Annotated in this window: 36 protein-coding genes and 1 pseudogene (1 of these 37 cut by a window edge); 29 read left to right on the forward strand and 8 right to left on the reverse strand. The window is 61.9% G+C overall.

What is annotated here, in order from left to right; genetic code table 11:
- The 4 genes in view from AC244_RS27720 to AC244_RS27735 are tightly spaced (at most 60 nt apart) and all read left to right on the forward strand, a layout consistent with a single transcriptional unit that may run on beyond the window.
- A protein-coding gene (locus AC244_RS27720) for a dipeptide ABC transporter ATP-binding protein (protein WP_053252042.1) crosses the window boundary here: on the forward strand, positions 1-181 show its end. Its footprint begins 1,469 nt before the window's first position; only the last 181 of its 1,650 coding nucleotides appear in the window; the start codon falls outside the window, past its left edge; its stop codon occupies positions 179-181.
- 29 nt (positions 182-210) lie between these two features.
- A complete protein-coding gene (locus tag AC244_RS27725) occupies positions 211-1,257 on the forward strand; it encodes a putative FMN-dependent luciferase-like monooxygenase (protein WP_053252043.1) in 1,047 nt (348 codons plus the stop codon).
- A gap of 60 nt (positions 1,258-1,317) precedes the next feature.
- Entirely contained in the window at positions 1,318-1,935 is a 618-nt protein-coding gene (locus AC244_RS27730; protein ID WP_053252044.1) for a CMD domain protein, read from the forward strand.
- A 20-nt stretch (positions 1,936-1,955) separates the two neighbouring features.
- A complete protein-coding gene (locus AC244_RS27735; RefSeq protein WP_053252045.1) occupies positions 1,956-2,561 on the forward strand; it encodes an alkylhydroperoxidase domain protein in 606 nt (201 codons plus the stop codon).
- A gap of 258 nt (positions 2,562-2,819) precedes the next feature.
- Here the strand turns inward: AC244_RS27735 and AC244_RS27740 are convergent, their stop codons facing one another.
- Both AC244_RS27740 and AC244_RS27745 read right to left on the reverse strand, forming a co-directional pair.
- Entirely contained in the window at positions 2,820-3,230 is a 411-nt protein-coding gene (locus tag AC244_RS27740; RefSeq protein ID WP_053252046.1) for a DUF983 domain-containing protein, read from the reverse strand.
- A gap of 186 nt (positions 3,231-3,416) precedes the next feature.
- Entirely contained in the window at positions 3,417-4,814 is a 1,398-nt protein-coding gene (locus AC244_RS27745) for a PLP-dependent aminotransferase family protein (RefSeq protein ID WP_053252047.1), read from the reverse strand.
- Positions 4,815-5,273: 459 nt separating this feature from the next.
- Here AC244_RS27745 and AC244_RS27750 point away from each other — a divergent pair, with 459 nt between their 5' ends.
- Positions 5,274-6,062 (forward strand): pentapeptide repeat-containing protein, encoded by a 789-nt coding sequence (locus AC244_RS27750; RefSeq protein WP_234717046.1) that lies wholly within the window; start codon positions 5,274-5,276, stop codon positions 6,060-6,062.
- A gap of 14 nt (positions 6,063-6,076) precedes the next feature.
- On the opposite strand, the gene AC244_RS27755 is transcribed toward AC244_RS27750, so the two are convergent.
- Positions 6,077-6,652 carry a nucleoside 2-deoxyribosyltransferase gene (locus AC244_RS27755; protein WP_053252048.1) on the reverse strand — a complete coding sequence of 192 codons (576 nt, stop codon included), beginning with the start codon at positions 6,650-6,652 and terminating at the stop codon, positions 6,077-6,079.
- 227 nt (positions 6,653-6,879) lie between these two features.
- Between AC244_RS27755 and AC244_RS27760 the strand changes: the two genes are divergently transcribed.
- Positions 6,880-7,299, forward strand: coding sequence for an acyl-CoA thioesterase (locus AC244_RS27760; protein ID WP_053252049.1), 420 nt, complete (start codon positions 6,880-6,882; stop codon positions 7,297-7,299).
- 20 nt (positions 7,300-7,319) lie between these two features.
- Here AC244_RS27760 and AC244_RS27765 read toward each other — a convergent pair whose 3' ends face one another.
- Complete coding sequence (locus tag AC244_RS27765; protein WP_053252050.1) at positions 7,320-8,279, reverse strand: LysR family transcriptional regulator; 960 nt, start codon at positions 8,277-8,279, stop codon at positions 7,320-7,322.
- Positions 8,280-8,420: 141 nt separating this feature from the next.
- Here AC244_RS27765 and AC244_RS27770 point away from each other — a divergent pair, with 141 nt between their 5' ends.
- From AC244_RS27770 to AC244_RS27810, 9 genes are all read left to right on the forward strand, one after another.
- A complete protein-coding gene (locus AC244_RS27770) occupies positions 8,421-9,203 on the forward strand; it encodes an ABC transporter substrate-binding protein (protein WP_053252051.1) in 783 nt (260 codons plus the stop codon).
- A 79-nt stretch (positions 9,204-9,282) separates the two neighbouring features.
- Positions 9,283-9,930 carry an amino acid ABC transporter permease gene (locus AC244_RS27775; RefSeq protein WP_053252052.1) on the forward strand — a complete coding sequence of 216 codons (648 nt, stop codon included), beginning with the start codon at positions 9,283-9,285 and terminating at the stop codon, positions 9,928-9,930.
- Positions 9,931-9,943: 13 nt separating this feature from the next.
- Positions 9,944-10,603 carry an amino acid ABC transporter permease gene (locus AC244_RS27780; RefSeq protein ID WP_053252053.1) on the forward strand — a complete coding sequence of 220 codons (660 nt, stop codon included), beginning with the start codon at positions 9,944-9,946 and terminating at the stop codon, positions 10,601-10,603.
- A complete protein-coding gene (locus tag AC244_RS27785) occupies positions 10,600-11,364 on the forward strand; it encodes an amino acid ABC transporter ATP-binding protein (RefSeq protein WP_053252054.1) in 765 nt (254 codons plus the stop codon). Before AC244_RS27780 ends, AC244_RS27785 begins: the two co-directional genes overlap by 4 nt.
- 8 nt (positions 11,365-11,372) lie before the next feature.
- Positions 11,373-13,010 (forward strand): N,N-dimethylformamidase beta subunit family domain-containing protein, encoded by a 1,638-nt coding sequence (locus tag AC244_RS27790; protein WP_053252083.1) that lies wholly within the window; start codon positions 11,373-11,375, stop codon positions 13,008-13,010.
- 12 nt (positions 13,011-13,022) lie between these two features.
- The gene (locus AC244_RS27795) at positions 13,023-14,390 is read left to right on the forward strand and encodes an aspartate aminotransferase family protein (protein WP_053252055.1); all 1,368 of its coding nucleotides are present in this window, start codon (positions 13,023-13,025) and stop codon (positions 14,388-14,390) included.
- A 10-nt stretch (positions 14,391-14,400) separates the two neighbouring features.
- Positions 14,401-15,348 carry a 3-keto-5-aminohexanoate cleavage protein gene (locus AC244_RS27800; protein WP_053252056.1) on the forward strand — a complete coding sequence of 316 codons (948 nt, stop codon included), beginning with the start codon at positions 14,401-14,403 and terminating at the stop codon, positions 15,346-15,348.
- Between the two features lie 72 nt (positions 15,349-15,420).
- Complete coding sequence (locus tag AC244_RS27805; protein WP_053252057.1) at positions 15,421-15,924, forward strand: GNAT family N-acetyltransferase; 504 nt, start codon at positions 15,421-15,423, stop codon at positions 15,922-15,924.
- Positions 15,925-15,946: 22 nt separating this feature from the next.
- Positions 15,947-16,978: a histone deacetylase family protein gene (locus tag AC244_RS27810; protein WP_053252058.1), complete on the forward strand. Its 1,032-nt coding sequence runs from the start codon at positions 15,947-15,949 to the stop codon at positions 16,976-16,978.
- A gap of 34 nt (positions 16,979-17,012) precedes the next feature.
- Here the strand turns inward: AC244_RS27810 and AC244_RS27815 are convergent, their stop codons facing one another.
- Positions 17,013-17,963, reverse strand: a complete 951-nt coding sequence (locus tag AC244_RS27815; RefSeq protein ID WP_082367205.1) for a LysR substrate-binding domain-containing protein — start codon at positions 17,961-17,963, stop codon at positions 17,013-17,015.
- A 255-nt stretch (positions 17,964-18,218) separates the two neighbouring features.
- On the opposite strand from AC244_RS27815, the gene AC244_RS27820 reads away from it, so the two are divergent.
- The 3 genes and pseudogenes from AC244_RS27820 to AC244_RS27830 all read left to right on the forward strand — a co-directional run bounded on the left by AC244_RS27820 (position 18,219) and on the right by AC244_RS27830 (position 27,339).
- Positions 18,219-24,155: an Ig-like domain-containing protein gene (locus AC244_RS27820; RefSeq protein ID WP_053252059.1), complete on the forward strand. Its 5,937-nt coding sequence runs from the start codon at positions 18,219-18,221 to the stop codon at positions 24,153-24,155.
- Positions 24,156-24,281: 126 nt separating this feature from the next.
- Positions 24,282-26,032, forward strand: a pseudogene (locus tag AC244_RS27825) (type I secretion system permease/ATPase).
- A gap of 2 nt (positions 26,033-26,034) precedes the next feature.
- A complete protein-coding gene (locus tag AC244_RS27830; protein ID WP_053252084.1) occupies positions 26,035-27,339 on the forward strand; it encodes an HlyD family type I secretion periplasmic adaptor subunit in 1,305 nt (434 codons plus the stop codon).
- A gap of 282 nt (positions 27,340-27,621) precedes the next feature.
- On the opposite strand, the gene AC244_RS27840 is transcribed toward AC244_RS27830, so the two are convergent.
- Entirely contained in the window at positions 27,622-28,017 is a 396-nt protein-coding gene (locus AC244_RS27840; RefSeq protein WP_053252061.1) for a hypothetical protein, read from the reverse strand.
- A 446-nt stretch (positions 28,018-28,463) separates the two neighbouring features.
- Here AC244_RS27840 and AC244_RS38930 point away from each other — a divergent pair, with 446 nt between their 5' ends.
- The 3 genes from AC244_RS38930 to AC244_RS27860 all read left to right on the forward strand — a co-directional run bounded on the left by AC244_RS38930 (position 28,464) and on the right by AC244_RS27860 (position 30,804).
- Positions 28,464-29,084: a thermonuclease family protein gene (locus AC244_RS38930; protein WP_414735956.1), complete on the forward strand. Its 621-nt coding sequence runs from the start codon at positions 28,464-28,466 to the stop codon at positions 29,082-29,084.
- A 488-nt stretch (positions 29,085-29,572) separates the two neighbouring features.
- Positions 29,573-30,448 carry a S1C family serine protease gene (locus AC244_RS27855; RefSeq protein ID WP_053252063.1) on the forward strand — a complete coding sequence of 292 codons (876 nt, stop codon included), beginning with the start codon at positions 29,573-29,575 and terminating at the stop codon, positions 30,446-30,448.
- A complete protein-coding gene (locus tag AC244_RS27860) occupies positions 30,445-30,804 on the forward strand; it encodes a helix-turn-helix transcriptional regulator (protein WP_053252064.1) in 360 nt (119 codons plus the stop codon). Before AC244_RS27855 ends, AC244_RS27860 begins: the two co-directional genes overlap by 4 nt.
- Positions 30,805-31,113: 309 nt before the next feature.
- On the opposite strand, the gene AC244_RS27865 is transcribed toward AC244_RS27860, so the two are convergent.
- The gene (locus AC244_RS27865; protein ID WP_053252065.1) at positions 31,114-31,440 is read right to left on the reverse strand and encodes a GYD domain-containing protein; all 327 of its coding nucleotides are present in this window, start codon (positions 31,438-31,440) and stop codon (positions 31,114-31,116) included.
- A gap of 399 nt (positions 31,441-31,839) precedes the next feature.
- On the opposite strand from AC244_RS27865, the gene AC244_RS27870 reads away from it, so the two are divergent.
- From AC244_RS27870 to AC244_RS27905, 8 genes are all read left to right on the forward strand, one after another.
- Entirely contained in the window at positions 31,840-32,202 is a 363-nt protein-coding gene (locus AC244_RS27870) for an HlyD family efflux transporter periplasmic adaptor subunit (RefSeq protein WP_152976125.1), read from the forward strand.
- Positions 32,203-33,015: 813 nt separating this feature from the next.
- Positions 33,016-34,578 (forward strand): ABC transporter substrate-binding protein, encoded by a 1,563-nt coding sequence (locus AC244_RS27875; RefSeq protein WP_053252067.1) that lies wholly within the window; start codon positions 33,016-33,018, stop codon positions 34,576-34,578.
- 59 nt (positions 34,579-34,637) lie between these two features.
- On the forward strand, positions 34,638-35,609 hold the full coding sequence (locus AC244_RS27880) for an ABC transporter permease (RefSeq protein WP_053252068.1): 972 nt from the start codon (positions 34,638-34,640) through the stop codon (positions 35,607-35,609).
- Between the two features lie 9 nt (positions 35,610-35,618).
- Complete coding sequence (locus AC244_RS27885; protein ID WP_053252069.1) at positions 35,619-36,569, forward strand: ABC transporter permease; 951 nt, start codon at positions 35,619-35,621, stop codon at positions 36,567-36,569.
- A gap of 3 nt (positions 36,570-36,572) precedes the next feature.
- Positions 36,573-37,766 (forward strand): amidohydrolase family protein, encoded by a 1,194-nt coding sequence (locus AC244_RS27890; protein WP_053252086.1) that lies wholly within the window; start codon positions 36,573-36,575, stop codon positions 37,764-37,766.
- Positions 37,763-39,253, forward strand: a complete 1,491-nt coding sequence (locus AC244_RS27895; RefSeq protein WP_053252070.1) for an amidohydrolase family protein — start codon at positions 37,763-37,765, stop codon at positions 39,251-39,253. The genes AC244_RS27890 and AC244_RS27895 overlap by 4 nt, the downstream gene beginning before the upstream one ends.
- Positions 39,246-40,232, forward strand: coding sequence for an ABC transporter ATP-binding protein (locus tag AC244_RS27900; protein ID WP_053252071.1), 987 nt, complete (start codon positions 39,246-39,248; stop codon positions 40,230-40,232). The genes AC244_RS27895 and AC244_RS27900 overlap by 8 nt, the downstream gene beginning before the upstream one ends.
- On the forward strand, positions 40,229-41,251 hold the full coding sequence (locus AC244_RS27905; RefSeq protein WP_053252072.1) for an ABC transporter ATP-binding protein: 1,023 nt from the start codon (positions 40,229-40,231) through the stop codon (positions 41,249-41,251). Before AC244_RS27900 ends, AC244_RS27905 begins: the two co-directional genes overlap by 4 nt.
- Here the strand turns inward: AC244_RS27905 and AC244_RS27910 are convergent.
- Positions 41,203-41,541: IS5 family transposase (locus tag AC244_RS27910; protein WP_053252073.1), on the reverse strand; the 339-nt coding region annotated here is incomplete at its 5' end. The genes AC244_RS27905 and AC244_RS27910 overlap by 49 nt on opposite strands.

Genomic DNA, 41,541 nt, shown 5'->3' on the forward strand with positions numbered 1-41,541 from the left:
CTTGTTCGTGTCTCATGACCTCGCGGTCGTGCGGCAGATCTCCGATACGATATCCGTGCTGAAGGACGGACGTCTGGTCGACGGAGGAACGGTCGAGGACGTCTTCGAACGACCGGGCAGCGACTACACCCGTGAACTCATCAACGCCATCCCCGGGCAAAAACGAGCAGCCCTGGTCTAACGACGCGGGAATGAATGACAGGACGGAAAATGACTAAGACGACGCCACGCAAGCGACTAGGCTTCTTTACACGTCTCCTCGACGACGTTCCCGCCGGCGCACGCTACCACTATGCGGCCGAGCAGATAGCAACCGCCGAACGCTTCGGCTTTGATACGGCCTGGGTGGCCCAGCACCACTTCCATGCCGATGAAGGCGGCTTACCGGCACCACTCGTCTTCCTGGCGCATGTCGCCGCGCAGACGTCGCGGATCAGGCTCGGGACCGGCGTCATCACCCTGCCACTGGAAAATCCGATCCGCGTCGCAGAGGATGCGGCCGTGCTCGACCTTCTCTCCTGCGGACGTGTCGAAATCGGCTTCGGTACCGGCGGCACACCGTCCTCCTTTACCGCCTTCGGCCTTGAAAGTGCCGAGCGCGGAGACATTTTCGCGCGGCATCTGCGTGTGGTTCTCGATGCCTGGGCGGGGCGTAGCCTTGCGGGTGGAGACCAGCTTTATCCGACCGCACCGCAATTGCTCGACCGGATCTGGCAGGCAACATTCTCCGTCGCCGGCGGAGAGCGAGCAGGGCGCGCCGGAGACGGCCTCATGCTGTCGCGCACGCAGCCCCGGACTGTGGAACGCCCGGATGCGCCACTCGCCGAACTTCAGAATCCGATCATCGACGCCTATCTCGCGGGATTGCCGGCAGGTCAGACGCCGCGGATCCTGGGATCCCGTAGCCTCTTCGTGGCTGACAGCCATGCTGAGGCACTGCGCCTGGCCGAAATCGGTTTGCGGCGCGGCGCTGAGCGGCTGATTGCAGCCGGCCACAAGCCGACCGGCAATTCGCTCGCCGAGCTGATTGCCGCTTTCGATGTCCATGTCGGTACGCCCGACGATGTGATCGAAAGCCTTCGCGGGGATACGACCCTCGATCGGGTCACCGACCTCGTCTTCCAGGTGCACTCCATCGATCCGCCACACCCGCTGATCCTGCGTTCGATCGAGCTGATCGCGACCAAGGTCGCACCGGCGCTCGGATGGGCACCGGAGGAAAAATTCGCACCCCGCCGTCTCGGGGCCGTCGGCTGACCGCATCAATCACAGCAGCGACACCGGCGGCGCCACCCAATTGAAGGAAGGAGACTTACCGTGACCACATCAACACCCGATATCATCGACCTGTTGGCCGGCATCAAGCCGGGCTCATCGCTCGATCGTATCCGCACCCAGCGGCCGGAAACGCGCGAGCAGGCGCAGAAGAGCTATCTCGCACTCTTTGAACCGGACAATTTCGGCGATGTTTCGCTGGTCGAACGCCAGGCAATCGCCAGCTTCATCGCCGGGCTGCATCGGCAACCGGATATTTTTGAGTTCTACGTCAGTCCCTTGGAAGAAAGCGAAGCAAACCGCTGGCTGGTCGAGGTGATCAAGGCCGAGATCGGCGCGGCCCAGGCCGTCGGACCCTATGGGCAATATCCAGCCGGCCCTTTGAGCGTCGAGGAGGCGTCCGGCCCGATCTATCAGGTGTCGAACGCCGGCCGCGAAGCGCTCGGAGCAAAGCTCGCAGCAGCACTGGAACATGCGCATCTGCTTGTCTTCCATCTGCGTGACGCGAGCCCGAAAGCGTTGCAGGCGCTCATCGATGCGGGTTGGACGACAGATGGCATCGTAACGCTGTCGCAGCTCGTCTCATTCGTTGCGTTCCAGATCCGGGTGATCGCCGGCCTTGGTTTGCTGGCGGCCTCCAACAGGCGTGCAGCCGCCTGAGCTTCAGAAGGAAGTGTTTCATGACTGACCACATCATCACGCCCACGATCGAAAATCGCCCCGTCGAGTTCACGCAGGCTGAGATCGGCTGGACCCCGTGGCTTGAGCCGCTCGCAGAGGACGACCTGACGCAGGCGCATCTTGTCGGCCTCGTCGAAGCATCTCGGGCGAAGTCGCCCTACTTCCGCCTGCTCGTTCGCGATCCCGCGGTTCTCGAAGCGCGAACGAAGACGGATAAGGATATTTTCTACAACACCCGCACGGGCTTGCCGCGTGCCGAGCGTGAGCTTGCAGCGACCGCCGCGTCGCGGTCGAACGGCTGTATTTTCTGCGCCTCCGTGCATTCGCGTTTCGCCTCGCACCACTCCAAGCGCGGCGACGACGTGCAGAAGCTACTCGATGAGGGTGTGGATGCCGATCTTGGCGAACGCTGGAACGCGATCGTTGCAGCCTCGGTGGCGCTGACGGCGACGCCCCCTGCATTCGGCGATGATCATATCGAACGGCTTTCTGCAGCCGGCCTCGACGAACTCGAGATCGCCGATGTCATTCACGGCGCCGCCTTCTTCAACTGGGCAAACCGCCTGATGCTTTCGCTCGGCGAGCCGACACCGGCGGTGCAATGATCTGAGATTGAGAGGCCCGGGGCCGGCATAGTGTACGGCCCTGCCAGATGCCCTCACGCGATCGTTCCGTGGCCGAAGGCTCAAGTGTTGTGAAGAGAGCCAATGGCTTTGACGGTACGGCCAGGCCGTATCGCTCAGCCTCATTGAGGACGAACCGAACAAGGCGCGAGCATTGCCCGCGCCTTGTTGGTATTCGTTATTGGTCCCCACCACGGCGGCGGGCCATCTGATACTTAACGCCAATCCGGCGACCGACGCCTATTGGGTCGGGGCGAGCGGTGGTTCGACCTGTCTGCGCACGAGCTTTCCTTCCTCCGCCTTGTAGAAGAACTGGCTCGAGACCAGCCATCCCTTGAGCGGCCGAAGAGGCGGTATGCACGTGAGCAACATGAACGGACCGGTCACAAGAAGGTGCATCCAAAGCGGCGCGCTGTATTGCACTTCCAGCCAAACGCCGAGCAGCACGCTTGGCACGCAGCCGAAACAAATCACGAAGAATGCGGGGCCATCGGCGGGATCGGCGAACGAATAGTCGAGATCGCAGACCTCGCACTTCTTGCGCATCTTGAGGAAGCCTTCAAACAGATGACCCTGGCCGCAACGCGGACAACGGCCGCGCAAGCCGGTTTGCATCGGGGGTATCGGAGGCCAGTCGTGATCCGAAGACATATGCGTTCCTTTCAGGCGTCTGCGGCGCAGCGCTTTCCAGCGCGCCTGCTGATATGCCTGGGTGCGGTCGACGAAGATTCGGTGCCGCCTCAGGCCTGCCGGGATTAAGCGCCCAAAACCATACATTGTCAATTTATTGTATGCATACATTGCTGCGACAATTTCGCCGACGGCAAACACAAAGCCTCAAACGACGAGGCTCGATGCCGCTGGAGATTGCTCGATCAGGTCCGCAATCGTCATCAGGCTGCGCTGCAACTCCTCATGCGTCCGCGCCGCACCAAGGCCAAGGCGCACGGCCTCCGGCGCCGGACCGAGCGCAAAGGCATCGCTGGCAACGACGCTGATGCCCGATGCCCGCAACCGGCCGGAAAAATCGCCTCGCGTCCAGGGCGGCGGCAGGTGTAGCCACAGGTGGAAGCCTTCCTGGTCCGTCTGGACAATGTCCTTTGGCAACAATCGGCTGACCATCGCCTGCCGGATTGTCACTTCGCGGCGGATGGCGCCAAGGACTTCGGCTGCTGTGCCGTCTTCAATCCAGCGTGTCGCAATCGCGGCATTGAAGGGAGGAGCCATGCCGCTCGTCGCACGGATCGCGCCCTCCAGGCGAACGCAGCTTTGGCGATCCGGAACGACGAGATAGGCAATCCGCAACGCCGGCGACAGGCACTTGGCGAGACCTGCGATGTGGTAGACAAGGTCAGGCGCAAGCGCCGCCAATGGTGTCGGCACAGAAACTGGAAGCGCGCCATAGGCGTCATCTTCGATGATCGTCACGCCATGGCTGCGCGCAATGGCGACGATAGCCTTGCGGCGCTCAAGCGACAGCGTCGATGTTGTCGGGTTGTGAAGCGTGGGATTACAATAGAGCGCCTTTAATTTTCTGCTTCTGCAAACGGCTTCAAGCTGCTCTGGCATCATGCCATTTCTGTCGACGGCAACGCCGAGGAGCTCGATGCCGAGATGGGCGGCCAGCGCCCGCAAGCCAGGATAGGCTATGGCCTCCGACGCAATCGCTTCACCAGGCTTTACGAGACTGCTGATGGCCGCAAGCAGAGCGCTTTGTGCGCCTGCGCAGATCAGCACGCGCTCGGGCGGGATTTCTCCGAGGCGCGGCCGCAGCCAGCCTGCGCCGACTGCACGATTGTGCAGCGCGCCGCCCGCCGCCTGATACCGCATCAACAGATCGAGGCCGTGCTCGCCCTGCAGGCTGTTGATGTCGCTCCACAGCCGCATCGTCAGGGCAGCGTCGTCGAAAAGCGGCGGCAGGTTCATGCTCATGTCGACAAGGCCATCGGCTGCGGGCTGCAGGCCCTTCATCCTTCGGGTCTTAACGTAGGTTCCCTGACCGACGCGCCCTTCCACCAATCCGCGGTGTCGTGCCTCATTGTAGGCCCGGCTCACTGTGGTGAAGTCGATGCCCAGGGCGCTGGCGAGCGCGCGCTGAGGCGGTAGACGTGTGCCTTCGCACAGGCGACCTTCGGCGATATCAGCAGCGATGGCGTCGGCAATGGCGATATAGAGCGGTCCGTTCGCTTTCCGGATAGCCGGCAGCCAGGTCGTCTCCGATGCGTCCGCAGTCATGGCGCTACCTCAAATCAATATTGTATGGATATTGCATGTTTCCATACGCTGACGCAAGTTGTTGTACCTTGAGGCGGTGCCAGCTTGCTCATCGCTTCCGCATCAGTGCGGAGATCGGTAGAAACCGTCGAGCTGTTTTCCGTTGTCGCGGAAACCCTGGGAGCTTTTGGACGTTCAACTTACCCGGAGACTTGAGAACTGGGCGCTCGTTGCAGACACGCGGTTGCATTTGCCTGAGGGCTCACCCGGTGGCCAATATACCATCGTGGCCCGCGTTGCCCCCGAGGCTGACTTGGACAAAACTTGTTTGCCATATCGCGCGGCTGTCATTTGCGCGAAGAGCAACAATGTCATACGCTTAAGCCGTGATGCGCTATTCCCGCGGTTGTTTCGCCGCCGCAGCGCGCAAACGAAAAATGCAACAGAACCGGTCCACCTTAAGGGCCGTGGAGCAGCGCCATGCAGATCCCCAAGCCAATGCCCATTCGTTCATCTGTCGCAACCGGGGAGGGTGGGTTCAGCGACACAGTCGGGATCAAACGCGCCACGCGCGGCTGTGTCAAACGTTCGGCCATCGGACTGTCTGCAATCCTGGTGACGCTCACCCTCTCGAACCTTGCCTATGCGGCGAACTGCAAGGGCCCGTCGGCGCCGGGCGCCGACTGGAGCGATTGCAACAAGAAACAATTGATGCTCGGCGGCATCGATCTCGAGGGTGGCAATCTCGTCAGTACGGACTTTACCCTGACGGATCTGAGGGGCGCCAATCTTACGGCGGCAAACCTGGAGAAGGCGACGCTGGTGCGTTCGTCATTGGCTGGCGCCAGAGCCGACAAGGCGAATTTCGCCAAAGTTGAAGCCTATCGAACCAGTTTCGCCGGCGTCTCGGCGGAAGGCGCTTCCTTCAACAGTTCCGAGTTGCAGCGGACGAATTTCAGCGGCGCCAAGTTGACGGGCGCCGACTTCGAGAAGGCCGAACTCGGGCGCGCCAATTTCGAGAAGGCCGTGCTGACGGGCACGCGTTTCCCGATGGCCAATCTGTCGCGCGCCACATTCAGCGGCTCCACCTTCGAAGGCCCGATCGACTTCACCGATGCCTTCATGTTCCTGACGCGTATCGAAGGCGTGGACCTGTCGGCCGCGACCGGGCTCGAGCAGGAGCAGGTCAACCTGACATGCGGCGACAGTGCCACCAAACTGCCGGCGGGGTTATCCGTTCCGGCCAATTGGCCTTGCCCGGTCGACTGAGCGAGGGCAATCACTCAACTGAGATGTTGCTTGGCGGCGATCGCCAGGCACTCTTTGAATGCCTCGAGGTCGGTCAGGCGGTCGGCTTCGGCCACTTCGCGTTTAACGAAGGTTCCGCCGCGCGCCAGGATGCCGCCATCAAGCATGAGATTGTCGGCCATATCGAAGTCTTCAATGCTCAGCCCGTCCGGACCAGCCATGCGGCCGTCCGGGCGCACCGCGGCGTCACCGCCGTAATGTCCGTGAAGGATGCGGTCGTAGTAGCTTCGTGACGTGTTGGTGTAGGCATAGACATGGCGGCCACGGCCGCACATGAAGCCGAGCTCGAAAACCGTGCCGACGTCGGCGCTGATGCCGCGAAACGGCGTCAGATTGGCGATGATCATGTCGCTGGCCAGCATCATGCCTTCATCCACACCGTAGATGGCAAGGCCACGGGCATGCTTGGTTTCGGCCGGCGGAATTTCCAGGTCGCCCGGCACGAGCGGCGTAAAACCCGCCACACGGGCAAGCTCGGCCTTCTGCGCCTGGATCTCCACAGCATTGCTCAGGAACACTTCAGGTCCGGCCAAATATACTTTCACGATCATGCCTCCTTGCGGATTTCCCAGCCAGTCTAGGGAGGGCAGCCTAGGGAGGTCGCAGGCAAGCGCCTAGTGGGCATGCTCGCGCGGGCGGCGCTTACCCACTGCTATTTCGACACCTATCTGCGCTGACCGCAGGAACAATCGATGAGGGCACGGCATGGACAGGCGGCTTTGTCATCCGCTATCTCTCAGCCGTTTCGTCCAGGCATATCCTTCAGCGAGGTCCAGAGATGCCGAGCCAGCCTTTGACCACCTATGTCGGCGTTGCGCATCCGTGGATGTGCGACACGATGGGGCATATGAACGTCCGCCACTATGCGGCGATGTTCGATGATGCCAGCTTTCAGCTCCTCGGCCATATTGCCGGGCTCGATATTGAGGGCGAGCCGGGCAGGGGCTGGGCGGACGTGCGCTCGGAAGTGGAATACAAGCACGAGACGAAGGCCGGCACGCTGATCACCATCCGTTCGCGGGTCGTCAAACTCGGGCGCTCGTCAGTGACCTTCGAGCAGGTCATGTCGGGCACGCTGGATGACGTTATTCACGCGGTCAACCGAACGGTGACCGTTCGCTTCGATCTTTCTGCGCGCACGGCCATGGCGCTCGAGCCGGCGGCCCGCGGCCGTGCAGAGGCATTGCTCCAGGCGTAAACTGCCCCGGCGGTTCGTCGTCAGTCCTCATAGATCCGCTCTTCGACCGGGGTTCCGGCGATCAACGCCTGCAAGCCGGCAATCAGGGCCTTTTCGGCGCGGTTCATCGCCTTGTCGGGATTTGTCAGCATGAAGATGTCGATGGCAGGCGGTGCCTCGTAAGGTGGCAGCCGCCATAGCACACCATCTGCCACATCGCGTCGCGCCACGTGCAGCGGAAGAGGGCCGACGCCGAGGCCCGCTATGATCATGCGGCGAACCTCTTCGAGGCTGGAGGAGACACCGACGACATTGGCGTTAAGCTTGGCTTCGCTGCGCAGAAGCGCAACGGGTCGCAGTGCGTCGGCGATATGATCGGTATGAAACGAGACGGACGTTTCGCCCTTGAGGTCGCCGAGTTTCAAACCCTTCGCCCCGAACAGCCGGTGGTGCGGGCCGCAGAAGAAGCCGAAGAACTCGCGAAAGACCAGCAGGTAATCAAGCGCAGGGTCGCGCACGCTGACGAGACAGAGGCCGAAGGACGCCCGTTTCTCCCGCACCTGGCGGGTGACTTCACCGCTTGCGGCCACCGAGATGTTCAGCGTTGCGCGCGGGTAGTTGCGGTGGAATTCCATCAGCGCACGATCGAAGATTGGCGATACCACATGGCTGGCGACGGCGATCGTCACATGCCCGGTCACATCGTCGCTGACCCCGCGCACCAGTTGCGGCAGTTGGGATATGGTCCCGAAGACTTCGACTGCCTGCTCGTAGAGAAGTTGGCCGACTTCGGTCAGGTCGAAGCGTGTCGCGTCGCGCTCGACTAGCCGGCGCCCGACCCGGTCCTCCAGCCGTTTCAACGCGTTGCTGACGCTCGGCTGCTTCAGGTTCAGCCGCTCCGCCGCACGCGTGATGCTTTTCACCTCCGCGATCACCACGAAGGTGCGCAGGAGGTTCCAGTCGAGCTCCCACACGAGCCGTTCAGATCGAGGCGTCACCATTCCTGAAATCTATGCCTTCTATTCCCATTATCTATTTGCGCAATGCTGATGCAAAAGCAATCATGAAATTCGGAAGGCGCCTCTATGCCCGTCCCAAGCGCACGAGAAGGCGCATTCGTCCAGAGGAGCAAGGAACATTTCATGAAGACCATTTTCTCCGGCCTTTTGGCCGCTACCCTGACCATTGCCGCAACTTTCTCCGCCGTGTCGGCACGTGCTGACGACCTCGCATCCGTGAAGTCTGCGGGCGAGCTGAAGATCGCGATGAGCGGGCAATATCCGCCCTTCAACTTCGTCAACGAACAGAACCAGGTCGTCGGCTTCGACGCCTCGATCGGCCAGGCGATCGCCGAACGCGTCGGCGTCAAGGGCACGCTGGTGACGACGGCATGGGACGGCATCATCGCGGGCCTGCTCGCCAACAAATACGATACGGTCGTCGGCTCCATGACCATCACGCCGGAGCGCGAGAAGGTCGTCGATTTCGTCGGCCCGTACTATCATGCCGGCCGCGCCGTCTTCGTCGCCGAGGGCTCCGCCGTTCAGAAGCTCGACGAACTCAAGGGCAAGACACTCGGCGTGACGCTCGGCGAAACGCATGAGAAATGGGCCCGCGAACAGGGCGGTTGGGACGTGCGCACCTATAAGGGCCTGCCCGAGTTGATGATGGAACTGAAGAGCGGTCGCGTCGATGCGATCGTCGTCGACAACATTCCTGTCATGGTTGCCGTCAAGGAAACCGGTGAGAAGGTCCGTCGTCTCGAAACGCCTGACATCGAAGGCGGCAGCGTCGCCATCGGCATTGCCATCCGCAAGAACAATCCGGAGCTGAAGGCTGCAATGCAGAAGGCGCTTGAGGATATGCTGGCAGACGGCTCCTACGAGAAGATCGCAATGGAATGGGTCGGCAGCGACATTCGCTAGTCCCTCGCTTCTAACGTCTCCGGCCGCCCGCTAACGGTCGCGGTCGGAGACCGTCGCTTTCTCCCCCCGGAGTTTTCCAATGGACTTTTCGCTGGTGCAGCGCGTCTTCCCGTTCTTCGTGGAAGCGGCGTGGATCACGATCGAGATATCGGTGCTTTCGCTGGCACTCGGGCTCATCGTCGCCTTTCTCGTGGCGGCGGCCAAGATGTCGCGCTCTCTGCCTTTGCGCGCCTTCGGTTCCGCCTATGTCAGCCTGTTTCGCGGCACGCCGTGCCTGATCCAGCTTTTCGTAATCTATTTCGGTGGGCCGCAGATCGGCATCAACCTTGAACCGTTCGCCGCCGGCGTGATCGGGCTCGGGCTCAACATCGGCGCCTATATGGCTGAAGCCATTCGCGGCGCGATCCTGTCGGTCGACCGCGGCCAGACCGAGGCTGCGCGGTCGATCGGCTTCAGCCGGTTTCAGACGATGCGCAAGGTCGTGTTGCCACAGGCTGCGCGGTTGATGATCCGGCCACTTGGCGTCAATGCCGTGGCTCTGGTGAAAGGGTCGGCGCTGGTATCAACGATATCCGTGGTCGAGCTCACCTACACTGCACAGCGCTATATCGGCTCCACCTACAAGCCGTTCGAGATCTTCGGCGTTGCCGCCGTGCTCTACATGCTCATCGTCTATGTCGTCGCGCGGATCGTCGATCTGCTTGACCGGCGCTACGCCATAGCCTGAGGGAGAAGCGCACATGCAAGGTCTCGATTTCAGCGTCGTTCCGCCCTATGCCGATATTCTCTGGATGGGGGTCTGGTGGACGGCCGTCCTTACCGTCTCGGCGGCCGCGATCAGCTTCATCTTCGGTGTCGGCTTTGCGCTCGTTGTGCTCTACGCGCCAAAAGCAGTGGCATTGCCGGTGCGGGCGTTCATGTGGCTCTTCATGGGTACGCCGCTGCTGCTGCAACTGTTCCTGATCTACTACGGGCTCGGGCAGCTCGGCTTCAAGATTCCGGCACTTGTCGCCGGCATCATTGGTCTCGGCCTGCATTTTGCCGTCTACAACGCCGACATTCTGCGCGCTGGTATCGTCGCGGTCGATGTCGGGCAGACGGAAGGTGCGCGCAGCCTCGGCTTCGGCCGCTTTCAGACCCTGCGCTACTTCATCGTGCCGCAGGCCGTGCGCAACACCATTCCGGCCATGGGCAACAACCTGATCGTGCTTTTGAAGGAGTCCTCGCTGGTGTCGATCATCGGCATTGCAGAGCTGGTCCATGCCGCTCAGCTCGCGATCAGCGAGACCTTCCGGCCGTTCGAGTTCTACATCACGGTCGCAGCACTCTATTACATCCTAAACCTCGTCCTCGAAGCGGGTCTGCGCCGGGTCGAACAGAACGTGGAGGTATCACGATGACCGCCCAGCGACCCATGGTCGAAGTCAAGGGTGCCCGCAAGGCCTATGGCGAACTTCAGGTTCTGAAGGGCATCGACCTGTCGGTGGCCCGCGGTCAGATCGTCGCCATCATCGGCCCAAGCGGCTCCGGCAAGAGCACGCTCCTGCGCTCGATCAATCATCTCGAAACGCTCAACGGCGGTGAGGTCTGGCTCGATGGCGTCCAGGTCAACCAGAACCTACGCGGCCAGGCCTTCGAGCGCCACATCAACGCGGTGCGCCAGCAGATGGGCATGGTGTTTCAGCACTTCAATCTGTTCCCGCACCTGACGGTGATCGAAAACGTCACGATGGGGCCGATCATCCTGAAAGGCATGGCGAAGGCCGCTGCACGCGAGCTCGCCGTCGAGCTTCTGTCCAAGGTCGGGCTGGCGGAAAAGGTCGATGCCTATCCCTCACGGCTTTCCGGCGGCCAGAAGCAACGTGTCGCCATTGCGCGAGCGCTTGCGATGCAGCCGAAGGTCATGCTCTTCGACGAGGCGACCTCGGCGCTCGACCCAGAGCTCGTCGACGAGGTCAATGCAGTGATGAAGCAGCTCGCCGCCGAGCACATGACCATGCTGATTGTCACGCATGAGATGCGCTTTGCCGGTGAGGTCGCCGACCGCGTGTTGTTCATGGATGGCGGCGTTGTTGTCGAACAGGGCGCGCCGAGCGAGATCTTCCGCGAGCCCAGACAGGAGCGCACGCGGGCCTTCCTCAAAAAATATCTTGCGGCGTGATGGATGCGATGAAGACGACCAGCAACCAATTCCCCGATTTCGGGCTGACGCCTGAGCAACGCCGTGAGGCCGTGCTCGGCCACTACTACGAATACCCCGGAATGGATGGCGAGCGTGGCGAAATCTGGTGTTACACCGACGCCTATGCCTACCCGCCGGGCGCGACCGTCCGGCTTCAGGTGAGTTCGACCGCAGCCCTGTTCGAACTGGAGATCGTGCGCGACGGCGCCGTCGAAACGTCGGTCATGAAGCGACGCGGCATCGCCGCTCGCTGGCAGGATACGCCGGATCAATGCTCGGTAATTGGCTGCGGCTGGGAGACGACACTTGAATTCCAGGTAGGCGAGGACTGGTCATCCGGTGCCTATCGCATCACCTTGACAGCCGAAGGTCGCGATGGTGCACCCATTCGCTGTCAGCATCTCTTCATCGTCCGTCCCGAGGCCGGCCGTAAGCCGGGCCGCGTGCTGCAGGTGGCGGCGACGGGTTCCTGGACGTCCTACAATACCTGGGGTGGATCGAACCACTATCAGGGCATTACCGGCCCCAACCGCGACCAGTATGCAACGACGGTCAGCATCGAGCGGCCGTTCTGCCGCGGCTTCGTCCAGCTTCCGACCGATGCGCCGCGGGTGCCGCTGGAAATCTATTCTCCGATGGCAGTGGCCCCGCGCTACCCGCATATGGAATGGGCCTACGCCAACGGCTATTCCAAGAAATACGCCTCTTCCGGTTGGGCGAGCTATGACAGCCATTTCTTCCGCTGGGCCGAGCGTGAAGGTTATGCCGTCGATCTCGCCAGCCAGCACGAGCTGCATTACAACCCGGAAATCCTCGGCGGCTACGATTGCGTCGTCTTCGTCGGCCACGACGAATACTGGACTTGGGAGATGCGCGACGCGGTCGACACCTATGTCGAGCGGGGCGGCCATGCCGCGCGCTTTGCCGGCAACTTCATGTGGCAGACGCGCCTGGAGGACGGCGGCAAGCGGCAGGTGTGCTACAAATATCGCTCGCGCGCCGAGGACCCTGCCTACCGCTCCGCCGATCCGACACGCACGTCCGGTTCCTGGGAGGCGAAGGAGATCGGCCGTCCCGGTGCTTCGACCTTCGGGCTCAACGCCACACGCGGCCTCTATGTCGGCTGGGGCGGTTGCGCCCCGCGCGGCGCCCGCGGCTTTCCGGTCTATCGGGCGGGGCATTGGGGTTTTGCCGGGACCGGTATCTATTATGGCGCCATCCTCGGCGCAGAAGGGCATGCCTTCGGGTATGAGGTCGACGGCCTTGCCTACATCATCCGCGGCGGGCTGCCGGGACCGCCGGAGGGTAGCGGCGCTCCGGATGGCCTCGAAATCCTGGCGCCCGGCATGTCGTCGCTGAAGGAAGAAAGCGCCGACATTCCCGCCGACGACCAATTCCTCTCCGACGCAGACGCCAAGTTCGTCGCAGAAACGCTGATCGGCGATGCCGGCGAGGCGGCAGTCGATCGGATCAAGCGCGGCTGCGGCATGATCGTCAATTTCCCACGCGGCAAGGGCGAGGTGTTCCACGCCGGCAGCTGCGAATGGGTGGCTGCACTGAGGCGCGGCGACGCGATGGTCGAACGCGTCACCGCAAATGTTCTCAACCGTTACCTCAAACGCTGACAGAGACCGGACATGCTCAAGACGACAGCTTCCAACGAACGGCCCGCTTCACACCTGTTCTACCAGTCGCGTCTTCGCCGGCCGCTGGTCGACCGGGCCGAGGGCATCTACCTCTGGGACCAGGATGGCCGCCGGGTGATCGACGGCTCCAGCGGCGCGATGGTGGTCAATATCGGTCACGGCAATCGCAACGTGCTCGAGGCGATGAAGCGACAGATGGATCGCGTCACTTTCGCCTATCGCCTTCACTTCGAAAACGAGCCGGCGGAGGAATTGGCCCGCCGCGCCGCTGAAAAGCTGCCGGAAGGCATGGACAAGATCTTCTTCGTCCCGGGCGGGTGGGAGGCGGTCGAATCCTGCCTGAGGCTCGCCCGCCAATGGGCGGTTGCGACCGGCCAGAAGGAGCGCTGGAAAGTGATCTCGCGTTTTCCCTCCTATCACGGCGGCACGCTTGGCGCGCTGGCGGTCACCGGTTACGCGGCGCTCTCCGATCCGTTCTCTCCGATGATGCGCGAAATGCCGAAAGTGCCGGCGCCGACTGCCTATCTCGATCGCGACAACCTCTCGATGGAACAGCGCGGCATTAAATATGCCGACATGCTGGAAGACAGGATCCAGTCCGAGGGCCCTGAAAGCGTGCTCGCCTTCATCATGGAGCCGATCGGTGGCGCGTCGACCGGTGCCCTGGTCGCCCCCGACAGCTACTACAAGCGCATTCGCGAAATCTGCGACAAATACGGTATCCTGTTGATCCACGACGAAGTCATGAGCGGAGCCGGTCGCACCGGAAAGTTTCTCGGTGGCGACCATTGGGACTGCAAGCCGGACCTGATCGCGCTGTCGAAGGGCTTCGCCTCGGGCTATTGCCCGCTGGGCGCCATGGCCGCGCCGTCGAGGCTGGTCCAGCCGGTGCTCGACGCCGGCGGTTTCCAGCATGGTTTCACCTATGCCGGCAATCCGCTTGCCTGCGCTGCCGGGCTTGCCGTGCTCGACGAGATCGATCGCCTGGGCCTGATCGACAATGCGGCTGTGATGGGCGACGCGCTCAAGGCCGAACTGGTCGCGCTTTCCGAACGCTTCCCGTTCATCGGTGACGTCAGGGGCAAGGGGCTGCTGCTTGCTGCCGAGTTCGTCTCGGACCGCGAGACGATGAGGCCCTTGCCGAAGGAATTAAACGCGCACCAGCGGGTCGTAGACCTCGCATATGAGCGTGGACTGATCATCTATTCCAGGCGTACCCGCGGCGGGGTCGAGGGCGATCATTTCCTGGTCTGCCCGCCGATGATCATCACCAGGGAGCAGATTGGTGAGATCGTCGCCATCCTCGGCGACGTGCTCGAGCAGCTTGCCGTCGAGCTTAACCTACCCGTCAACCGCTGAGATCGACATCATGACGAAAACCAAGACGTCGCGCAGGAAGGTCATCATCACCTGCGCGGTGACGGGCTCGGTGCACACGCCGACCATGTCGCCCCACCTGCCGATCACGCCGGACCAGATCGCCTCGGAAGCGATCGCAGCGGCCGAGGCCGGCGCTTCGATCCTTCATCTGCATGCGCGCAACCCGACTGACGGGCGTCCTTCTGCCGACCCGTCGCTGTTCATGCAGTTTCTGCCGCGCATCAAGCAGTCGACCGACGCGGTCGTGAACATTTCCACCGGCGGGTCGTCGCTGATGGCGCTGGAGGACCGCCTGGCGGCATCGTTGCAAGCCGAGCCGGAAATGTGCTCGCTCAACATGGGCTCGATGAACTTTGCCCTGTTTCCTGCGCTCGACAAGCCGGCCGCCTGGAAACACGAGTGGGAGCCGGAACTGCTCGAGGCGACGCGCAGCTCGATCTTCAAGAATACCTTTGCCGACATGGAGTTCATCCTCACCCGGCTCGGTCAAGGATGCGGTACGCGGTTCGAATTCGAGTGCTACGACGTCGGCCATCTCTATTCGCTGGCACATTTCCGCGACCGCGGCCTGGTTTCCGGCCATCTGTTCATCCAGTTCGTCTTCGGCATTCTGGGCGGCATCGGCGCCGATCCGGAGAACCTGACGCACATGAAGCGGATTGCCGACAAACTCTTCGGTGACGACTATTCGTTCTCGGTGCTGGCCGCCGGCCGGCATCAGATGCCGATGATCACCATGGCGGCGGCCATGGGCGGAAATGTGCGGGTGGGACTGGAAGACAGTCTCTACAATGGCCGCGGTCAACTTGCGACCAGCAACGCCGAACAGGTTCTGCGTATCCGTACGGTTCTGGACGCCTTGTCGCTGGAGGTTGCCACCCCTAAGGAAGCGCGTGATCTTCTTGGCCTCAAAGGCGGAGATCAGGTGGCATTCTGACGCCGACGGCTCGCGCATGGTTCGCCTGCGGCCTTCGGCCGACGGCGGCGAAAGGGAACGACAGTGACGACTATGCAGAGCATGGCTGCGGATATCCGCATTCGCGCAGGTGAACCAAGCGACGCCGACGCCATACATGGCGCGATCCTGGCCATGGGGCGCGGGCTCGATATGCCCGACAAGGTCACCTGCACGGTCGATGACTACCGCCGGTTCGGTTTCGGTCCGGATGCGGCCTTCGGCAGCTTGATTGCCGAGGTGGATGGAGACTTTGCCGGCCTTTGCCTGTTCTTTCCGATCTTCTCGACCTGGCGCGGGCGGCCGGGCGTCTTCGTCCAGGATCTTTATGTCGACGATCGCTTTCGTGGCCGCAACATTGGTGAGCGCTTACTGCGGGAGGTGGCGTCTTGGTCGAGGGCGAGGGGCGGGGATTACCTGCGCCTTTCCGTCGACGTGGAAAATCTGCCGGCCCAGCGGCTTTACGAGCGGCTCGGCATCACCTGGCAAACGCGAGATCGCGAGCATGCCGTCTATGGCGAGGCCTTCGTGGCCCTCGCCGGGGGACTGAAAGTTTGAATTCGCAGGAACGGGAGAGAGCATGAAAGCCTTCTACGCACAGGAACAGAAGCGACACGATCCGAAGGCTTTCCTTTCGAGTGGTGCGCCGCAGCCGAACCCGGAGCAGCCCGAGCGGGTCGAGCGGTTGCTGATCGGCGCTCGCGACGCCGGATGCACCATGCATCGCCCGCGCGATCACGGGCTTGGTCCGATTGCCGCGGTGCATACGCCCGAATATCTCGAGTTCCTCGAGCATATCTACGCCCGCTGGCAACGCATCGCCGAAGCCTCTGAAGAAGTGATCCCGAACATTCACCCGCTGGCGCGCGATGGCAGATATCCGGCTTCCGCGGTGGGGCAGGCCGGATATCACATGGCGGACACCGCATGTCCGATCTCCAGAGAAACTTGGGAGAGCGTGCGCTGGAGCGCCTGGAGCGCGGTCGATGCAGCAGACGCCGTGATGGCTGGCGATCGGGTCGCCTATGCGCTCTGCCGCCCACCCGGACATCATGCCTTTGCCGACGTCGCCGGAGGCTTCTGCTTCCTCAACAATTCCGCCGTCGCTGCGCAGCGCTTTCTGTCGAATGCGGCGCGTGTCGTGATCCTCGACATCGACCTCCATCATGGTAACGGCACGCAGGGCATCTTCTACCAACGCTCCGATGTGCTGACGGTCTCGATCCATGCGGATCCCGTGCGCTTCTACCCCTTCTTCTGGGGGCATGCCGACGAGCGTGGCGAGGGCGCAGGCCTCGGCTATAACCTTAACCTGCCGCTCGAGCGCAAGTCCGGTGACGCGGAATTCCTGGCGGCCCTCGACATCGCCTTCCGCCGGATCCGCGCCTATGCGCCGGACGCTGTAGTCGTGGCACTTGGCCTTGATGCGTTCGAAGGCGATCCCTTCGGCGGTCTTGCGGTGTCGACATCAGGCTTTGCGCGGGTCGGTGAGGCGATCGCGGGCTTGGGCTTGCCGACGGCCATCGTTCAGGAAGGCGGCTATCTCTGTGATGCGCTGTCCGACAATCTGACGTCTTTCCTGACAGGCTTCGGCGCGACCGCCAAGCTCTGAGGCTACCGTTACGTCAACGAACGGAAGTTATGATCTATTGTGTTAGAGACGACGCAGAGATGATTGTTTTTCCTGTAGCTTTCTGAATAGGCGGCGGCATGCGAAAAGTCTCGTCAACGTCGGGCAACAGGCGGCTTGCCTCGTCGATGAAACCGCGGATCAGCGGCAAATGGCGGCGCTCCGCCAGGCAGATCGCGTATTCGTCGATGATTTCTTTTGCATCGTCGATCGGTACGAAGGAAAGCCTGATGTCGTGGCCGAATTCGAGATCGGCAACGACGCCGCAGCCGACGCCATTGGCGATGGCTTCGCGCACACCCTCGCGCGAGGAAATCTCGACGATCTGATGGATCGAGATGGCGTGATCGGCAAGGTTCTTCTCGAAGATCTCGCGGGTGCGCGAGCCGCGCTCGCGCATGACGAAGGAGAGCCCGTCTAGGTCCTTCATGGTGACGCCGTCGCGCGTCGCAAGCGGATGGGATGCCGGCACGCACAGGCCGAGGCGCATGCTCAAAAAATGCACGCCGTGCAGGCGCGGATCGTCGGGGATCTGCGCGGTGATCGCGACATCGGCGCGATAATCGATGATCTGGTCGATCACGCGAGCGGAGTTATCGACGGCAAGGGAAAAGGTCAGCTTCGGCCGGTCGATCTTCAATCGGGAGAGGATCGGTAGCGCCAGGATGGGCCCATCGGCTGCAACGCGCAGATGCCCGCCATTCGAACCGGCCTCGCCGCGCAGGAAGGCGTTGGCCTCCTTTTCCGCCTGAAACAGGCGCGAGGTGATTTCGAAGAGGCGCTCCCCATGGGTGCTGAGGCTGACGCCGCGCGCCTTTCGATCAAGCAGGTTCTGCCCGCATACCGCCTCCAGTTCCCGCACATGCTGGGACAGCGTGGACTGGCTGATCGCCATGTCGCGAGCTGCCTGGGAGAAGCCGCCGGACTGGGCGACGATGTGAAATGCTTTCAGTTGAGTGATCGACATTGCTTCCGGTTCTGCTGCCTGCGGGCTAGATCCACGCCGGCATCATTGTCGGAAAAGCTGACAGGGGCATGACACCCGCATTTAGCACATCGATCGGACGCCCCTAACGGCGGGTGAAACCGATGGCGGCCATCGGAAAACGCTATGGCCGTTTTACGTTTTGTTAAGCAACTGTCATCTGGGCGGTAAGCGTGGCGGCTAACGGTGACGCACGGCCAAGAGCCGATCCCGTTCACTTTTAGAGAGAAAGCCGACATGACTTCCTCCCCCAATTCGATTGCGACGCCGATCCAATCTTCCTCCGATTGGCTCCTGAATATTCCCCGTGTCCAGGCACAGCAGGGCATTCTGGTTTCGCCCGGCGGCACCGGCAATGTTTCATCCTACAGCCTCGTCTACGACGTCTACTTCCCGTCGGCCGGCTCCAGCGGCTGGATCCCGTTCCTGCAGACGGATGTCACCAACACGTCGGACGGCGATATCTTCGGCAAGGTCGGCGGCGAGAGCTTCGGCCTCGGCATCAACGGTGACTATCGCGGCGCCGCCAAGCTCGATGCCTGGAACCGCATCGGGCTTACGATCGACAAGGACGCCAGCGGCGGCGTCTCGATGAAGAAATACATCAACGGCGAGTTCGTTGCCGAACAGAAGATGACCGGCACGCTCGCCGCCCGCTTCACCATCGACAAGGCCAAGGGCTTCCTGATCTTTTCCGACGAGGATGGCGAGACGTCTTCCGGCTACCTCAGCAACTTCCTCTTCATCGAAAAGGTCCTCACGGGGTCGGAGCTGTCGGCCCTCGGCAATGCCAAGCCGGAAGGCATCGTTCCTGATGCGCTGAAGACTGACGCGCTGTCGTCCAACGGCACCGAGTTCCGTTTCGGCGAAGGCTCGACCACGCCGGCATTCGGTGAGGGTAGTCTGAGCGGCAAGGGCACCACCGTTTCGACGACGACCTCGGCAACGGCGGGGATTCCGGCCGTCGGCCAGGATACGACGCCGAACCCCGGCTCCGTCGTCAAGACCTCTGCCATCAAGGACATGATGGTCACGCCGAATGCGGACAATGTGACGATCGACCTGTCGCAGCACTTCTCCGGCGAAAACCTGACCTTCACCGTGCAGAACAGCAAGGGTGAAGTACTGAATGCCGTCCTCACCAACGGCAACAAGCTGGTGTTGGATTTCGCGGCACTCGGCCACTCCGACGTCCGCGTGACGGCAACCGATAGCACCGGACACGCAATCACCGACGATTTCCGCGTCCGCGTCGCCGGTGCGAACGCCTATACGATCGCCGTGTTCCCTGACACGCAGGACTACACGTCCAACGATGGCATCAAGCATTTCTTCGGCGACATGACGCAGTGGCTGGTGGACAATCGCCAGAGCCACAACATCGTCTTCATGACCCATGTCGGCGACATCACCCAGAACAACCGCCCCGGTGAGTGGGACATCGCGGAAGCGGCCCTTCGCAAGCTCGACGGCAAGATCCCCTATGCGCTTCTGCCGGGCAACCATGACCAGGCCAACGGTGGCAATGCTGCCGACCACTCGTCGATCCATCTCGACCAGCGCTTCTCGCCCGATAAACAGACGGCGACCAACCCGGGCACCTTCGGTGGCGCCTACGATCAGGAACTGATGAGCGCCCGCAATACCTACAGCACATTCACGGCCCCTGATGGCACCAAGTGGCTGTCGATCTCGCTCGAGTTCGGCCCGCGCGACGACGTGATCCGTTGGGCAGGCGACGTCATCGAGGCGCATCCCGATTATCGCGTCATGCTCGCCACCCACTCGCTGACAAGCTATGCCGGCCGTCAGGACAATCTGGCTCTTCCGCTCTACGACGAAGGTGCCGGCTACGACTACGGCATGCGCACCGACCAGCGCGGCGCCAACGACGGCGAATATGTTTCGCGCGAGCTGCTCGCTCGCTACCCGAACATCGTCATGACCTTCTCTGGCCATATCTTCGGCGATGGTGCTGAAACCGACATCACCTACAACCAGTACGGAGAGCCGGTTTTTCAGTTCCTGGTCAACTACCAGAATGGTGTGTCGCGCGAGATCACCGGCAACGGCAATGAGGCGAAGGGCAACAATGGCGGCAACGGTGCCATCCGGCTGATCACCATCGACCCTGACAACAACCGCATTTCCACCGAGACCTACTTTACCGGCTTCGACGACTACCTCGACGGCTTCCGCACCAAGCCGGAACTCGATCGTGACGGCCTCACCGGCTTTTATCGCGGTCATCAGGAAGTGTTCGAGAACATCGACGTCAGCGGCGGCAAGGCACGCGCCATGGCGGAAGCCGGCGACGACATCATCGCCGACGCCGCTGCCGGCGCCTCGTCCGCCAATGTCGCACTTTCCGGCGCCAAGTCGCTGCTGCCGGCAGGTGTCAAGAGCTGGGTATGGACCAACGAGAACGGCGACGTGGTGGCTGAAGGCAAGGACGCCAGGGCCGAGCTGGAGCTTGGCAAGCACAAGCTGACGCTGACCACCACCGATTTCAACGGCATCAAGACCAGCGACACGGTCGATGTGATTGTCCGCGGCGATCGCACCCTGCTCGTCGAGACCTTCAACGACGGCAACGCCAAAGGCTGGGCGACCGATATCGGTGCGGCCAACGGCAACACCGGAAACTTCCTGTTGAAGGGAACGGTCTTCTCGCGTCCGACCGGAGCCGCAGGGCTTGCCGCACCGGAGGCTGCGCTCTTCGACCAGAGCGATGCCGCCCGCAACAAGCTGGTCTTCGTCGGCGAGGGCTCGTCCACCTGGACTGACTACGTCTTCGAAGCGTCGCTGACGCAGCTCGACAACGACATGATCGGCGTTCTCTTTTATTACAAGGACGCCAACAATCACTACCGCTTCACGCTCGATGGTGAGACCAACCGTCGCCAGCTGGTCAAGGTGGCCAACGGCGTCGAGACCATACTGGCATCGGTGAACGAAGGTTCGCCCTACAATATGGAAATCCCGCTGACCGTGGCCGTCGCCGGCGGCGCGATCAACGTCTTCCTCGCCGACAAGAATGTCTTTGCCGGACCGGTCACGGACGCCAATGCACCGCTTACCGGCGGCACCGTCGGCCTCTACTCCAGCGGCCAGCGCGCTTCGGTCTTCGACGATATCGTCGTCACCAAGGCCGACACGACGGCAAAGGCCGGTATCGATCAGCGGACCTACGACATCGACGGCGACGGCAAGGCTTCCGTCAAGCTCGACGCCTCAGGCTCGTTCGGGCCGAAGCAACTGGTCGACTACGTCTGGACGGACCTCGCCGGCAACGTCATTGCCAGTGGCAAGACCGCCAACGTCAATCTCGACACCGGCGTCAACAAACTGCTGCTCAAGGTGACGGCTGTGGACGGTTCGGTCTCGACCGACCGCGTCGATATCACCGTCGTCGACCGCACCAAGATCCTCGTTGCCGAAGACTTCTCGTCGCCGCAATCCCTGTCGCGCTTCAATATCGTCGATGAAGGCGAACTTGGGGGCATCGGACCGGACGGCAAGGCATCCGAATGGCTGCTTGCCGACGGAAAGCTGGTGCAGACGACGGGTCTTGCGAGCCGCGAACTGACCTGGAGCGGGGCAACGGCTGCGGATCTGTGGAAGCGCGGCTGGAGCCCGCTCGGCGACGGCGTCAACGTGCTTCGTCTCGGCACTTATGCCCTGTTCAAGGATCCGGCAGCACTTGCCTGGACCGACTATGCGGTTGAGGCGACGATCCAGACGCCTGACAAGGACGGCCTCGGCTTCCTGTTCCGTTACAAGGACAACAAGAACTACTACAAGCTCGAGCTCGATGCCGATGGCATTCTCGACCGTAGCCCAGGCAACGGCGCCGGCAGCATCTTCAACCTCGTGCGCATGAAGAACGGTGTCGAGGAAATTCTTGCACAGGTTCCGGGCAAGTATGAGCCGGGCCAGGCGATGAAGCTGCGCGTCGAAGTCGTCGGCGACAAGATCACCGCCTTCCTCAACGATGAGGCACTCTTTGCCTATCCGGTCGGCGACCGCGGCCTCGATGCCGGTACCTTCGGCCTCTATTCCTGGGGCAATGCCGGGCTGTCCTTCGACGATCTCACGGTTGTCGATCTGAAGTCGGGTCTCGAAGGCGGCCAGGTGATCAACGGCACCAATGCCCGTGACATGCTGGTCGGCGGTGAAGCCGGCGAGACGATCTACGGTCTTGCCGGCAATGACACCCTCATCGGCAACGGCGGCGCTGATCGCCTCGATGGCGGCGACGGCGACGATACGTTGATGGGTGGTGTCGGACGTGACGGGCTTGCTGGCGGCAAGGGCAACGACGTGCTGATGGGCGGCGAGGGTGCCGACATCATTGCCGGCGGTCTCGGCGACGACCTGATCGAAGGTGGCGCCGGCAATGACGTGCTGATCGGCGGCGACGGTTCCGATACCTATGTCTACGGGCGTGGCGAAGGTTCCGACGAAATCGTCGAAACGGCAACGGCTGCCGGGGACAATGACGTTCTCGTCCTGCACGACATCGCCCGCGGTGAAGCGGTCCTGCATAAATACGGCGAAGCTGTCGAGGTCGAATTCGCCAATGGCGAAAAACTGACCCTGAAGGGCCAACTGGCAGGCGGTGGCGTCGAGCTCGTCACTTTCAGCGACGGTACGGTCATGAACCGCGCAGTGATCGCCAATGGTCTCGTCAATCGTGGCCCGGTTGCCGCAGGCGATACGCTTGCCGCGATCGATGAGGATGCGCCGTCCTTCGTCATCCCGTTTGCGAGCCTGCTCGCCAACGACAGCGATGCCGATCTCGATCAGCTGAAAGTGACCGGCGTCACCTCGGTCGTCGGTGGTACTGCCATCGTCGAGGAGGGCGGCATTCGCTTCACACCGGCCGCGAACTTTAATGGTGAAGCCTCCTTCCGCTACCAGATCTCCGACGGCCGTGGCGGCTCGAGCGAAGCTGGCGCCACCTTCGTCGTCAAGCCGGTCAACGATACGCCTGTAGCATCGTCGCTGACGGTCGAAACGAACGAGGACATGTCAGTCAGCGGCACGATCACGGCAACGGATGTTGATGGCGATACGCTGAGCTACGCTGTCAAGACAGGTGCTGGGCCGGCCAATGGCAGCGTCGCGCTCGATGGTAGAACCGGCGCCTGGACCTACGTTCCAAACGCCAATGTCAACGGAACGGACAGCTTCATCGTCGTTGTATCCGACGGCAAGGGTGGCAGCAGCGAGAGCACCGTCAGCGTCACGATCAAGCCGGTCAACGACGCGCCGGTGACTGTCGCTGACGCCGGAGCCGTTGCCGAGAACGAGACCGCCACTTTCGACCTCGTTGCCAACGATGCCGATGTCGAAGGCGACCGGCTGACGCTTGTCGGCTTCGCGGTGACGGCGGTTACCGGTCTGGCGTCGACGAACGCTGAGGCTGCTACAGCCTTCTCGATCGTCGATGGCAAGCTCGTCGCCGATCCGTCTTCCGCCTTCCAGGCGCTCGAAGACGAGCAGAATGCCATGGTCACCGTCACCTACACCGTGCGTGACGCCCAGGGTGGAGAATCGACAGGCACAGCCACGATCAAGGTCGACGGCTACACCGAGTACAACGTCGTCGAAGGCACCGACGGCAACGACACGCTGGTTGCCACCGACCGCAAGGACATGATCGAGGCCGGCAACGGCAACGACACGGTGCTGGCGGGCGACGGTAACGACATGGTCGATGCCGGTGCAGGCAATGACCGGGTTGTGGCCGGTGACGGCAACGATGTGGTCGAAGGCGGTGCTGGCAACGACGTGCTGATGGGCGGCGCTGGCAACGATGCGCTGAGCGGCGGCGCCGGCAATGATCAGCTCAACGGGGGTGCGGGTAACGACACGCTGAACGGCGGCACGGGCAATGACGTGCTGACGGGCGGTGCGGGTGCCGACACCTTCGTCTTTGCGGCCGGCGACGGTCGCGACGTGGTGCTGGACTTCCAGGCAGGCGCCCAGGGCGATGACGTGGTCGTGCTGTCGAAGGACGTATTTGCCGATTACCAGGCGCTGCTGTCCTCCGGCGCCTTCTCCGACGGCGATGCCGGTGCCCAGATCGCGTTCGACGACGGGTCCTCCATCACCTTCAACGGTGTGAAAACGGAAAACTTCGTTATCGACGACTTCCGCTTCGCCTAACCAAAGCGAAGGGGCGCGCCACCCGGTGCGCCCCTTCCTGCGCGGCGTAGGCTTCAGCCACTTCAAGCATGTCATCCCCTTGTGATGCCTGCCTGCTACCGCCGCGATCTCAACGGATCAGGGACCATGCGCGACAGTTCTTCCAATAGAAATTCCAGCCAGTTCAAGGGCGTATTCGCCGGTTGCGCCAGCGCCTTCGTCGGCATCGGCCTGATGAGCGCCGTCGTCAATGTGCTCTACCTCACCGGATCGCTCTTCATGATGGAAGTGTACGATCGGGTGCTTCCGAGCCGGAGCCTACCGACGCTCGTAGCCCTTCTCGGCATCGTTGTCGTGCTCTACGCCTTTCAGGGGCTGTTCGACGCCTTGCGTGGCCGGCTGTTGGTGCGCATAGCCGATCGGCTCGACCAGGCGCTTTCGCCAAGGATCTATGATGCGATCGTCGGTCTGCAGTTGCAGGTGCCGATCAGCGCGCGTTACGCCCAGCCATTGCGCGATCTCGATACCATCCGGGCCTTTCTGTCCGGCAGCGGGCCGACGGCACTTTTCGATCTGCCCTGGCTGCCTTTCTATATCGCCATCTGCTTCGCGTTTCATTTCTGGCTGGGTGTTACGGCGCTGGCGGGTGCCGCCTTTTCGCCGCGATCACCCTGCTGTCGGGACTCGTTTTCCAGCGGCCGGGCGAAGAAGCTGCCCGCCATTCATCGAAACGCAACCGCATGGCCGAGAGCGGCCGTCGCAATGCCGACGTGATCTCGGTTATGGGGATGGGCCCGCATCTAAGGCGCCGCTGGCAGGAGGAGAACCGGGCGTTTACGCATGAGCAGCGCCGTGCGAGCGATGTTTCCTCAGGGTTCGGCGTGATGAGCAAGGTGCTGCGCATGATGCTCCAGTCGGGCATCCTTGCGGTCGGCGCCTGGCTCGTCATCAATGAGCAGGCGACACCCGGCATCATCATCGCCGGTTCAATCCTTTCGGCTCGGGCGCTGGCGCCGGTCGATCTGGCGATCGCCAACTGGAAAGGCTTCATCGGGGCCCGCCAAAGCCGCCGACGCCTGCAGAAGACGTTGGCGTTGCTCCCAGATGCACCTGGTCGCATGGATCTGCCGGCACCGAGCCGCGCGCTTTCCGTCGACCGTGTCAGCGCTCTTCCGCCGGAAACGACTGACGCCGTGTTGCAGGATGTCACCTTCACACTGGAGGCTGGTACCGGGCTTGGCGTCATCGGTGCGAGCGGCTCTGGCAAAAGTTCGCTTGCGCGTCTGCTTGTCGGCATCTGGCACCCGGCGCGGGGCGCGATCCGGCTCGATGGCGCCACGCCGGACCAATGGCCGGCCGCAGCCCTTGCCCGCCATATCGGCTACATGCCGCAATCGATCGAACTGCTTGACGGCACCGTTGCCGAAAACATCGCCTCGTTCGATCCCGACGCTGAAGCCGACGACATCATCGCGGCTGCACGCGCAGCAAGAGTACACGATCTCATCGTCAGCCTGCCGGAAGGCTATTCAACAGAAGTCGGGGAAAATGGCCGTCCGCTTTCCGCCGGCCAGAAACAACGCATCGCACTGGCTCGGGCGCTTTACGGGACCCCCTTCGTCGTCATTCTCGACGAGCCGAATTCGAACCTCGATTCCGAAGGCGAGGAGGCTCTGACTTCGGCGATCCTCGGGATCCGTGAGCGTGGCGGCATCGTCATCGTCATTGCCCACCGGCCCAGCGCTCTGCTTGCGGTCGACAAGGTGCTGATGCTTGCGGCAGGCCGCCAACAGGCTTTCGGCCCGAAAGACGAGGTTCTCTCAAAGGTACTGAGGCAAACATCCGCCAATCCGGGTGCGCTCAAGGTGGTGCAGACCGCAGAAGCAGCAAAGGCATGAACATGGACGATTGGCAGACACTCAGACGTTCTATCCGTACCCACCTGATCGTGGGCGCGCTCGGGTTTGCCACGCTGGTCGGGATCTTCGGCGGTTGGGCGATCGGCACGGAGATCGTTGGAGCGGTGATCGCTCAAGGATCAGTGGTTGTCGAAAGCAGCCTGAAGAAAGTGCAACACCCGGTGGGCGGCGTCGTCAGCGAACTGATGGTGCGTGACGGCGATCATGTGAAGGCCGGGGATATCGTCATGCGCATCGACGCGACGATGACGAAGGCCAATCTGGCGATCATTCTCAAGAGCCTGGATCAGTTCGCAGGCCGCAAGGCGCGGCTGGAGAGCGAGCGCGACCGTACAGAGCGTGTCGTTTTCCCCGAGACATTGCTGTCGCGCGCTGGAGATCCGGAGGTCACAGCAATGATGCATGCCGAGCAGCGTCTCTATGAAAGCCGCAGGGATGTGCGCGAGAGCAAGAAGCGCCAACTCGAGCGGCGGGTGCAACAGCTGAACGACGAGATCCGCGGGATGGAGGCCGAGCGCACCGCTAGCAGCCGTGAGCGGTTGCTGATCAACGAAGAGCTTGGTCGCTACACCTTCCTGCATGACAAGGGGCTGATGGAAAAGAGCCGTCTCAGCACGCTCGAGCGCCAGGCGACCGATATCGACGGCGAGATGGGCAGGCTGCTTGCCGGCGTCGCCGGCGTCAACGAAAAGATCGCCGAGACATCGCTGCAGATCATCCAGGTCGATGAACAATGGGCTGAAGAAGTTGGAACCGATCTGCGGGAAATGGATGCCCGGATCGGCGAGTATGTCGAGCGCAAGGTGGCCGCCGAAGATCAGCTGAAGCGTGTCGATATCGTTGCGCCGCAGAACGGCATCGTCCACCAGCTCGCCGTCCACACGGTCGGCGGCGTGGTTGCACCGGGTGAGCCGATCATGATGATCGTGCCTGATATCGACAAGCTCGTCGTGGAGGCCAAGGTCGCGCCTCAGGATATCGACCAGATCTATTCCGGGCAGAGGGCGATCCTGCGCTTCTCCGCCTTCAGCCAGAAGACGACGCCGGAAATTTCAGGCGCGGTCGAACGGGTGTCAGCCGATGTGTCCGTCGACCAGCGAACTGGTGCGAGCTACTCCGTCGCGCGCATCGCGATCGCGCCCGAAGAGATCCAAAGGCTTGGCAATGTCTCCCTGATGCCCGGCATGCCGGTCGAAACGTTCATTACCACGGGCGAGCGCAGTGTTGCGTCCTATTTCATCAAGCCGCTGATGGATCAGGTCAGTCGAGCTTTTCGCGAAAGCTGAGCCAGCTTGCGGTTAGGGGCTCCGCGGGCATTTCTGCAATAATGCCCGCTAAGGGAATTTGAAGTTGTTTGATTTGAAGCGGTTAGCCAGGATCGGCCTGAAGCGTTCGAGGGGGCGGTCAATTTCGTTCCAAAGGTAATCGCCGGTGAGTGCGATGTGGGCCCACGGAAGTCGTGCGACCTGGGACAGAAGCTCGTCGGACATGACGATGCCTGAGCGTGACGATCCTGTCGCGGTCAGGCCAACTTTCCCCATCAGATGCAATATCAGCATTTTCTAAAATTACGGAGGAACGCAAATATCTTTGCGCGGCGACGGAACGTTGGTTGGGGCTGCTGGCCGGGTACGGAGGACTTTGTTCTCATCCTCTATTTCCTGTTTCGCGGCGGCCAGGACTTCCGCAAGATAGGCGCTCTGAGTTGTAACGACCTTTGAGCCTATATGGGCGGTGTGAAGCGCCGTGTTTTCCACCGTTCTAAAGGGGGTACGCTTCACAGACTGACCGGCTTCAAGCTTCGCCCAGTATCCTCTCGGGGGAACGGGCACGAGGTGTCGCTCGCAAATTTTGGCCAATCCGCGATCGGAGAGGCCATAGATTTCCGCCGGCTTTTGCATCGGCGTCGACCAGACAAGGTCGTGCAGTTCTTCGCGGGTAAGAATCCGCTTCGGCTGTTTCATGCAGGGCTAGGCTCCAGATCGTCGATGACGCCGAAAAGCTGCTAGCGACGCGCTGAAGAGTCAATCGGATGTTCGTACGGCCAGTTGCGTCAAAACGGCATCGAAGCGATGGTCCAGTGCAACCGGTTCGTCGTTGCTTGGGTCAACATCGCTGGGTGCTCAGAGAGCATGAGATGCCATTCCAGGTTTAGCTTTGACAAGGTCACCAATTTAAAGTTCAATAACGCCCCTGAACCATCGGGACACAATCACCTTCGGCGCTGGAAACGCGATGGAGGCCAACAAGGCTATCCACATCATCAATCCGCTCAATCCGCAATCATACAACACGAGGATCTACGCAGACGGCCGGCGAACGGCGCGGGTGATGAGCACGTATACCGGCACGGCTATCGGACCAGTGAAGTCATCTGGCGGCGCCACTGCAGACAAAAGTCCAAAGCCCTATGAAGGTAATTGCGAATTCGACGACGACATTGCGGCAGACGGTTCCAGGTGCGGCCCACGGTCAGCAGAATCGCGTGCCGGTGGGCATGAGCCGAATGGCGGGTAATCATGGGAAAGTGGATAGCTCTGTCGTGAGTTTCAAAAGCGAGAAGCAGCGGAGAGCGCGGACTGCGAGGCGATCTTGGTCGCCGTGGCTGGTCGCTCTGCCTGTCGCAGCCATTCCGCTTGGCATCGCCTATGGCTGGGCCACCATGCCGCCGAATGACGATATCGAGGCTTCGTTCCCGATATGCGGGATCTCCGCTCGGATCACGTGCGTTGTCGACGGTGACACCTTTTGGCTAGATGGCGTGAAGTACCGTATCGCGGACATTGACACGCCTGAGATCAGCGAGCCGCGTTGCGCAGAGGAGAAGGCACTGGGCGAGCAGGCCAAGATCCGCCTGCAATCGCTTCTGAACGCCGGCCCATTTGGTTTTAAGGCGGGTTTCCGCGACGAGGATAAATACGGACGAAAGCTCCGCGACGTCTACCGCAGCGGCCAATCGCTCGGCGCCCAACTTGTCGATGAGGGATTGGCGCACCGCTGGCTCGGCTTCAAGCAGTCGTGGTGCGGCTAGTGTCGTTGTCGGCCATGATTTTCTTCGGCTTTTCGACGTATTGCCGGATCGCCCGCACCAATGCGATTTGCCACGTTCCGAGGTCGATGAGATCGGCGGCATCAAGTCGGTGATAGAGACCAGAACGGACCCCCGCTACCAAGGCTACGATTTCGTACGCTGACCTGCGATTTTCGTCCGTTGTAAGGGGCGGCGATTGGGGCCGGTTCGAAGTGGCTGACCGTGATCGTCACGCCCGATAACCAGCGGCCTCGATGAGCTTTGACGCACTGCACTGCACTCTATTCTTTTCATCCCAGTCGGCATGAAACTCGTTGCGGTGGGCCCGGTGCCTGAATGACGCGCAGTACGACAACAGACCCTACCTCGACAAGTGATGAGCGCCGAGGCGTTGGGATGCGGGCAAGCCGAGCGCGATCGGTCTACCTGACCGGGCAGTGGCGATCACCGCCGTAGAGACACACATTAGGCTCTACAGGAGATCACCCATGACTGAACCTAGTTTCCTCGCTCAATTATCTTCCACGATCGTCGAGACCGCCGCTACGGTGGCGGAGAGCATTGTGGAAATTGCCTCAACCCGTTCGCTCGCCACCGGATTCGTCTGGCGCGAAGGGCTCATCATCACCGCAGATGAAGCTCTTTCCGACGAAGGGCAGATACTCATCGAATTCTCGGATGGCACGCAGCACCCGGCCAGCCTGGTGGGGCGCGATCCGTCGACTGACATCGCGCTGCTTCGCGTCGAGGGAGCCGACGCGCCGTCGGCTGTGCTCGACCAAGAGGTGCCTCGACCTGGCGCACTCGTCGTGGTCGCCGCGGCGGCCGAGAGCGCGCCACTTGTTTCATTCGGCAGCGCGATCGCGGTTGGTCCTGCGTGGCGATCGATGCGCGGCGGCAAAATCGATGCACGCATCGAGCTCGACGTGAGATTGCGACGTCGCGCGGAGGGGGGCTTGGCGATCAGCGCGGAGGGCAATGTCTTTGGAATGGCCGTGCGCGGGCCCCGGGGCCGAACCCTCGTCATCCCCTCTGCGACCGTTGAAGGCGCGGCCGCTCTTCTCCTGGCGCATGGCGAAGTCCCGCGTGGCTATCTCGGCCTCGGGCTCCATCAGGTCGCCTTCACCGGTGGCGGCCACGGGGCGATGGTCATGAGTGTTGACCCCGATGGACCCGGCGCTATTGGTGGGGTCCTGCAAGGAGACATCATCGTCCACTGGAACGGTGAGGCCGTTCCTTCGGTCAATGCGCTCGTGCGGACCCTCGATCATCAGTCGATTGGCAGATCGGTCTCCTTGGGGATCAGGCGTGCGGGCGCTGATGTCGAGGCGGCGGTCACTATCGCGACCCGACCCCGCCGATGAGTGACACGGGCCCTGTTACGATCGCGGTGCGCATCGATGATCCGGCGCTTGCGAAGCGGTTGAGCGAATTGCTGACATCAGTCGATTGGGTGCGTCTGGCCCCGGAAGGGGAGGTGTCCGAGCTGGTCCTCTCCACGGTGCGGGCCACCACGGAGGGGGCGGGCCTGACTTCCCGCGAACGCGAAGTCGTGGCGCTTCTCGCAGAAGGCCTTTCGAATAAAGAGATTGCTCGCAAACTCGGCATCTCTGTCGATACAGCGAAATTTCATGTCGGCCGCGTCATCGACAAGCTTGATGCCACCGGCCGCACCGATGCGGTCGCCCACGCCGCGCGGCGCGGCGTGATCCATCTGTGAAAGCGCTTTTATTATGCTCGATACACCCCCAACCGACAGTCATTCTGATGACGATTCATCCGCTGACCATCCCATAGACGCCTATTCGCGCGCTGTTGTGCATGTCGCGCAAGCCGTAGGATGTCGAAATCGACGCGGCGCGGGAGGTAGTGGTTCGGGATTCATTGCTCATGACGGGCTCCTGCTTACGAGCGCTCACGTGGTCGCCGGCGCTAGAGAACTGAAACTAACACTCTCCGATGGTGAGACGACAAGCGCAATCGTGCTCGGCGAGGACGGCGAACATGATGGCAAGCAGTGGGCCACCGCCTACGCTGCCGGTGGACGATACCGAATCGACTTTGCCTTTTCCAAGGCTTCGATCGTATCCTCGACGCTCAGGAGGACTGTCGTCTCAATAGAACTGAGCGCACCTCCTGCGCCGATAGCGAGCGCGACAGCCGCCATCGAGATGTTATCAGGCGCCTCCCACAGATTCCAACCATCATGCTCGCCAAAGGCGTACCAGAACCCATGGAGCTTTCCGCCGACGGATTCAATGTAAGTGCGTGCCGCCTCCCGGCGATCCTCGGGGTTTTCGATCATTAGCGCCCACGTTTCGGGCGTGTAGCTAAAGCGCGTGAGATAAATGGCCATGATTTGCCTCCTCCGCCAGAGCAACACAGTTAACGCTCAAGGCGAGGAGAACGCGAGTCATCCAATGTGCGGACTTGTCGTAGTGAACGGTTTCAACTTCGCAGTTTCTGGGCGCGCCGCGGGCAGCCTCAGATAGCAGACGTCCTTTCGCAGAGGTGGAAGTGACGAGACCGGCAGAAATCCACTCCATCGGAGACGTCACATAACTCGCCATCGCCGATATTTTGGCAATCGGTCCGCCTGAACGCGCAAATAGAGCGGCAAAATGCACTCATTGCGGTGGCACGGGCGGAGATCGACGCCGACGATGCTGTTCTTCTGTTGGCCCGCACGAACGAATCTCGCATTCGGCAGCTCGTGGCAAAAGGCTCTGTCTCGATACAGTCTCTGGATGAGGCCGTGTCGAAACTCTCGACAGCTCGAGCAAGCCGCGACAGTCATGTTACCGCTTTGGACGCAGCCAAACGGCAACTCGATATCCTCGGCAGCCAGCTGGAAGGCGCGAGGGCATCGCTCGAACAGGCGAGAGCGAGCTTGGCCGACGTGAGTTTGCGGCTTTCTTATTCGAGGATCGTGGCCCCGATTTCAGGGACAATCGGACAGAAAGGCGTCAGAACCGGCACCTATGTCACTGTCGGGACCATGCTTCTGTCGATCGTTCCCCTGGACACGGCAGCTTTGGGCTCAATTGAGCCATTCGTCGCGTGCGTCGGCAACGACAGCAACGGGTCGCAGCATGCTGTCCACGAGGTGCCCATCTAACCACCGTTGTATGGCGGAAACCGGCCTTATCCCCGTCGTGTGGACGTTGCCATGATGCTTAGGGTGTCATTTCGGAAGGAAAGGCCGCGATCGCTGGCGCCCAAGGGTTCAGCACCGGTCTCGAAAGCCGCCCGTGCTGTCTTTCTACGCAATCGGGTCGCTGAAGTCATGGCCTATCAGGCTTCCGTCAAGGCATCGTTATTCACGACGATCTTCACTCCCAGATGGCCCCGCTCCGTGGGCGCATATCACGCTCACCGGCGACTATCGCTGGAACTAAATTGATCCACCCATCGGACGCTTCAGGCAGACTCGCGCCAACCGCTTCAATCCAAAGAACTTCCAATCCCCTTAGCGGGTATTATTGCAGAATTGCCCGCGGTCCCCCGATTAGCGATCGATCGGCCGTTTCGAACGAATTACAGCCCGTCCCGTCCGGTCATCCGACCATAGCGGGGCGGGCTGTTTTTGTGTCTCGGTTGCAAGGAGACCGCGACAGCCTGCGGTCTGCTGAGATGGTTCTTTGCTCAGCCCATCGTGCCTTTCGTTAACGGCACCCTGCCGGGAAAAAGTAGGCTGGCACCCCGCTTTGCGAGTCAGGTCTGTAATAGGCCGCTGCTTCAAAGCCGCTGAATTCGCTCCGCTTTTCCCCATAAAACGGCACTCGCTAATTCTTGCCAACAAAATTGTCGACAAAATAGTTGACATTAGCGCCAACAACTTCAAATCTAGCGGTGTCAGCCTCAAGCGATCGAGGGATCGCGGACCGACAGGGTCGGCACGGTGACGGATGAGAAAAACAGAGGGAACCACATGAAACTGAGAAAGCATCTCCTTGCGGGGTTGGCATTCGCCTTTCTCGCCTCGACGGCATCGGCCGAAACGCTGCGCTGGGGCAGCCCGCGGGATATCTTCTCGCTCGACCCATACTCCTACGGCAGCACGTCGAACCTCGCCTTCCTCAATCACGTCTATGAGGGCCTGACTCGCTACACGCCGGAATTCGTCGTTGAGCCGGCACTCGCCACCAAGTGGGAAATGGTCTCCGAAAGAGTCTGGCGCTTTCACCTGCGCAAGGGCGTGAAGTTCCAGAACGGCGCCGATTTCACCGCCGACGACGTCCTTGCCTCGATGGCACGCGTCAGCCACCCGACGTCGCCCCTGCGCGGCAACATTCCGGCCTATGTCTCCACGACGAAGGTGGACGACTACACGGTCGATATCGAGGTGAACTCGCCAAGCCCGCTGTTCCTCAACGACATGACCAACATCTTCATGTTCGACAAGGACTGGCTGATCGAGAACAAATCCGAATTGCCGACCGATGTCGGCGGCAAGGTCGAGGGCTACACCACCTATCACACCAACGGCACCGGGCCGTTCATTGTTGAATCGCGCGTACCGGACAGCAAGACTGTTCTGGTTAAGAATGACGGCTGGTGGGATACGCCGAAGCACAATCTCGACCGCATCGAATTCACTCCGATCACATCCGCTGCGACCCGTGTCGCTGCCCTCCTGTCGGGCGAGATTGACCTTACCGACGGCGCGCCCGTACAGGACCTCGATCGGCTGAAGAGCGATCCGAACATCAAGGTCGTCGAGCGCTCCGACCTGCGCACGATCCACCTCGTCTTCAACCGTAAGGACAAGCTCGCCGACGGTCGCGAAAACTTCTTCAACGACATCAAGGTCCGCCAGGCGATCGATCATGCGATCGACCGCCAGCTGATCTTCAAGCGCGTAATGCGCGGTAAGTCGCATGTTGCCGGCACCATGGTCGCGCCCGAAATCCCAGGCTACAGCGCCGAACTTGACGTGCCGACCGCCTATGATCCGGAACTCTCCAAGAAGCTCTTGGAGGAAGCAGGCGCCGTCGGCACCGAGTTCACACTCGTCTGCATGAACGACGAAAGCGTCAACGAAGAAGACGTCTGCAGCGCGCTCGTTTCGATGCTGTCGCGTGTCGGTCTCAAGCCGACGCTCGACATCGGTCCGCGCGCCGTCCAGGCGCCGAAGCGCGCCGGCGGTAAGTCCGACGCGTTCATGATCGGCTGGGCCAACGAGCCGACGCTTGATGCCTACTCGATTCTCATCCAGGTGCTTTCGACCCGCGAAGGTGCGGCCGGCGTCGCCAACTATGGCGGCTGGTCCTATCCCGAACTCGACGCCATGGTGAAGAAGGCCGCCGTTGAAATGGATCGCGAAAAGCGATTGGCAATCGAAACCGAAGCGCTGAAATTTGCCAAGGATCAGATCATCATGATCCCGTTGCATCAGCAGCCGATGGCATGGGCGATGTCCAAGGAAGTGACCGACGTCACCATCCGCGCCGACAACAAGCCGCGCCACTGGCTCACCCGTATCGGCGATTGAGTCCATATTGCCCCGGCAGAGCTTGCTCTGTCGGGGTTTCTCATTGAGCGGGAAAACCAATGATTGTCTTTCTCATCAAGCGGCTGGCTAATGCCGTGCTGGTCATGCTCGCCGTCGCGTTGATGGCCTTCATGATCTTTCGTTTCGCCGGCGACCCGGTCGAACTGATGGCCAACGAACAGATGTCGCAGGCCGATCGTCTCGAACTGCGTGAAAAGCTCGGGCTGAACGATCCGTTCCTGACCCAGTATGTGCGCTTCGTCGTCAACGCGGCTCAGGGCGATTTCGGCATCAGCTATCGAAACGGCCAGGACGTGATGACGCTGATAGCCGAACGTTTCCCGGCGACCATGGAACTGGCTCTGGTGGCCACTGTCCTGTCGCTGCTGATCGGCATTCCGCTCGGCGTTCTGACGGCGATCCACAGGGGTCGCTGGTATTCGGAAGGCCTGCAATTCGTCAGCATTATCGGCGTCTCCCTGCCGAGTTTCGTCGTTGGTATCCTGCTGATCCTCGTCTTTGCCGTCTCGCTTGGTCTGGTGCCGGCCTTTGGCCGCGGCGACGTCGTCCAGATCGGCTGGTGGAGCACCGGCCTGCTGACCGCATCCGGGCGAGCCTCGCTGCTTTTGCCGTCCTTTGCGCTCGCGCTCTATCAGATCACGCTGGTCATGCGGCTCGTTCGCGCCGAGATGATGGAAGTGCTGCGCTCAGATTTCGTCAAATTCGCGCGTGCCCGTGGCGTACCGCGGTGGCGCATCAACTTCCGGCATGCGCTTCGAAACTGTCTGATGCCGGTCGTCACCATGACCGCGATGAATGTCGGATCGTTGATCGCCTTCGCTCTGATCACCGAGACCGTATTCCAATGGCCGGGAATGGGCATGCTGTTCATTCAGGCGGTGACCTTCCTCGATATCCCGGTGATGGCAGGCTACCTGTGCATCGTCTCCTTCATCTTCGTCACGCTGAACACGCTCGTCGATATCGCCTATGCGGTCATCGATCCCCGTCTTCGCGATGCCACACGTTGAGGCCGCCCCATGACTGACCAGGCTCAGGAAACAACCACGACAGCCAAGATCGGCCGGCTCGCGCGCTGGCGCCAGAGCGATCTCTGGTGGTCTTTCACCCGCAGCCCGTCGGCAATCGCCGGCGCGCTCATCCTGCTCGTCCTCATCGCCGCTGCCTTTGCCGCGCCCTTGATCGCACCGCAAAACCCGTTCGATCCGGCCCAGCTCGATCTCTGGAACTCGGAACTGCCGCCGATCTGGCAGGCCGATGGCCAATGGCCCTACATCCTCGGCACCGACACCCAAGGCCGCGACATGCTGTCGGCCATTCTCTACGGCTCGCGTATTTCGATCCTGATCGGGGTCTGTTCGGTGATCCTGTCGCTGACAGTTGGCCTCAGCCTCGGTCTCGTCGCCGGTTATTTCGGCGGCATCGTCGACAATATCCTGATGCGCATCGGCGATGTCCTGCTGTCCATCCCGACGATCCTGATCGCCATCCTCGTCAGCGCCGTTGCCCGCCAGATGCTGCCGCCGGAGCTGCGTGATGTCGGATCAGGCGCAGTCCTCGTTTTGGCGATCACGCTCAGCGCCTGGGTTCAATATGCCCGCACCGTGCGCGCCCAGACGATCGTCGAGCGCGGCAAGGAATATGTGCAGGCGGCCCGCCTTCTGAAGACGCCGGCGCGGCGGATCATGCTCAACCATATTCTGCCGAACACACTGACGCCGATCATGGTCGCCGCCACGTTGAATTTCGGCATGGCGATCCTGACGGAAGCTACACTCTCCTTCCTCGGCATCGGCATGCCGCCGAGCCAACCCAGCCTTGGGACGCTCATCCGCCTCGGCAACCAGTTCCTCTTCTCCGGTGTCTGGTGGATCGTCCTGTTCCCGGTGCTGCAGCTTTGCCTTCTCGTTGTCTCGGTCAACCTTCTGGGTGACTGGCTACGCGACGCACTCAATCCGAAACTGAGGTGAATGATGTCCAATCTTTTGATCCGTAACGTCCGTCCCCACGGCGGGGCACCGACGGATATCCTGATCCGCGACGGCAAGATCGAAGCGATCGGCGAGAACCTTGAGGCCGATGGCGTGGCGATCGAGGATGGCCGTGGCCACATCGCCATTCCCGGTCTGGTCGAAGCCCATACCCATCTCGACAAGTCCGTCTGGGGCATGCCCTGGCACGAGAACGCCAAGGTCGCGACGCTGCGCGAACGCATCGATTTCGAGCGCGAGAAGCGGCTGGAAATCGGCATCGATCCGCATCGCCAGTCCATGCGCCAGGCAATCCTGCTGGCGGCAAATGGCGCCAGCCATATCCGCAGCCATGTCGACATCGACACCACCCATGGCCTGCGCCTAATGGATGGCATCATCGAAACGCGCGAGGCTCTCGATGGCATCATCGACATTGAGATCGTCGCCTTTCCGCAGTCCGGGTTGGTAACGCGCCCAGGCACCGTCGAGCTTCTCGACCAGGCTCTGAGCAATGGCGCGGAAGTTCTTGGCGGAATTGACCCTTGTGGTATCGACCGCGATCCGAAGGGGCACCTCGACGCCGTCTTCGGCCTCGCCGAAAAACATGGCAAGCCGATCGATATCCACCTGCATGAAGCCGGCGAACTCGGCGCCTTCAGCATGGAAATGATGTTCGAGCGCATTCGCGCGCTTAGCATGCAGGGGCGGGTTGCGATCAGCCACGCCTTTGCGCTCGGCGCTCCCGATTACTTGCGGGTCGCCGGCCTTATCGAGCAGATCGCCGATCTCGATGTGCGCATCGTCACAACGGGCTCGCCGTCCTCCACGGTACCGTCAATCATGCGCCTCAAGGAGGCTGGCGTGAAAGTGGCCGCCGGTTGCGACGGCATTCGCGATACCTGGGGACCCTGGGGCCAGCCCGACATGATGGACCGCGCTCGCATCCTCGGAATGAAGAACGGGCTGCGCCGCGACGTCGATCTGGAGCACGCGCTTCATGTCTGCTCGACCGGCGGTGCTGACGTCATGGACATTGCCGGTTATGGCCTCGACGTCGGTTGCAATGCCGATTTCACCCTGCTCGTCGGCGAGACGCTCGCCCATGCCGTCGTCGAAGCCGCACCACGTCCGCTGGTCGTCAAGCGCGGCCGCGTCGTCGCTCGCAACGGTGTCACGGAGGTGGCCATCCCATGATCGATCTCAAGGATTTGAAACTCGGCACGCGCGCCGAAGGCCGCACGCTGCTGACGGCCCAATGGGTGCTCGGCCACCGCGACGGCACGCACCGCCTCATTCCGAATGGCGAAGTGGTCATCGAAGGCGGCAGCCTGCTTTATGTCGGGCCGCACTTCGAGGGCGAGGTCGCACGCAGGATCGATTTCGGCGCGGCAATGATCAGCCCCGGCCTGATCGATCTCGACGCTCTGTCGGATCTCGACACGACGATCCTTGCGGTCGACCATCAACCGGGCTGGGCCAAGGGCCGGGTCTGGCCGCGCTCCTATGTCGAGCGTGGGCCTTACGAAATGTACACGCAGGAGGAACTGGCGTTTCAGAAGCGCTTCGCCTTCGCCCAGCTCCTGCTGAACGGCATCACCACGGCAGCACCGATCGCGTCGCTATTTTACCGCGAATGGGGCGAGACGGTCGAGGAGTTCGCAGCAGCCTCGGATGCTGCCGGCGATCTTGGCCTGCGCGTTTATCTGAGCCCCGCCTACCGATCCGGCGGCATGGTGTTGGAAGCGCCGGGACAGCTCGAGGCCGTCTTCGACGAGGCGAGGGGCCTGCAGGGTCTCAACGACGCCATCGGCTTCATCCGCGATCATGATGGCCGTCATGGCGGCCTGGTTCGCGGGCTGCTGGCGCCTGACCGGGTCGAGACATGCACGGAGCGCCTGCTCCGGCAAACGGCGGATGCCGCCCGTGAACTTGATTGCCCGATCAGGCTTCACGCAGCGCAAGGGACAATGGAGGTCGACACGGTTCGCCGCCTTCACGGCAAGACGGCGCCGGAGTGGATGGCGAGCTTCGGCTTCCTGAGTTCGCGGCTGATCGCGCCGCACGCCACGCAGGCAACGGCCAACGACCTGCAGCTCTATGCCGACAACGGCGTCAGCATCGTCCATTGCCCGCTGGTCTCGGCACGCGGCGGCAGCACGCTAAACTCCTTCCGCTCGGTCAAGCAGCGCGGCATCAACATCGCCATGGGCACCGACACGACGCCGCCTGACATGCTGATGAACTTGCTTGTTGGCCTCATTACCTGCCGCGTCGTCGAGGGCGATACCGCAGCCGTCAGCTGCGCCGATCTCTTCGATGCCGCCACCCTGGGCGGAGCGAAGGCGTTGGGGCGCAACGACCTCGGGCGGCTTGAAGCAGGTAGCCGGGCTGACATCGCGGTCTTCGACCTGATGGATCACCATATGGCGCCGGCGATCGATCCGATCACGACGCTGGTCGTGGGCGGCTCGGGGCGTGTAACCAAGACAGTCTTCGTCGACGGCCGGTTGTCCATGCATGAAGGCAAGGTGGCCGGCATAGACATGGATGCGGCACGCCGGCAGGCGCAGGGGCAGTTCGATGGGCTGATTGCCAAATACCCTGAACGTAGCTGGGCACACCCACCGGTCAGCGAAATCTTCCCACCCAGCTATCCCTTGGAGGTACTGCGGCATGAGTGAGCTCGTAACATCGCCGGTTCTCGACGTGCGAGGACTTTGCGTCGAGTTTCCCGGACGGCACGGCACTGTTGCGGCATTGTCCGACGTCTCGCTCAGCATTCGGCCAGGCGAGATCCTGGGCGTGGTTGGCGAATCCGGCGCCGGCAAGTCGATGACCGGCCTTGCCGTGCAAGGCCTGCTCGAACCGCCGGGACGGATATCCGGCGGCGAGGTCTGGCTTTCGGGCCGCCGCATCGACCAGCTTTCCGACACGGAAATGCAGGGCGTGCGGGGCCGGCAGATCGGCGCGATCTTTCAGGATCCGCTGACATCGCTGAACCCGCTCTTTACCGTCGGCGCGCAACTGGTCGAGACAATCCGCCTTCACCTGAAGCTGTCGAAGCAGGGTGCCAAGGATCGTGCCATCCACCTGCTCAAGGAAGTCGGCATTCCCGCGCCGGAGGCACGCTTTGATCACTATCCGCATCAGTTCTCGGGCGGCATGCGGCAGCGCGTGGTCATTGCCCTTGCGCTTGCGGCGGAGCCGAAGCTGATCATCGCCGATGAACCGACGACGGCTCTTGATGTGTCGATCCAGGCGCAGATCACATCGCTGTTGCGTCGCCTCTGCGACGACCACGGCACATCCGTCATGCTCGTCACCCACGACATGGGCGTAATCGCCGAGACCGCCGATCGCGTCGCGGTCATGTATGCCGGGCGCCTGGTCGAGATCGGCCCGGTGGAAGAAGTGCTGCGCAATGCGCGCCATCCCTATACGCGCGGACTGATGGGCTCGATCCCGGCGCTCGGCCGCCGGGTCGAGCGGCTGAACCAGATCGATGGCTCGATGCCGCGTCTGAATGCCATCCCGCGCGGCTGCGCCTTCAATCCGCGCTGTCCCGAGGCGGGGCGGCGTTGCCGTGAAGATCGCCCGGAGCCGACCCCGGTCGGCCTCGGTGTCAGTGCTTGCTGGCTCAATGCAGGAGGAGTTCTATGAGTGACGCCCTGACCGTCAATGATCTGACGTGCAATTTTGATGTGTCGGCCCCGTGGCTGAACCGGGTCCTGGAGCGCAAGCCGCGCCAGTTCGTGCGAGCAGTGGACGACATCAGCTTCACTGTGCCGATGGGTGGCTGCCTTAGCCTCGTGGGAGAATCGGGCTGCGGCAAGTCGACGGTGGCGCGCCTCGTCACCGGCCTCTATCGGGCCTCAGAGGGCGAGGTTCGTTTTGCTCCGGGTCGTTCCGGCGAGCCTCTTTCCGCCCAGATGATCTTCCAGGATCCCTTCGCCAGCCTCAATCCGCGCTGGCGGGTAAAGAACATCATCGCCGAGCCGCTGCGTGAGCTGAAGCTGCGCAACTCGGAAGCGGAGGTGATGGAGCGTGTTGGCGAACTGCTGCGCATCGTCGGACTCGCGCCTTCGGACGGCTCGAAGTTTCCGCACGAATTCTCCGGTGGGCAGCGTCAGCGCATTTCAATCGCGCGCGCGCTGGCCGGCGAGCCGGAGTTCCTCGTCTGCGACGAACCGACCTCGGCGCTCGACGTTTCGGTGCAGGCTCAGATCCTCAACCTGATGCGCAAATTGCAGGATGAGATGGGGCTCACTTATCTCTTCATCAGCCACGACATGAGCGTGGTCCGCCATATGTCGGATCGGATTGCGGTGATGTATCTCGGCCGCATCGTCGAGGAGGCGGATACAGAAACGCTTTTCGCCAATCCGCGCCATCCCTACACGCGGTTGTTGCTGGAGACGATCCCCGACATTGCCGAACCGAAGCGCCAGCGCAGCATCACGGCAGGCGAAGTGCCGAGCCCGCTCAATCCACCATCGGGCTGCACCTTTCACCCGCGTTGTCCGCTGGCCGATGCCCGCTGCAAGAGCGAACGCCCGGCGATGAGAAGCTTTTCCGATGGTTCCCGTGCGGCGTGCCACCGCGCCGAGGAAGCTCTAGGTCGTGTGGACACTTACCTGATCCAGAGGACGATGGCTGCGATTGTGACGACGGCTCGGTAGTTTTGTGCCGTTTTCTCGTAGCGCGTGGCTACTCTGCGGAACTGCTTGAGTTTTGAGAAGCAGCATTCGATCAAGTGCCGCAGGCCATAAAGGTCTTTGTCCACTGGGTATTTGCGCGCGCGGGACGGATTGTTTGGGATGACTGCCACGGCCCCCTTGTCGGCGATTGCATCGCGCAGGCGGTCGCTGTCATAGGCGGTGTCTGCCATGACGACGTCTGCGGGCAGGCCCTCGATCAGGGCGTCGGCTTGCGGCGCATCGCCCTTCTGGCCTGCCGTGAGTGTGAAGCA

It is taken from the genome of Ensifer adhaerens (genome assembly GCF_001270265.1).
GTDB classification, from domain to species: Bacteria; Pseudomonadota; Alphaproteobacteria; order Rhizobiales; family Rhizobiaceae; genus Ensifer; species Ensifer adhaerens_B.

What these genes read in the sequence shown, in the direction of transcription:
- AC244_RS27735 (WP_053252045.1), top strand. Translation starts at nt 1,956, where the DNA reads ATGACTGACCACATCATCACGCCCACGATCGAAAATCGCCCCGTCGAG.
- AC244_RS27890 (WP_053252086.1), top strand. Translation starts at nt 36,573, where the DNA reads ATGTCCAATCTTTTGATCCGTAACGTCCGTCCCCACGGCGGGGCACCG.
- AC244_RS27785 (WP_053252054.1), top strand. Translation starts at nt 10,600, where the DNA reads ATGACCGCCCAGCGACCCATGGTCGAAGTCAAGGGTGCCCGCAAGGCC.
- AC244_RS27780 (WP_053252053.1), top strand. Translation starts at nt 9,944, where the DNA reads ATGCAAGGTCTCGATTTCAGCGTCGTTCCGCCCTATGCCGATATTCTC.
- AC244_RS27860 (WP_053252064.1), top strand. Translation starts at nt 30,445, where the DNA reads ATGAGTGACACGGGCCCTGTTACGATCGCGGTGCGCATCGATGATCCG.
- AC244_RS27740 (WP_053252046.1), bottom strand. Translation starts at nt 3,230, where the DNA reads ATGTCTTCGGATCACGACTGGCCTCCGATACCCCCGATGCAAACCGGC.
- AC244_RS27810 (WP_053252058.1), top strand. Translation starts at nt 15,947, where the DNA reads ATGAAAGCCTTCTACGCACAGGAACAGAAGCGACACGATCCGAAGGCT.
- AC244_RS27750 (WP_234717046.1), top strand. Translation starts at nt 5,274, where the DNA reads ATGCAGATCCCCAAGCCAATGCCCATTCGTTCATCTGTCGCAACCGGG.
- AC244_RS27885 (WP_053252069.1), top strand. Translation starts at nt 35,619, where the DNA reads ATGACTGACCAGGCTCAGGAAACAACCACGACAGCCAAGATCGGCCGG.
- AC244_RS38930 (WP_414735956.1), top strand. Translation starts at nt 28,464, where the DNA reads ATGAAGGTAATTGCGAATTCGACGACGACATTGCGGCAGACGGTTCCA.
- AC244_RS27755 (WP_053252048.1), bottom strand. Translation starts at nt 6,652, where the DNA reads ATGATCGTGAAAGTATATTTGGCCGGACCTGAAGTGTTCCTGAGCAAT.
- AC244_RS27855 (WP_053252063.1), top strand. Translation starts at nt 29,573, where the DNA reads ATGACTGAACCTAGTTTCCTCGCTCAATTATCTTCCACGATCGTCGAG.
- AC244_RS27795 (WP_053252055.1), top strand. Translation starts at nt 13,023, where the DNA reads ATGCTCAAGACGACAGCTTCCAACGAACGGCCCGCTTCACACCTGTTC.
- AC244_RS27875 (WP_053252067.1), top strand. Translation starts at nt 33,016, where the DNA reads ATGAAACTGAGAAAGCATCTCCTTGCGGGGTTGGCATTCGCCTTTCTC.
- AC244_RS27770 (WP_053252051.1), top strand. Translation starts at nt 8,421, where the DNA reads ATGAAGACCATTTTCTCCGGCCTTTTGGCCGCTACCCTGACCATTGCC.
- AC244_RS27865 (WP_053252065.1), bottom strand. Translation starts at nt 31,440, where the DNA reads ATGGCCATTTATCTCACGCGCTTTAGCTACACGCCCGAAACGTGGGCG.
- AC244_RS27725 (WP_053252043.1), top strand. Translation starts at nt 211, where the DNA reads ATGACTAAGACGACGCCACGCAAGCGACTAGGCTTCTTTACACGTCTC.
- AC244_RS27765 (WP_053252050.1), bottom strand. Translation starts at nt 8,279, where the DNA reads ATGGTGACGCCTCGATCTGAACGGCTCGTGTGGGAGCTCGACTGGAAC.
- AC244_RS27790 (WP_053252083.1), top strand. Translation starts at nt 11,373, where the DNA reads ATGAAGACGACCAGCAACCAATTCCCCGATTTCGGGCTGACGCCTGAG.
- AC244_RS27815 (WP_082367205.1), bottom strand. Translation starts at nt 17,963, where the DNA reads ATGTCGATCACTCAACTGAAAGCATTTCACATCGTCGCCCAGTCCGGC.
- AC244_RS27840 (WP_053252061.1), bottom strand. Translation starts at nt 28,017, where the DNA reads ATGAAACAGCCGAAGCGGATTCTTACCCGCGAAGAACTGCACGACCTT.
- AC244_RS27880 (WP_053252068.1), top strand. Translation starts at nt 34,638, where the DNA reads ATGATTGTCTTTCTCATCAAGCGGCTGGCTAATGCCGTGCTGGTCATG.
- AC244_RS27820 (WP_053252059.1), top strand. Translation starts at nt 18,219, where the DNA reads ATGACTTCCTCCCCCAATTCGATTGCGACGCCGATCCAATCTTCCTCC.
- AC244_RS27900 (WP_053252071.1), top strand. Translation starts at nt 39,246, where the DNA reads ATGAGTGAGCTCGTAACATCGCCGGTTCTCGACGTGCGAGGACTTTGC.
- AC244_RS27830 (WP_053252084.1), top strand. Translation starts at nt 26,035, where the DNA reads ATGGACGATTGGCAGACACTCAGACGTTCTATCCGTACCCACCTGATC.
- AC244_RS27805 (WP_053252057.1), top strand. Translation starts at nt 15,421, where the DNA reads ATGCAGAGCATGGCTGCGGATATCCGCATTCGCGCAGGTGAACCAAGC.
- AC244_RS27745 (WP_053252047.1), bottom strand. Translation starts at nt 4,814, where the DNA reads ATGACTGCGGACGCATCGGAGACGACCTGGCTGCCGGCTATCCGGAAA.
- AC244_RS27895 (WP_053252070.1), top strand. Translation starts at nt 37,763, where the DNA reads ATGATCGATCTCAAGGATTTGAAACTCGGCACGCGCGCCGAAGGCCGC.
- AC244_RS27905 (WP_053252072.1), top strand. Translation starts at nt 40,229, where the DNA reads ATGAGTGACGCCCTGACCGTCAATGATCTGACGTGCAATTTTGATGTG.
- AC244_RS27800 (WP_053252056.1), top strand. Translation starts at nt 14,401, where the DNA reads ATGACGAAAACCAAGACGTCGCGCAGGAAGGTCATCATCACCTGCGCG.
- AC244_RS27760 (WP_053252049.1), top strand. Translation starts at nt 6,880, where the DNA reads ATGCCGAGCCAGCCTTTGACCACCTATGTCGGCGTTGCGCATCCGTGG.
- AC244_RS27775 (WP_053252052.1), top strand. Translation starts at nt 9,283, where the DNA reads ATGGACTTTTCGCTGGTGCAGCGCGTCTTCCCGTTCTTCGTGGAAGCG.